Origin of the sequence: Rhodococcus sp. B7740 (assembly GCF_000954115.1) — a bacterium.
Lineage (GTDB): Bacteria > Actinomycetota > Actinomycetes > Mycobacteriales > Mycobacteriaceae > Rhodococcoides.
On sequence record NZ_CP010797.1, the window covers coordinates 403,700 to 461,370 of the forward strand.

The 57,671-nt window shown below is 65.6% G+C and carries 52 protein-coding genes, 2 tRNA genes and 1 pseudogene (2 of these 55 running past the window's edge); 32 read left to right on the forward strand and 23 right to left on the reverse strand.

What is annotated here, in order from left to right; genetic code table 11:
* The 3 genes from NY08_RS01810 to NY08_RS01820 all read left to right on the forward strand — a co-directional run.
* Positions 1–338 carry the 3' portion of an HNH endonuclease gene (locus tag NY08_RS01810; protein ID WP_176459074.1) on the forward strand. The gene continues 325 nt to the left of window position 1, outside the view, so only the last 338 of its 663 coding nucleotides appear in the window; the start codon falls outside the window, past its left edge; it ends in the stop codon at positions 336–338.
* 81 nt (positions 339–419) lie between these two features.
* The gene (gene ctaJ / locus NY08_RS01815) at positions 420–671 is read left to right on the forward strand and encodes an aa3-type cytochrome oxidase subunit CtaJ (protein ID WP_032394605.1); all 252 of its coding nucleotides are present in this window, start codon (positions 420–422) and stop codon (positions 669–671) included.
* The gene (locus NY08_RS01820; RefSeq protein WP_032394604.1) at positions 658–1,134 is read left to right on the forward strand and encodes a DUF5130 family protein; all 477 of its coding nucleotides are present in this window, start codon (positions 658–660) and stop codon (positions 1,132–1,134) included. Before ctaJ ends, NY08_RS01820 begins: the two co-directional genes overlap by 14 nt.
* A gap of 91 nt (positions 1,135–1,225) precedes the next feature.
* Here the strand turns inward: NY08_RS01820 and pepN are convergent, their stop codons facing one another.
* On the reverse strand, positions 1,226–3,799 hold the full coding sequence (pepN, locus tag NY08_RS01825; protein WP_045194584.1) for an aminopeptidase N: 2,574 nt from the start codon (positions 3,797–3,799) through the stop codon (positions 1,226–1,228).
* A 158-nt stretch (positions 3,800–3,957) separates the two neighbouring features.
* Here pepN and NY08_RS01830 point away from each other — a divergent pair, with 158 nt between their 5' ends.
* Positions 3,958–4,575 carry a mycothiol-dependent nitroreductase Rv2466c family protein gene (locus NY08_RS01830; RefSeq protein ID WP_045194585.1) on the forward strand — a complete coding sequence of 206 codons (618 nt, stop codon included), beginning with the start codon at positions 3,958–3,960 and terminating at the stop codon, positions 4,573–4,575.
* 61 nt (positions 4,576–4,636) lie between these two features.
* Here the strand turns inward: NY08_RS01830 and NY08_RS01835 are convergent, their stop codons facing one another.
* On the reverse strand, positions 4,637–5,299 hold the full coding sequence (locus NY08_RS01835; protein WP_082073664.1) for a DUF429 domain-containing protein: 663 nt from the start codon (positions 5,297–5,299) through the stop codon (positions 4,637–4,639).
* A 16-nt stretch (positions 5,300–5,315) separates the two neighbouring features.
* Between NY08_RS01835 and NY08_RS01840 the strand changes: the two genes are divergently transcribed.
* Entirely contained in the window at positions 5,316–5,795 is a 480-nt protein-coding gene (locus tag NY08_RS01840; RefSeq protein ID WP_032379225.1) for a ribose-5-phosphate isomerase, read from the forward strand.
* Complete coding sequence (locus NY08_RS01845; RefSeq protein ID WP_045194589.1) at positions 5,796–6,590, forward strand: Fpg/Nei family DNA glycosylase; 795 nt, start codon at positions 5,796–5,798, stop codon at positions 6,588–6,590.
* Here NY08_RS01845 and NY08_RS01850 read toward each other — a convergent pair.
* Together NY08_RS01850 and NY08_RS01855 are read right to left on the reverse strand one after the other, a co-directional pair.
* Positions 6,587–7,360, reverse strand: a complete 774-nt coding sequence (locus NY08_RS01850) for a hypothetical protein (protein ID WP_045194591.1) — start codon at positions 7,358–7,360, stop codon at positions 6,587–6,589. The two genes, NY08_RS01845 and NY08_RS01850, sit on opposite strands and share 4 nt — an antisense overlap.
* A 109-nt stretch (positions 7,361–7,469) precedes the next feature.
* Positions 7,470–7,543, reverse strand: a tRNA-Gly gene (locus NY08_RS01855).
* A 170-nt stretch (positions 7,544–7,713) separates the two neighbouring features.
* Between NY08_RS01855 and NY08_RS01860 the strand changes: the two genes are divergently transcribed.
* The 5 genes from NY08_RS01860 (at position 7,714) to clpX (ending at position 12,271) form a co-directional block, all read left to right on the forward strand.
* A tRNA-Pro gene (locus NY08_RS01860) sits at positions 7,714–7,787 on the forward strand.
* A gap of 103 nt (positions 7,788–7,890) precedes the next feature.
* Entirely contained in the window at positions 7,891–9,270 is a 1,380-nt protein-coding gene (gene tig / locus NY08_RS01865; protein WP_045199544.1) for a trigger factor, read from the forward strand.
* Positions 9,271–9,353: 83 nt separating this feature from the next.
* Positions 9,354–10,004 (forward strand): ATP-dependent Clp protease proteolytic subunit, encoded by a 651-nt coding sequence (locus NY08_RS01870; protein ID WP_082073666.1) that lies wholly within the window; start codon positions 9,354–9,356, stop codon positions 10,002–10,004.
* Between the two features lie 47 nt (positions 10,005–10,051).
* Entirely contained in the window at positions 10,052–10,693 is a 642-nt protein-coding gene (locus NY08_RS01875; protein ID WP_008715342.1) for an ATP-dependent Clp protease proteolytic subunit, read from the forward strand.
* Positions 10,694–10,990: 297 nt separating this feature from the next.
* Positions 10,991–12,271 (forward strand): ATP-dependent Clp protease ATP-binding subunit ClpX, encoded by a 1,281-nt coding sequence (clpX, locus tag NY08_RS01880; RefSeq protein WP_032394600.1) that lies wholly within the window; start codon positions 10,991–10,993, stop codon positions 12,269–12,271.
* Positions 12,272–12,350: 79 nt separating this feature from the next.
* Here the strand turns inward: clpX and NY08_RS01885 are convergent, their stop codons facing one another.
* The 3 genes from NY08_RS01885 to NY08_RS01895 form a co-directional block, all read right to left on the reverse strand.
* Entirely contained in the window at positions 12,351–13,163 is an 813-nt protein-coding gene (locus tag NY08_RS01885) for an N-acyl homoserine lactonase family protein (RefSeq protein ID WP_235387074.1), read from the reverse strand.
* 8 nt (positions 13,164–13,171) lie between these two features.
* Positions 13,172–14,530 (reverse strand): MFS transporter, encoded by a 1,359-nt coding sequence (locus NY08_RS01890; protein ID WP_032394599.1) that lies wholly within the window; start codon positions 14,528–14,530, stop codon positions 13,172–13,174.
* 178 nt (positions 14,531–14,708) lie between these two features.
* Complete coding sequence (locus tag NY08_RS01895; protein ID WP_032394598.1) at positions 14,709–15,386, reverse strand: TetR/AcrR family transcriptional regulator; 678 nt, start codon at positions 15,384–15,386, stop codon at positions 14,709–14,711.
* A gap of 110 nt (positions 15,387–15,496) precedes the next feature.
* Between NY08_RS01895 and NY08_RS01900 the strand changes: the two genes are divergently transcribed.
* Together NY08_RS01900 and NY08_RS01905 are read left to right on the forward strand one after the other, a co-directional pair.
* A complete protein-coding gene (locus NY08_RS01900; RefSeq protein WP_045194594.1) occupies positions 15,497–16,384 on the forward strand; it encodes a shikimate dehydrogenase in 888 nt (295 codons plus the stop codon).
* Positions 16,381–18,267, forward strand: a complete 1,887-nt coding sequence (locus NY08_RS01905) for a sugar phosphate isomerase/epimerase and 4-hydroxyphenylpyruvate domain-containing protein (protein WP_045194595.1) — start codon at positions 16,381–16,383, stop codon at positions 18,265–18,267. The genes NY08_RS01900 and NY08_RS01905 overlap by 4 nt, the downstream gene beginning before the upstream one ends.
* Before the next feature lie 13 nt (positions 18,268–18,280).
* Here the strand turns inward: NY08_RS01905 and NY08_RS01910 are convergent, their stop codons facing one another.
* Genes NY08_RS01910 through pcaH form a run of 6 tightly spaced genes read right to left on the reverse strand, consistent with a single transcriptional unit; the run spans position 18,281 to position 24,201 of the window.
* A complete protein-coding gene (locus NY08_RS01910) occupies positions 18,281–19,492 on the reverse strand; it encodes an acetyl-CoA C-acetyltransferase (RefSeq protein ID WP_032394595.1) in 1,212 nt (403 codons plus the stop codon).
* Positions 19,485–20,306 (reverse strand): IclR family transcriptional regulator, encoded by an 822-nt coding sequence (locus NY08_RS01915; protein WP_032394594.1) that lies wholly within the window; start codon positions 20,304–20,306, stop codon positions 19,485–19,487. Before NY08_RS01915 ends, NY08_RS01910 begins: the two co-directional genes overlap by 8 nt.
* Positions 20,303–21,484 (reverse strand): bifunctional 3-oxoadipate enol-lactonase/4-carboxymuconolactone decarboxylase PcaDC, encoded by a 1,182-nt coding sequence (gene pcaDC, locus NY08_RS01920; protein ID WP_045194597.1) that lies wholly within the window; start codon positions 21,482–21,484, stop codon positions 20,303–20,305. The genes NY08_RS01915 and pcaDC overlap by 4 nt, the downstream gene beginning before the upstream one ends.
* Positions 21,481–22,830 carry a 3-carboxy-cis,cis-muconate cycloisomerase gene (gene pcaB, locus NY08_RS01925; RefSeq protein ID WP_045194599.1) on the reverse strand — a complete coding sequence of 450 codons (1,350 nt, stop codon included), beginning with the start codon at positions 22,828–22,830 and terminating at the stop codon, positions 21,481–21,483. Before pcaB ends, pcaDC begins: the two co-directional genes overlap by 4 nt.
* 23 nt (positions 22,831–22,853) lie before the next feature.
* Positions 22,854–23,492, reverse strand: coding sequence for a protocatechuate 3,4-dioxygenase subunit alpha (pcaG, locus tag NY08_RS01930; RefSeq protein WP_032394591.1), 639 nt, complete (start codon positions 23,490–23,492; stop codon positions 22,854–22,856).
* On the reverse strand, positions 23,485–24,201 hold the full coding sequence (gene pcaH / locus NY08_RS01935; RefSeq protein ID WP_045194600.1) for a protocatechuate 3,4-dioxygenase subunit beta: 717 nt from the start codon (positions 24,199–24,201) through the stop codon (positions 23,485–23,487). Before pcaH ends, pcaG begins: the two co-directional genes overlap by 8 nt.
* A 108-nt stretch (positions 24,202–24,309) precedes the next feature.
* On the opposite strand from pcaH, the gene NY08_RS01940 reads away from it, so the two are divergent.
* A complete protein-coding gene (locus tag NY08_RS01940) occupies positions 24,310–25,059 on the forward strand; it encodes a CoA transferase subunit A (RefSeq protein WP_179272913.1) in 750 nt (249 codons plus the stop codon).
* Complete coding sequence (locus NY08_RS01945; protein ID WP_045194602.1) at positions 25,056–25,703, forward strand: CoA transferase subunit B; 648 nt, start codon at positions 25,056–25,058, stop codon at positions 25,701–25,703. Before NY08_RS01940 ends, NY08_RS01945 begins: the two co-directional genes overlap by 4 nt.
* Here the strand turns inward: NY08_RS01945 and fdhD are convergent.
* Positions 25,680–26,525, reverse strand: coding sequence for a formate dehydrogenase accessory sulfurtransferase FdhD (fdhD, locus tag NY08_RS01950; RefSeq protein ID WP_045194604.1), 846 nt, complete (start codon positions 26,523–26,525; stop codon positions 25,680–25,682). The two genes, NY08_RS01945 and fdhD, sit on opposite strands and share 24 nt — an antisense overlap.
* 34 nt (positions 26,526–26,559) lie before the next feature.
* Positions 26,560–28,731, reverse strand: a complete 2,172-nt coding sequence (gene malQ, locus NY08_RS01955; protein ID WP_045199548.1) for a 4-alpha-glucanotransferase — start codon at positions 28,729–28,731, stop codon at positions 26,560–26,562.
* A gap of 84 nt (positions 28,732–28,815) precedes the next feature.
* Here malQ and NY08_RS25035 point away from each other — a divergent pair, with 84 nt between their 5' ends.
* The 13 genes from NY08_RS25035 (at position 28,816) to proB (ending at position 45,795) form a co-directional block, all read left to right on the forward strand.
* Positions 28,816–29,895, forward strand: coding sequence for an FUSC family protein (locus NY08_RS25035; protein ID WP_052049347.1), 1,080 nt, complete (start codon positions 28,816–28,818; stop codon positions 29,893–29,895).
* A gap of 101 nt (positions 29,896–29,996) precedes the next feature.
* Entirely contained in the window at positions 29,997–30,428 is a 432-nt protein-coding gene (locus tag NY08_RS01965) for an ATP-binding protein (protein WP_045194606.1), read from the forward strand.
* A complete protein-coding gene (locus NY08_RS01970) occupies positions 30,428–31,213 on the forward strand; it encodes a SigB/SigF/SigG family RNA polymerase sigma factor (protein ID WP_045194608.1) in 786 nt (261 codons plus the stop codon). The genes NY08_RS01965 and NY08_RS01970 overlap by 1 nt, the downstream gene beginning before the upstream one ends.
* A gap of 28 nt (positions 31,214–31,241) precedes the next feature.
* Complete coding sequence (locus NY08_RS01975; protein ID WP_045194610.1) at positions 31,242–33,233, forward strand: S9 family peptidase; 1,992 nt, start codon at positions 31,242–31,244, stop codon at positions 33,231–33,233.
* A 9-nt stretch (positions 33,234–33,242) separates the two neighbouring features.
* Complete coding sequence (locus tag NY08_RS01980) at positions 33,243–35,918, forward strand: valine--tRNA ligase (RefSeq protein WP_045194611.1); 2,676 nt, start codon at positions 33,243–33,245, stop codon at positions 35,916–35,918.
* A complete protein-coding gene (gene folC, locus NY08_RS01985; protein ID WP_045194613.1) occupies positions 35,919–37,349 on the forward strand; it encodes a bifunctional tetrahydrofolate synthase/dihydrofolate synthase in 1,431 nt (476 codons plus the stop codon).
* Positions 37,346–37,735 (forward strand): DUF4233 domain-containing protein, encoded by a 390-nt coding sequence (locus NY08_RS01990; RefSeq protein WP_032394583.1) that lies wholly within the window; start codon positions 37,346–37,348, stop codon positions 37,733–37,735. The genes folC and NY08_RS01990 overlap by 4 nt, the downstream gene beginning before the upstream one ends.
* A 70-nt stretch (positions 37,736–37,805) precedes the next feature.
* On the forward strand, positions 37,806–38,219 hold the full coding sequence (gene ndk / locus NY08_RS01995; RefSeq protein ID WP_032394582.1) for a nucleoside-diphosphate kinase: 414 nt from the start codon (positions 37,806–37,808) through the stop codon (positions 38,217–38,219).
* 502 nt (positions 38,220–38,721) lie between these two features.
* On the forward strand, positions 38,722–42,156 hold the full coding sequence (locus tag NY08_RS02000) for a translation initiation factor IF-2 N-terminal domain-containing protein (protein ID WP_052683948.1): 3,435 nt from the start codon (positions 38,722–38,724) through the stop codon (positions 42,154–42,156).
* A gap of 235 nt (positions 42,157–42,391) precedes the next feature.
* Positions 42,392–42,703, forward strand: a complete 312-nt coding sequence (gene rplU / locus NY08_RS02005) for a 50S ribosomal protein L21 (protein ID WP_032394581.1) — start codon at positions 42,392–42,394, stop codon at positions 42,701–42,703.
* Between the two features lie 59 nt (positions 42,704–42,762).
* Entirely contained in the window at positions 42,763–43,026 is a 264-nt protein-coding gene (gene rpmA / locus NY08_RS02010; protein WP_032379202.1) for a 50S ribosomal protein L27, read from the forward strand.
* A 175-nt stretch (positions 43,027–43,201) separates the two neighbouring features.
* A complete protein-coding gene (obgE, locus tag NY08_RS02015; RefSeq protein ID WP_045194620.1) occupies positions 43,202–44,653 on the forward strand; it encodes a GTPase ObgE in 1,452 nt (483 codons plus the stop codon).
* 2 nt (positions 44,654–44,655) lie between these two features.
* Positions 44,656–45,795 carry a glutamate 5-kinase gene (gene proB, locus NY08_RS02020; protein WP_200893160.1) on the forward strand — a complete coding sequence of 380 codons (1,140 nt, stop codon included), beginning with the start codon at positions 44,656–44,658 and terminating at the stop codon, positions 45,793–45,795.
* On the opposite strand, the gene NY08_RS02025 is transcribed toward proB, so the two are convergent.
* From NY08_RS02025 to NY08_RS02040, 5 genes and pseudogenes are all read right to left on the reverse strand, one after another.
* Positions 45,768–46,634 (reverse strand): Sir2 family NAD-dependent protein deacetylase, encoded by an 867-nt coding sequence (locus NY08_RS02025; RefSeq protein WP_032394771.1) that lies wholly within the window; start codon positions 46,632–46,634, stop codon positions 45,768–45,770. The genes proB and NY08_RS02025 overlap by 28 nt on opposite strands.
* Before the next feature lie 104 nt (positions 46,635–46,738).
* Positions 46,739–47,137: an ectoine synthase gene (locus NY08_RS02030; protein ID WP_032394579.1), complete on the reverse strand. Its 399-nt coding sequence runs from the start codon at positions 47,135–47,137 to the stop codon at positions 46,739–46,741.
* 40 nt (positions 47,138–47,177) lie between these two features.
* Positions 47,178–48,455: a diaminobutyrate--2-oxoglutarate transaminase gene (gene ectB / locus NY08_RS02035; protein ID WP_045199556.1), complete on the reverse strand. Its 1,278-nt coding sequence runs from the start codon at positions 48,453–48,455 to the stop codon at positions 47,178–47,180.
* 48 nt (positions 48,456–48,503) lie between these two features.
* Positions 48,504–49,076 (reverse strand): annotated as a pseudogene (gene ectA, locus NY08_RS26365) (diaminobutyrate acetyltransferase); the annotation flags it as partial.
* A 104-nt stretch (positions 49,077–49,180) separates the two neighbouring features.
* Positions 49,181–51,298: a RecQ family ATP-dependent DNA helicase gene (locus NY08_RS02040; protein ID WP_045199558.1), complete on the reverse strand. Its 2,118-nt coding sequence runs from the start codon at positions 51,296–51,298 to the stop codon at positions 49,181–49,183.
* 107 nt (positions 51,299–51,405) lie between these two features.
* On the opposite strand from NY08_RS02040, the gene crcB (NY08_RS02045) reads away from it, so the two are divergent.
* Together crcB (NY08_RS02045) and crcB (NY08_RS02050) are read left to right on the forward strand one after the other, a co-directional pair.
* Entirely contained in the window at positions 51,406–51,825 is a 420-nt protein-coding gene (gene crcB, locus NY08_RS02045) for a fluoride efflux transporter CrcB (RefSeq protein WP_045199560.1), read from the forward strand.
* Positions 51,822–52,193, forward strand: coding sequence for a fluoride efflux transporter CrcB (gene crcB, locus NY08_RS02050; RefSeq protein WP_045194623.1), 372 nt, complete (start codon positions 51,822–51,824; stop codon positions 52,191–52,193). Before crcB (NY08_RS02045) ends, crcB (NY08_RS02050) begins: the two co-directional genes overlap by 4 nt.
* A gap of 37 nt (positions 52,194–52,230) precedes the next feature.
* Here the strand turns inward: crcB (NY08_RS02050) and NY08_RS02055 are convergent, their stop codons facing one another.
* The 3 genes from NY08_RS02055 to NY08_RS02065 are packed head-to-tail and all read right to left on the reverse strand — an operon-like array spanning position 52,231 to position 53,969.
* Positions 52,231–52,635 (reverse strand): VOC family protein, encoded by a 405-nt coding sequence (locus NY08_RS02055; RefSeq protein WP_045194624.1) that lies wholly within the window; start codon positions 52,633–52,635, stop codon positions 52,231–52,233.
* 9 nt (positions 52,636–52,644) lie between these two features.
* The gene (locus tag NY08_RS02060; protein WP_045194626.1) at positions 52,645–53,100 is read right to left on the reverse strand and encodes a helix-turn-helix transcriptional regulator; all 456 of its coding nucleotides are present in this window, start codon (positions 53,098–53,100) and stop codon (positions 52,645–52,647) included.
* The gene (locus NY08_RS02065; RefSeq protein WP_442970787.1) at positions 53,097–53,969 is read right to left on the reverse strand and encodes a ribokinase; all 873 of its coding nucleotides are present in this window, start codon (positions 53,967–53,969) and stop codon (positions 53,097–53,099) included. The genes NY08_RS02060 and NY08_RS02065 overlap by 4 nt, the downstream gene beginning before the upstream one ends.
* A gap of 94 nt (positions 53,970–54,063) precedes the next feature.
* Here NY08_RS02065 and NY08_RS02070 point away from each other — a divergent pair, with 94 nt between their 5' ends.
* Together NY08_RS02070 and NY08_RS02075 are read left to right on the forward strand one after the other, a co-directional pair.
* Entirely contained in the window at positions 54,064–55,329 is a 1,266-nt protein-coding gene (locus tag NY08_RS02070) for an aspartate aminotransferase family protein (RefSeq protein ID WP_045194628.1), read from the forward strand.
* Positions 55,326–57,671: the 5' portion of an FAD-binding and (Fe-S)-binding domain-containing protein gene (locus NY08_RS02075; protein ID WP_094647545.1), read on the forward strand. It continues 567 nt past the right edge of the window; only the first 2,346 of its 2,913 coding nucleotides appear in the window; the start codon lies at positions 55,326–55,328; the stop codon falls past the right edge of the window. The genes NY08_RS02070 and NY08_RS02075 overlap by 4 nt, the downstream gene beginning before the upstream one ends.

A 57,671-nucleotide genomic window follows, 5' to 3' on the forward strand; every position in this document is an offset into this window, starting at 1 on the left:
TGCGGACGTTCGTCCGTGTTCCGTACCGAGCGCGAGTGCCGATGACCCGCGCCGCGCTGATGCACCGCGATCGGTTCCGGTGCGCGTACTGCGGAAGCAAAGCCGAAACCGTCGACCATGTGGTCCCGCGTAGTCGCGGAGGTGGCCACTCGTGGGAGAACTGCGTCGCTTGCTGCGCCTCGTGCAACCATCGCAAGGCGGACAAATTGCTCAGTGAGATCGGCTGGACACTGCGCGCCCAGTTGGTGCCGCCCAAGGGTCCGCACTGGCGACTGTTGGCGACGACCAAGGAGCTCGACCCGACGTGGCTCGCGTACCTCGGTGAGGGTGCTGCCTGACGCGGTCGGGTCTGCACATTTCGGTCACAACACCGGCCCCGACGTGGTTCGACGCGCAATTGTCGACTAACGTCACACCCCGTGAGCATTTTTGAGACCACGCTGATATTCGGGGTGATTCCGGTTGCGGTGATCGGACTCCTCGGCGCGTTGTCCTACTTGACCGACAAGCAGCCCGGTATGGACGTTCCGCCCTACCGACTGACGGACGAGTGGACGCGCGAGCCATTGCTGTGGAGTGCTACGGACGAGGTGACTCCCTTCGGAGGCCACGGTTCGCACGACGCCGACACAGCCGACTCGATCGGAGGTTCCGCAAGTGGCAAGTGGTGAACTCGTCCGCAGTGACGTCAGAGAAGAAGACCTGCCTTTCGGGGCTGCGCTCACCTCGAGCGGCCGCGTCTCGGCGGCTCACGAGTTCGGGACCGCGAATCCCGAGCACCTGCCGTTCGCCACGCAGGACCTGGTTGCGCTCGACGACGCACTCACCCAAGCGATTCGGCAGACCAAGATCCGGTTCAACGTCTACATCGGTGATCTCGGCGTCGATCCGGCCGCGGGTGCGGATTCGGTGTTTCCCGGGACTCCCGATGCCGTTCGCTCGGTTCTGATCGCCGTCGACCCCAATCGGCACGCACTCGAGATCCGCACCGGAAAGCGAGTGTCCAATCGAGCGACCGACCGGGTCGCACAGTTGGGTGTCACCGCGGCCCTCGGCCCGTTCCGCGACGGAAACCTCATCGACGGTCTGGTCACCTCCGTCCGGGTGATGGCCGCGTCCATCCTGAGCCCCTAGCTCCCTTCCTCCCGACCGCGCTCGTACGACGAGGGCCGGTTGCTCCACCTCCGGGTGAAGTAACCGGCCCTCGTCGTCGGTGCCGTCGAGATCAGCTCGCGTCGAACTCCCGTGCAGCGAGAGCCCGAACGATTCCGGCCCGGCCCTCGATCACCAGGCGTCGGAGTGCGGGCGGTAGGTCGCCGTCGAGGAATCCGTCCGCCGCAGCGAGGGAGTCCTCCGAGATCGACCAGGACGGGTACAGGCCCACCACGACGGTCTGCGCGACCTCACTCGAACGACGCGCCCAGACACCTTCGATGGCGTCGAAATAGCGGGCGACGTACGGTTCGAGCAGCTCGCCCTGACCTGGTCCGGCGAAGCCGCCGATGATCGAGCGGGCCGTGATGTTGGGAACCGCATCGTCGTCCACCACCGTCGTCCAGGCCTGCTCCTTCACCTCCGCGCTGGGCCGAGCGGCTCGTGCAGCCGCTGCCGACCGGGCTCCGGCGGCAGTGTTGTCCCTGGCCGCCTCGGCGTCGATCACCGGCGAGTCCAGGCCGTCGGCGTCGATCGCACCGGCACCGGCCAGCGCCGTGACGATGCGCCAGCGCAGATCGGTATCCACGCCGAGGCCGTCCAGCGACTGCCCCTCCACATCACCGTCGAGCAGTGCCCTCAGCACGTCGATGTGACGGTCGCCGAGCTCGGTGCCGGTGAGAGCATTGACGAATGCCAGCTGGTGATCCGAGCCTGCTTCGGCGCTGCGCGCCAGGTCGAGCAGCGCATCGGCGAACTCGGGGGTACCGTGCTCGGCCGCCCATGCCGGGTCGGCGTAGCTGGAGATTGCGGTCTGGGCCTGCAGCAGAAGTCGTTGCACCACACCCACTTCCGTCTCAGCGCCGATTCCGCGCTGGACGAGGGCCACGAAGTCTCGCGCCTTCATCTCGGCGGATCGAGTCATCTCCCAGGCCGCCGACCACGCGAGGGTGCGGGGGAGTGGCTCGGCGATGTCGGCGATTCGAGAGAGAAGGACATCGAGCGAATCCGGGTCGAGTCGCACCGCGCAGTACGTCAGGTCGTCGTCGTTGACCAGGACGAGCTTGCCGCGCGAGACGCCGACCAACGCATCGACGGTCGTCGACTCGGCAGCGTCGAGGTCGAGTTCGACGCGGTCGGTGCGCACCAGCTTGCCGTCGACGTCGTCGTAGATTCCCACCGCGATGCGGTGCACGCGATGCTCGCCCGCACCCGGGGCAGCACCGGTCTGCAGCACCGAGAAGCGGGTGAACTTGCCGTCGGCGTCGACGTCGAAATCCGGGCTCAACGTGTTCAGGCCGGTGGTGCGCAGCCACTGGGCACCCCAGTCGGAGAGATCGCGTCCCGACGACTTCTCCAGAGCGGCAAGCAGATCCGAGAACGTGGCGTTGGCGAAGGCATGATCGACGAAGTACGCCCGCAATCCGGCGAGGAAGTCCTCCTTGCCGACGTACGCCACCAGTTGCTTGAGCACACTCGCGCCCTTGGCGTAGGTGATGCCGTCGAAGTTTACCTCCACGGCCGCGAGATCGGGAATGTCGGCGGCGATGGGATGCGTCGACGGCAACTGGTCCTGACGGTAGGCCCAGGCCTTCTCGACGTTGGCGAAAGTGGTCCACGCGTTGGTGTACTCGGTTGACTCGGACTGGCACAGCACCGAGGCGAACGTCGCGAACGACTCGTTGAGCCACAGGTCGTCCCACCACGTCATGGTCACCAGGTCGCCGAACCACATGTGTGCCATCTCGTGCAGCACGGTCTCGGCGCGCCGTTCGTACGAGTACCGCGTCACCTTGGACCGGAAGACGTAGTCCTCGAGGAACGTGACGGCACCCGCGTTCTCCATGGCACCGGCATTGAACTCGGGCACGAAGAGCTGGTCGTACTTGCCGAAGGCGTAGGGAGTGCCGAAGTTCTCGTGGTAGAAACCGAAGCCCTGCTTGGTCTCGGTGAACAGGCGCTCCGCGTCCATGTGCTCGGCAAGTGAAGCGCGGCAATAGATTCCGAGGGGAATGGTGCCGTGGTCGTCGGTGTACGAGTCGGTCCACTCCGCGTACGGTCCGGCGATCAGTGCGACGAGGTAGGTGCTCATCAACGGTGTCGTGTCGAACACGTGCTCGCCCGCCGCAGGCTCGGCGGCGTGCGCGGCATTGGAGATGATCGTCCAGCTCTCCGGCGCGGTGACCTTCAGATCGAAGGTGGCCTTGAGATCGGGCTGATCGAAGCAGGCGAACATACGCTTTGCATCGGCGGTCTCGAACTGCGAGTACAGGTAGACCGTGCCGTCCGACGGATCGACGAAACGGTGCAGTCCCTCGCCCGTGTGCGAGTAGACGCAGTCCGCATCGATGACGAGTTCGTTGTGCTCGGCCAGATTCTCGAGCGCGAGGCCGGTCGACTCGTCGTAGTCGGCGGTATCGAGATCGGCGCCGTTGAGCGTCGCGGAGCGGATCGTGCTCGCGATGATGTCCACGAAAGTCGACGCCCCGGCGGTGGCCGCGAACGTGATGGTGGTGAGCGAGCGGAAGGTCTTCTCGCCCGGATTGCCCTCGCCGTCGGTGAGATCGAGAACGATCGCGTACTTCGTTTCCCCGATGATCGCCGAACGCTCGGAGGCTTGGTCACGCGTCAGGTTGGGAGCAACCACTTCAGTCGACACCTCTTCGTGTAGTTATGGATAGTGCCTTCCATCCCATCACGTCACGCGTACCCCTCGCTGGCCGACGGGCCGTGCGGAATGTCTGCGCGGTGGGCGGTTGTTACGCAATGAAGAGACGTTGACCTCGACTTCCAAGGAGTAGGACAGTGGCCGGTTCAGGACAGAAAGACACTGCGGATTTTTGGTTCGACCCACTGTGCCCGTGGTGTTGGATCACCTCGCGGTGGATTCTCGAGGTGCAGCAGGTGCGCGACATCGACGTGAACTTCCACGTCATGAGCCTGGCAGTGCTCAACGAGGGCCGCGATCTGCCCGAGGAGTACGCCGCGATGATGAAGAAGGCCTGGGGGCCGGTTCGGGTGGCGATCGCCGCAGCCAAGCTGAAGGGCGACGAGGTTCTCGCCCCGCTGTACGCGGCCATGGGAACGCGAATTCACAACGAGGGCAACAAGGATTTCGACGTCGTGATCTCGGAGTCGCTCGCGGAACTGGATCTGCCCGGTGACCTTGCGAAGGCCGCCGAGAGCACCGACTACGACGAGGACCTGCGGACCAGTCATCACGCGGGCATGGACAAGGTGGGGCCCGATGTCGGCACCCCGACCATCCACGTCAACGGCGTGGCCTTCTTCGGCCCTGTGCTCTCCCGAATCCCGCGCGGTGAAGAAGCAGGCAAGCTCTGGGACGCGTCGGTGATCTTTGCGTCGTACCCGCACTTCTACGAGCTCAAGCGCACCCGCAACGAGGACCCACAGTTCGACTGATCGCATGACCCTCGTGCGTGGAAATTCGTACCCTGCTACGAGTTTCCGCGTACGGGGTTCGTCAGGCGACGATCCGATCCGAGCTGTCCTCGGTACCGAACGTCCGATGCTCGCCGACGTGGAACCGCCTCGCCGACCACGCCGCTGCGGCCGCGTCGAGAACATCGTCGACGGCGGGTCCGGGCGGCAGATCTGCGAGATCGAGGTGTTCTCTCCATCGCATCAGGGCGGACAAACGCTGCCCGACGCCTCGGCCGGACTTCTTCGACGCGAACGTCGTCGTCGGTGACATCGCCCGGAACGAGCATTCGGGATGTACCTCGACGTACCGGTCCCGGTCGAAGTCGGCATCGAGCCAGGCCTTCACGGACGGCAGGATGTGCCACGTCTGCTTGCTGATCGCCTTGCCGGTGAGTTGCCGAGACACCGCACACGCTTCGGGATACGACTCGGCGGCGAGCACGTCGACGACCGGCGTGTGGAAGATCGAGCTCCTCGCCGTTCCGAGAAACCTCTTGGCCTCCAGTTCGCTGACGCGATAACCGCCTCGGGGCAACGACAGCGGCATGTCGACTCCCACTCGTGCGCAGTCCCGAGTCACCTCGAGCACGTCGGCCACCGACGCGCAACCGGTCCACGTCAGCGTGGTCCCGGCCGAGATCGCGACCACCCATGCGCCCTTCGCGCCGTCCACACCGGCGAATTTCTCGGCTTCGGAGTTCACCTGTCAGACTCTAGGCATGCGCGTATACCTGGGTGCCGACCACGCCGGCCTCGAGTTCAAGAATCAGATCATCGAACACCTGACGGCGACCGGGCACGAGCCCGTCGACTGCGGTGCCTTCGACTACGACCCCGTCGACGACTACCCGGCATTCTGCATCGACGCAGCACGCCGCGTCGTCGCCGATCCGGGTAGCCGCGGCCTGGTGCTCGGCGGTTCCGGAAACGGCGAGCAGATCGCCGCCAACAAGGTGCCCGGCGCTCGCTGTGCGTTGGCGTGGAGCGTCGAGACCGCGAAGTTGGCCCGCGAGCACAACGACGCTCAGCTCATCGGCATCGGCGGCCGCATGCACACGCTGCCCGAAGCCCTCGCGATCGTCGACGCCTTCCTCGGTACCCCGTTCTCGGGCGAGGAGCGCCACCAGCGCCGCATCGACATCCTGTCCGAGTACGAGCGCAGTGGCGAGGCACCCGAGGTGCCGGGAAAGCCCGCATAGGTGCCCGAGGGTCACACTCTGCACCGACTGGCTCGGTTGCACGGACGTCGGTTCGGCGGGGCACCGGTTCGGGCGAGCAGCCCAGAGGGGCGGTTCGCCTCCGGTGCCGCGCTGATCGACGGCCTCGTCCTCGAGAAGGCCGAGGCCTGGGGCAAGCATCTGCTGCACCGGTACGAGTCCGATCTGATCGTTCACATCCATCTCGGTCTGTACGGGAAGTTCACCGAACAGGCTGTGCCGCTGGACGATCCGGTCGGTGCCGTGCGATTGCGCATGGTGGGGGAGAAGTACGGTGTCGACCTGCGCGGCCCCACCGCCTGCGAGATCTACACCGAGGAGCAGGTCGACGCCCTGGTGGCGCGCCTGGGACCGGACCCGCTGCGTAAGGACGCCGATCCGGACGCAGCGTGGGCGCGAATCTCCAAGTCGCGCACGGCAATCGGCACGTTGCTGATGGATCAGAAGGTGCTCGCCGGAGTCGGCAACGTCTACCGCGCCGAGATCCTGTTCCGGCACGAGATCAACCCCATGCGGCCCGGCAAGGACCTCGATCGAGCCGAGTGGGATGCGATCTGGTTCGACCTCGTCGACCTCATGGCGATCGGTGTCCGACGCGGGCGCATCATCACCATCCGGCCCGAGGACGATCACGGCGACACTTACGGTGCACGGCGACCGCGGTCCTACGTCTACCGCAGGCAGGGGTATCCCTGCCGGGTGTGCGGAGCAGACATCCTGCACTCGGTGATGCAGGCTCGAAACCTGTTCTGGTGCCCGGTCTGTCAGGCGACCTAGAACCCGCCGAAGTCGCCCCCACCGCCGAAGTCGGCTCCGCCGTCGAACATGCCCCCGCCGCCGTCGTCCATCGCACCGTATTCGGTGTCGCCGCCGGAGTAGTCGTCACCGCCTCCGTCGGAACCGTCGGCCCCCATGTCCTCGCCTGCCGCGGTCTCCTCCGGCACCCCGGCCATGCCGGAGAACATGGCCGAGAACAGGAACATCGAACCCATTCCCCATGCACCTGCCACCAAGGCCGGCCGCCACCACGGCTCGGAGTACCAGCCCGCGGGTACCGGACGACCCGCGACTCGGCCACCGGGGTAGTAGTTCGGGGTGCGATCGGACGGATCCGGCGATGCCGCGATCTCACGGCCCTCGAAGTCGACCTTGCGATCCTCGGTGACTCGACCCGCCTGCTGCTGGCCGTCGATGCCCTGGACCTCCGGGCCCGGGTCCATGCCCATCGCCAGGCGGGCGGCGCGGATGTAGTAGAGACCCTCGAGCGCCGTCTGCTTGGCCAGTCGGGCCTGTTCGGGGGTAGTGGCCTGGTCGATCTGCGAACCGGCGGCGATGTTGCGTTCGGATGCGTCGGCCAGGGCCTGCTTGGAGGCGGTGTCGGTGCCGATCAGGTTGTAGACCTGGCCGCCGAGACGCTCGATCGACTGCCGGGCATCGGCCTTTGCGTCGGCCAGCGCGGTTTCGGCCGCCGCGGCCGAGTTCTTCTTGCTTCGCAGCACCAATAGGGCCACTGCGGCGATGACGATGACGATCAGGACGATTTCCACTGCGGACCTTCCGCCGACGATGCATGCCCGGTTCGTACGGACAATTCGGACACCGTCCAGGGTACGCGGACACGAAAAAGCCCCGCACCAGGAGTGCGGGGCCTTTCGGTGGAGCCGATGACGAGAATCGAACTCGCGTAGCCTGTTTGGAAGACAGGGGCTCTACCATTGAGCTACATCGGCGTGCAAACAACAGTCGTGGGATCGCCAGTTCCGTCGCCTGCGTTTCAAGACTGTACCCAACGCCGACGCCGGATTCCAAACCGGCCCGCCGCGAGCGGTTCGTCCGAACGTCATCGGTGGGGCGCCCACGGGGGGCTACTATCGGTTGCTGTTCAATGGTGTCCGTACGACGGGGTGTGGCGCAGCTTGGTAGCGCATCCGCTTTGGGAGCGGAGGGTCGCAGGTTCAATTCCTGTCACCCCGACAAAAGAGAGCCGCAGGCACGGCTCGCCGTGTTCGTGGCGAGCGAGAGCAGACAGCACACCGGAACCACCAGCAAGCAAGAACCACCAGAAGGAGCATGTCCCGTGAAGAGCACCGTCGAGCAGCTGAGCCCGACGCGAGTCCGTATCAACGTTGAGGTGCCCTTCGAGGAGCTCAAGCCTGATTTCGACCGCGCGTACAAGGCTTTGGCTCAGCAGATCCGCCTCCCCGGCTTCCGTCCCGGCAAGGCTCCGGCCAAGTTGCTCGAGGCTCGTGTCGGCCGTGGTGCGGTTCTCGAGCAGGTCGTCAACGACGCTCTTCCCTCTCGCTACTCCGAGGCCGTGACCAACGAGAAGGTCAAGGTCATCGGCCAGCCCGAGATCGAGATCACCAAGATCGAGGACGGTACCGAGCTCACGTTCACCGCCGAGGTCGACGTCCGCCCCGAGATCGATCTGCCCGACTACTCGACCATCAGCGTCGTCGTCGATCCGCTCGAGATCAAGGACGAGGCCGTCGACGAGCAGCTGCAGTCGCTGCGCCAGCGTTTCGGCACCCTGACCGGTGTCGATCGTCCCGTCCAGTCGGGCGACTTCGTCTCGATCGACCTCTCGGCCACCGTCGACGGCGAGAACGTCGAAGAGGCAACCGCGAGTGGACTGTCCCACGAGGTCGGCTCCGGCCAGCTCATCGAGGGACTCGACGACGCGATCATCGGCGTCTCGGCCGACGAGTCGAAGGAATTCACCTCCACTCTCGTTGCCGGTGAGTACGCAGGCAAGGAAGCCGTCGTCACGGTCAAGGTCGTGTCCGTCAAGGAGCGCGAGCTGCCCGAGGCCGACGACGAGTTCGCCCAGCTGGCCAGCGAGTTCGACACGTTCGACGAGCTGCTCGCCGATCTGAGGACCCGCGTCGAGCGAGTCGCGAAGGTCGAGCAGGCCGGTCAGATTCGCGACAAGGTGCTCGAGACGCTGCTCGACACGATCGAGATCCCGGCTCCCGAGGCCGTCGTCAAGGCCGAGGTCGATTCCCAGGTGCACGAGGCCATCCACGGCCTCGACCACAACGAGGAAGCACTCGCCGAGCTGCTCGAGTCGCAGGGTTCGAGCCGCGAGGAATTCGACAAGGACGTCAAGGAAGGTGCCGAGAAGTCGGTGCGCACCCAGCTCCTTCTCGATGCGATCGCCGAGGCCGAGAACACCCAGGTCGGGCAGGAAGAGCTCACCGAGCGAATCATCTTCCAGGCGCAGCGCTACGGCATGCCGCCCGAGCAGTTCATTCAGCAGGTGCAGCAGGCCAACCAGCTCGGTGCCGTGTTCGCCGATGTCAAGCGCGGTAAGGCGCTGGCTTCGGTCGTCGAGCGCGTCACCGTGACCGACACCACCGGCGCGAGCGTCGACACCGCAGAGCTGTTCGGCAGCCCCGCCGATGCTCCCGGCGAGGTCGAAGCAGCAGATTCTTCCGAGGGCGAACAAGAGAAGTAACGCTCACAGCGAACGACGGCGGTTCCGGGACTCCGGAGCCGCCGTCTTTCGTTAGTGTCTGTGTCAGGAACCAACGATTTGTTATGGAAAAGGCAGGTACCGTGACTGTTCAGAATCCGGCGGCTTCGCACCAGCAGAGTCCCGTCATGACTTCGGCTGCAGCAGGGCTGAATCTCAGCGACTCCGTGTACGAGCGTCTGCTTCAAAACCGCATCATTTTCCTCGGTACCCAGGTCGACGACGACATCGCCAACAAGTTGTGCGCTCAGATCCTGCTGCTCTCGGCCGAGGACCCCACTCGCGACATCGCGCTGTACATCAACTCGCCCGGTGGCTCGGTCACCGCGGGTATGGCCATTTTCGACACGATGGAATTCGCCGAGTGCGACATCGCGACCTACGGAATGGGTCTGGCTGCCTCGATGGGTCAGTTCCTGCTCTCTGCCGGTGCCAAGGGCAAGCGCTACGCCCTGCCGCACGCGCGCATCATGATGCATCAGCCTTCGGCCGGTATCGGCGGCAGTGCCTCCGACATCGCCATCATGGCCGAGCAGTTCGCGCACACCAAGCGTGAGATGGCCGAGCTCATCGCCCAGCACACCGGCCAGACCGTCGAGCAGATCACCGAAGACTCCGATCGTGACCGCTGGTTCACGGCGCAGGCGGCCAAGGAATACGGGTTCGTGGACCACGTCGTCAGCCGTGCGCGGCAGGCCGGCGGAATCGGCGAGTAAATCGGCCGCTCCCGGCGACCCTCGATCACTTACATCTTGGAGAAACGATGACAAACCTGTTCGACCCCAATCAGCTGCCGTCCTCCCGATACATCCTGCCGTCCTTCGTCGAGCACTCCAGCTACGGCGTGAAGGAATCGAACCCCTACAACAAGCTGTTCGAGGAGCGCATCATCTTCCTCGGCGTCCAGGTCGACGACGCGTCCGCCAACGACGTCATGGCTCAGCTGCTGGTGCTCGAGGGCCTCGACCCCGACCGAGACATCACGATGTACATCAACTCGCCCGGTGGCTCGTTCACCTCGCTGATGGCGATCTACGACACGATGCAGTACGTCCGCGCCGATGTTGCGACCGTCTGCCTCGGCCAGGCCGCGTCGGCCGCGGCCGTCCTGCTCGCCGCAGGCACTCCCGGTAAGCGTGCGGCGTTGCCCAACGCGCGCGTGCTGATTCATCAGCCCTCGAGCGGTGGCATTCAGGGCCAGGTGTCCGACCTGGAGATCCAGGCCGCCGAGATCGAGCGCATGCGTCGACTCATGGAGACCACCCTCGGCCGCCACACCGGCAAGGATCCCGACGTCATCCGCAAGGACACCGATCGCGACAAGATCCTCACCGCGGAACAGGCCAAGGACTACGGAATCATCGACACCGTGTTCGAGTACCGCAAGCTCTCTGCCCAGAAGTAGCAGAGCGAGTACCACCGGTCGGACCTGACGGGTCCGGCAGAAGATTCCGACGCCGGGCGTGAGTGTGAAACTCCGCCCGGCGGTCGTGATCGACGACCCGAATGGTCCATTCGACGAAATCGGGTGGCGAATCACCGGAAACAACCCGCCCATGTTCGGCGAACACGGGTACCGTCGCATCCAAGAACTCGGTCGACCGAAGTCGGCATGACGACAGACCGAGAAGTAGCCCACGAAGGTTTCGGCCACACCCGGTCGGCGTGGGTCGTACGCGGACAAGGAAGTAGGAACCTCCGAATGGCACGCATCGGTGACGGTGGCGATCTGCTGAAGTGCTCCTTCTGCGGCAAGAGCCAGAAGCAGGTCAAGAAGCTCATCGCTGGACCAGGGGTGTACATCTGCGACGAGTGCATCGACCTCTGCAACGAGATCATCGAAGAGGAATTGGCCGAATCGAGCGAGGTCAAGCTCGACGACCTCCCCAAGCCCTCCGAGATCAAGGACTTTCTCGAGAACTACGTGATCGGTCAGGACGCTGCCAAGCGCACGTTGGCCGTAGCGGTCTACAACCATTACAAGCGCATCCAGGCCGGTGACAAGGCACGCGACGTGCGAGGCGAATCTGTCGAACTGGCGAAGTCGAACATCCTGATGCTCGGACCGACGGGGTGTGGAAAGACGTACCTCGCGCAGACCCTGGCCAAGATGCTCAACGTGCCCTTCGCCATCGCCGACGCCACCGCGCTCACCGAGGCCGGATACGTGGGCGAGGATGTCGAGAACATTCTGCTCAAACTGATCCAGGCCGCGGACTACGACGTCAAGCGCGCCGAGACCGGCATCATCTACATCGACGAGGTCGACAAGATCGCTCGCAAGAGCGAGAACCCGTCGATCACGCGTGACGTGTCCGGTGAAGGCGTGCAGCAGGCGCTGCTCAAGATTCTGGAAGGAACTCAGGCCAGCGTGCCGCCGCAGGGTGGTCGCAAGCATCCGCATCAGGAGTTCATCCAGATCGACACCACCAACGTGCTCTTCATCGTCGCCGGTGCATTCGCCGGACTCGAGAAGATCGTCTCCGATCGGGTCGGCAAGCGCGGGCTCGGATTCGGAGCCGAAGTTCGCTCGAAGGCCGAGATCGACACGCAGGATCACTTCGCCGAGGTCATGCCGGAGGATCTGATCAAGTTCGGTCTGATTCCCGAGTTCATCGGGCGACTGCCGATGATCGCGTCGGTGACGAACCTGGACAAGGAGTCGCTGGTGACGATTCTGTCCGAGCCGAAGAACGCGCTCGTCAAGCAGTACCGCCGGTTGTTCGATATGGACGGCGTCGAGCTCGAGTTCACCACCGAGGCCCTCGAAGCGATCGCGGACCAGGCCATTCTCCGTGGAACCGGTGCTCGTGGACTGCGCGCCATCATGGAAGAAGTTCTGCTTCCGGTGATGTACGACATCCCGAGCCGCGACGACGTGGAGAAGGTCGTCGTGACTGCCGAGACCGTGAACGACAACGTGCTGCCGACCATCGTGCCGCGCAAGCCCGAGCGTCCGGAACGCCGCGACAAGTCCGCCTGATACGCCCCGACCGAGCTGCCGAACAACGACGAATCCCCGACCTCATCGCAAGGTCGGGGATTCGTCGTTGTCGCTGTGTTCAGCCGATGATCACCGCGTGCGCGCCGGGAACGTCGGTCAACGCGGCGAATCGGTCTCGAACCAGGGGGTCGTGGCCGGGCACGACGGTACCGGAGCCGGCGGCGAGCTCTCGGATTCGGTCGAAGGCTCCGTACATGTCCGGCAATGCATGCAGGATCGCGAACGGGCTGTCGTCCTCGAAGTTCTCGTAGAAGTGACTGGCGTCGGAGGCCAACACCACCGGGCCGCGGTCGGTGTTCACCCTGACCACCTGCATGCCTGCAGTGTGTCCGCCGACGGCGTGCAGGGACAGCCCGGGGAACAGGTCGAGATCGCCGTCGACGAGGTCGAGTCGACTGCCCCGATCGGCGGTTTCGATGTGTTCGGTGTCGGCTCGTGAGTGCAACCAGTGCTCTCGGGTGATGCGGGCGGCCCACGGCCCGGTCCAGTACTCGAGTTCTCTGCGCTGCACCACGTATCGTGCGATCGGGAGCTCCGCGACGACCCCGGTGTGGTCGTAGTGCAGGTGGGTCAGGATGCAGGTGTCGATGTCATCCGGTGTCAGGCCGAGCTCGCCGAGCAGGTCGATCGGCGATCCGTGATAGTCGAGCCCGTCGACAGATTCTGCTGTGGCAGCGGATATTCCGGCGTCGATCAGCACCGTGTTGTTCTTCGAGAGGGCGAGCCACACGTAGTAGGCCACCGTCTGGCTTTCGGTACTGCGTTCGTCACGTTGGTGAAAGAGGTTGCCGCGCATTGCCGTTCGACTGGCATACTGCAGGGCGAGCACCGTCCAGGTGCCCGCCGCTGCAGGTCGAAGTGCGTCGATCACGATGTCGGTCAGACGGACGCGACGCGCGCGCTGTCGGTGGTGCGGGTCCGAACACCGAGCTCGTCGGTGGGGGTACGGAAGGTCTCCTTCGAGGTCGCGACGATCACGACGTTGATGGTGCAGAAGACCGCGGTGACGATCGCGACGGGTAGCCACGCACCGATCTCGGCTCCGGCGATCGCGCCCGCGATGGTCGGCGCGAATCCTGCGATGGCGAAACCGATCTGGGTTCCCAGTGCGGTTCCGGTCAGGCGGACCCGGGCCGGGAACATCTCACCGTAGAACGAGGGCCAGACGCCGCCGGTGGCGCTGTGCACGAAACCGAACATCACGATGCCGAAGACGAAGATGAGAACGTAGTTGCCGCTCGAGATGGACCACAGGTAGCCGAACATCAGGATCGCGCAGCCGATGGAGCCGAAGAGGAACACCGGCTTGCGACCGATGCGATCCGACAGTGCACCGAAGAAGGGCAGTGCGAACAGTGCGACGACGTTGGCGAGAACGCCGACCCACAGCATGGGGGTGCGTTCGAGGCCGACGGTGTTCACGGCGTAGGACAGCGCGTAGACGGTGAAGATGGTGCTGACCGAGGCGATGACTGCGGCCAACATGACGCGGACCACGGCCGACCCATGCTCGCTGAGCAGTTCGGCCACAGGCAGGCGCTGCGGCTCGGTCGAGGCCTTCTCTTCCTCGAAGACCGGGGTCTCGTCGAGCGAACGGCGGATGACGAAGGCGGCGACGACGACGAAAGCGCTGAGGAAGAACGGGATTCGCCAACCCCAGCTGAGCAGTGCCTCCTCGGGGAGCATGGCGACGGGCAGGAACACTGCGGTGGCGAGAATCTGTCCGCCCTGAGTGCCGCTGAGGGTGAAGCTGGTGAAGAACGCGCGCCTGTTGTCCGGGGCATGTTCGAGCGTCATCGAGTTCGCTCCGGCCTGCTCGCCGCCGGCGGAGAATCCCTGGCACAACCGAAGCAGCACCAGGATGATGGGAGCGGCGATGCCGATGGATTCGTACGACGGCAGGACGCCGACGCCCAGGGTGGCGATTCCCATCAGCAGGACCGTGGCGACCATGACCTTCTTGCGTCCGTATCGATCACCGATGTGGCCGAGGACCAGTGCGCCGAGCGGCCGTGCGAGGTATCCGACGCCGAAGGTGGCCAGGGCCAGCAGGGTGCCGGTCGCCGGGTTGGAGCCCGGGAAGAACACGCGGCCGAAGACGAGCGCGGCGGCCGTGCCGTAGATGAAGAAGTCGTAGTACTCGAGGGCGCTTCCGACCCATGCGGCTGTTGCCGCTTTGCGCGGGTTCGCCCCGGGGCGAAGCGGCGTCGGGTGGGTGCCGGGGGTGTGCGAATCCATCGTTCTCGTGTCTCTCTTCGTGAGGCGGGGGAGCGTAGGCGCTGGTCGACGACGCGTTCTCGGCAATCGGACCGCTAATGTACTAAATGGTTAACACCGGGTGCCTCTGAATACTGAACGTGATCCATGCCACGTGTCAACCCCTGACGTGACGAGACCTACCGAGAAACCGCGAATTTCAGCGAGAAGGCGAGGTCAGGAACGCGATGATCATGTCGCCGAGCATCGAGCGCAGCCGGTCTCGATGCCGGGGATCGGTGAGGTCACGGCCGAAGAGGGCCTCGAAGGTGTACCGATTCGACAGGCGGAACACACAGAAGCTGCTGATCGTCATGTGCACGTCGAGGGCATCGACGTCCGTCCGGAACACGCCGTCCGCCTGGCCTCGCGCCAGGATGCTCGACAGCAGCTCCGCGGCGGGATTGCCGAGGTTGCTCAAGGCCTCGGACGTGGAGATGTGTTCGCCGCGAAGGATGTTCTCGGTGGAGACCAGGCGAATGAAGTCGGGATTTTCCTCGTGATGGTCGAATGTCAGCGATGCGATGGCACGAATGGCCTCGACCGGTCCGAGGCCTTCGACGTCCACGTCTCGTTCACGCTCGCGAATGCGCATGTACGACCGTTCGAGCACGGCCTTGTACAGGCCTTCCTTGTCGGTGAAGTAGTAGTACAACATTCGCTTGGTCGTGTGTGTCCGCTCGGCGATCTCGTCGATGCGCGCTCCTGCGAAGCCCTTGTCCGCGAACTCCTCGGTGGCCACCTCGAGGATGTTGTGCCGGGTCAGGTCGCTGTTGCGTCGACGCTTGACGCCGGGTCCGCTGGTGTCGTCGGACGTGTCGGTTGCGCGCGGAGCCATGGAGCAACTCTATCGGCGCCGATTGTGGCGAAAGGGTTGGGCGCGAGGTAGTCGCGTAGTACCGTCGAGCTAATTCACCAATTCGTACATTAAGGCTCGAGGAGATCGACATGCCGGAATCCCTGCTCTGCGGACTGATCGGGACGGGTATCGGCAAGTCGCTCACGCCCACGATGCACGAACGAGAGGGCTCCGAGCACGGGCTGACCTACCAATATCGGATCATCGACCTGGACAGCCGTGGACTGACCGTTGAGGACCTCCCCCGTCTCGTCTCCACCGCAGCGGACCTCGGATTTCGGGGACTCAACATCACGCACCCGTGCAAACAACGCGTCATCTCCTCTCTCGATGCGCTCTCCGAGGACGCCGCCCGACTCGGAGCCGTCAACACCGTGGTGTTCGCCGACGGCCGGGCCGTCGGCCACAACACCGACTGGTCCGGATTCGATCGCAACTTCGGCCGCGGACTACCCGGTGCCGACATCGGCGACGTGGTGCAACTCGGTGCCGGGGGAGCAGGGGCGGCCGTCGCCTACGCGATGGCCCGCCGCGGCGCAGGCAGGCTCACCCTCGTGGACGCCGATCCGCTGCGGGCACAACAACTACGGGAATCCTTGTCCGTGATGTTCCCGGACGTCGAGATCCTCTCGGCGGGCCTCGACCGGCTCGCCGCCGTTCTCGACACCGCGACCGGCCTGGTGCATGCCACCCCGATCGGAATGGTCGAACATCCCGGATCTGCTGTGCCCGAGTCACTGCTGAACCCGAGGATGTGGGTCGCCGAGGTCGTGTATCGGCCCGCCGAAACCGAATTGCTCGCTGCTGCATCCCGAGCTGGGTGCCGAACGCTCAGCGGAACCGGAATGGCAGTGTTCCAGGCCGCGGACGCGTTCGAGATATTCACCGGACGCACCGCGGACGCCGATCGAATGATCGCGCACATGAGCGCGCTGATCGCGCTGGAGGATCGCGCGACCGCAGGGGTTCTGGCATGACGCGCATCGCCACGTCGGTGGCCACAGTATCGCTCAGCGGTTCGCTGGACGAGAAGATGCGCGCCATCGCCGAGGCCGGGTTCGACGGTTTCGAGGTGTTCGAGCCGGACCTGATCAGCTCGCCCGACCTCCCCGAGGACGTCGCGAAGAAAGCAGCCGACCTCGGTCTGACCGTCGACCTCTATCAACCCTTCCGCGATGCCGACTCGGCCGATCCGGAACAGTTCGCCCGCAATCTCGTTCGCGCCGAACACAAATTCGACGTGATGGAACAGCTGGGGTGCGATCTGCTGTTGGTCTGCTCCTCGCCGCTGGCCGGTGCCGTCCGTGACGACGCCCTGCTGGTCGAACAGATGGCAACCCTCGCCGAGCGTGCGCATCGGCGCGGAATGCGACTCGCGTACGAGGCGTTGGCGTGGGGTGCCCACGTCAACACCTACCGCCACGCCTGGGACATCGTCCGGCAGGTCGATCATCCCGCGCTGGGAACGTGCCTGGACAGCTTCCACATCCTCTCCCGCGGTGACGATTCCTCAGGCATTCGGGAGATCCCCGGCGAGAAGATCTTCTTCCTACAGTTGGCCGATGCCCCGCACCTGGTGATGGACGTACTGCAGTGGAGCAGACATCACCGATGCTTCCCCGGTCAGGGCAGCTTCGATCTGGCGCGCTTCGGTGCCGATGTCGTGGCCTCCGGGTATTCCGGCCCGTGGTCGCTCGAGATCTTCAACGACGTCTTCCGACACTCCGACACCGGCCGCACGGCATCCGACGCGCACCGGTCGCTGCTGTACCTCCAGGAGCAGGTGCGCGGCGTCGAAACACCCACGGACGGAAACGATCTGTTCGCGCCGCCACCGCCGGGTCCGATCGAGAACGTCGTCTCCCTGCGGATCGCGGCAGGGCCTGCGAAGGCAGCGCAGCTGGGCACCACACTGCGGCACCTGGGCTTCGATCTCACCGCAGCACACAGCGAACACGGACTCAGCCTGTTCACCCAGGGTCCGCTGGCCGTCGCCGTCGACACCACGGTGGACACGTTGTGGACCGCGCCGGGTGTCCCGGCTCACCTACCGGCGTTGGCCCAGATCGGGGTTCGCAGCGAGCGCCCGGATCTGTGGCTGACTCGGGCCCGCGCACTGGGAGTCACCGCATCCACCGTCTCCATGCCCGGTGTGGCCGACGCGACCGATGCGGTGGTGCGCCTGGCCGTGACCGGTGCGACGTCGCTGGACCTACGCACCCGCGACAGTGCGGGTGCCTGGCAATCGGCGTTCGATCTGGTGCCGAGGGTGGTGGAGGAGAACCGGGCCTGCGTCACGCACGTGGATCACATCGCGCTCGCCGTGCCTGCCGAGAGCTGGGACGGGGTGATGCTGCTGCTGCGCTCGGTGTTCGGCATGGTGCCACACGAGGGCCAGGACGTCGTCGACGCGATAGGCCTGGTTCGCAGCCGAGCCCTCACCCTCGCCACCGCCAACGGCACGATTCGACTCTCGCTCAACATGGTTCCCGGCCGCCCGTCCGACTCGGACCCGCTTCCCGCGGCCCGGCGCGGAGGCGTCGGACACGTGGCGTTCGGATGCGAGGACATCCATGCCGCTGCGAGAGCGATGACCGAACGCGGGCTCACCCCGTTGCGGATCTCGCCCAACTACTATCGCGATCTCGACGCGCGATTCGGGCTCGGCCCCGAGACCCTGGACGCGATGCAGCGTCTGGGGATCCTGTACGACGCGGACGCGACCGGCGGTGAGTTCTTCCACTTCTTCACCGAGACCGTCGGCGACGACCTGTTCTTCGAGGTGGTCCAGCGCGTGGGTGGCTACGAGGGCTACGGAGAGACCAATTCGGCCGTGCGACTGGCGGCGCAACTGCAGTAGCAGCCACCGGTGGTCAGCCGATTCGCTCGAACACCGCAGCGAGTCCCTGGCCGCCGCCGATGCACATCGTCTCGAGTCCGTATCGGACCTCTCGGCGGTCCATTTCGCGCAACAGCGTTGCCAGAATGCGGGCTCCGGTGGCTCCGACGGGATGGCCGAGCGAGATGCCGGACCCGTGTGGGTTCAGTCGCGGATCGTCGGGGTCGATGCCCCAGGACCTGGTCACGGCGAGAGCCTGCGCGGCGAATGCTTCGTTGAGTTCGATGATGCCCATGTCGTCGAGACTCAGTCCCAGCCGTCCCAGTGCCTTCTCGCTCGCGGGGACCGGTCCGATCCCCATCGTGCGTGGAGCCACGCCTGCGACGCCCCAGCCGGCCAATCGTGCCAGCGGCCGAAGGCCCAGTGCGGCAGCTTTTTCCGGGGTGGTGACGATGGCGATCGCGGCACCGTCGTTCTGTCCGCTGGCGTTTCCTGCGGTGACGGTCGACTCGGGGTCGATCGACGCGCGGATCGCCTTCAGCTTCGCCAGTGACTCCACGGTGGTGTCGGCTCGCGGATGCTCGTCGGTGGTGACGAGCAGCGGATCCGATCTACGTTGGGGGACCGACACTCCCACGATCTCCTCGGCGAACACACCGCTGTTCTGCGCGGCGACTGCACGTCGGTGGGACTGGACTGCGAGTGCGTCCTGATCGGCGCGGCTGATGGAGAACTCCGCGCGCAGGTTCTCTGCGGTTTCGATCATGCCGCCGGGAACCGGAAAGTTCTTGCCGCCCGCGGTCACTCGCGCCCGGGCGAGGCGGTCGGACAGAGCCACGGCCTCGGCCTTGACGCCCCAGCGCATGCCGGTGGCGTAGAACTCGGTCTGACTCATGCTCTCGACACCGCCCGCCAGCACCAGATCGTTGCCGCCGGACTGGACCTGCATGCACGCCTGCAACACCGCTTGCAGACCGGAGCCGCAGCGACGGTCGACCTGCATCCCGGGGACGTCGATACCCAGATCTGCATCGAGCGCGGCAATGCGTCCGATGGCCGGTGCATCGCCGTTCGGGGACGCCTGACCGAGGATCACGTCGTCGATGTCGGCACCGGAAATGCCCGTGCGGGTGACCAGTTCGGCGATCACCGCACCGGCAAGAGCCTGGGCGGAGATGTCCTTGAACTGGCCGCCGAAGCGACCGACCGGGGTCCGAAGTGGTTCGCAGATCACGGCATCAGGCATGGGTGGTTCCTCGCTTGTCGTTGGGTCCGGTGCTCACCCGGAGCAGGTCGATCTCGATGGCGCGGGTGGCGTCGAGCAGAGCCGGTAGCAGTTCGGTGCGCACCGCATCGGCGGAATGCCGCGCGGCCTGGGTCGAGACGTTCGCCGCTGCGACCACGGCTCCGTGTCCGTCGTGAATGGGAGCCGCGATGGAGCGCAAACCCTCTTCGAGTTCCTGGTCCACCAGGCAGAAGCCGTCGGATCGGACCCGGTCGAGTTCGCGGCCGAGCGCGTCGGCAGTGGTGATGGTCTTACCGGTGAGCGGAGTCAACCGCACCCGATCGAGGTATGCCGCGAGTTCGTCGGCGGGCAGTCCGGCCAACAGCACGCGCCCCATCGATGTTGCGAACGCGGGAAATCGGGTGCCGATGTTGATGCCGACGGTCATGATTCGGCTGACCGGAACACGGGCGACGTACACCACGTCGTCACCGTCGAGAATCGAGACCGAGGACGACTCGCGCACTCGTTCGGCGAGAGCCTCCAGGTGCGGTCCCGAGACTTCCGGGAGCGACAGGCTCGACAGGTAGCTGTAGCCCAGCTCGAGCACTCGCGGGGTGAGCCAGAACATCGAGCCGTCGGTACGGACGTAGCCGAGTTCGACGAGGGTGAGCAGGAACCGCCGAGCGGTGGCTCGGGTGAGGTCGGTGGTTCGGGCGACATCGGAGAGTGTTCGACGCGGATGCTCGGCGTCGAAGGCTCGGATCACCGCAAGGCCACGGCCCAGTGACTGGACGTAGTCCGAGGACGGCGGCGGCGATTCCGCGGAGTTCACGAGGTACCCGATTCGGTCTCGGCCGATGTCTCGGCGATGGCCGCGTTCGCGAGACCGAATGCACTGTTGCTGTTCGGAACTCCCGCGTACACCGCGGTGTGCAGGAACACCTCCGCCATCGTGTCCGGCGCAGTGCCCGCTCGCAGGGCGGCCCGAATGTGCATGTCGAGTTCGTGCTGGTTGCCCACCGCCGTCAGGATCGCCAGGGTCAGCAGTCTGCGGGTGTGGTGATCGAGTCCTGGCCGATTCCAGATGTCACCCCATGCAGTGCGGGTGATGAAGTCCTGGAACGGTGCGGTGAAGTCGGTTCGCGCGGCGACACTGCGGTCGACGTGTGCATCACCGAGGATGCTGCGCCGCACCGCCATTCCGGCATCGTGGGCAGCTGCGCGTCCGAGCGCATACGCATCCGGTCCGATGTGTGCGGCGATGGCCGCGGTGACGGGCCCGGCTTGTTCGACGTTGGCCAGGTGCGCGGCCGGGTCGAGAACTCGGAACGTCGATCCGATGACGCCGTCGGCGATGATCTTCAGGTCCTCGGGGGTGGTCGAGGGGTCCTGCCGGCCCGCGATCACCAGGGTCGGAGCGGTGATTCGGTTCAGATCCGATCGAGAGTCCCAATCCGACAACGCCTCACAGCATGCTGCGTAGCCCTCGTCGGACGTTTCAGCGATCATCCGGCGATGCCGGTCGACGAGATCGACGTCGCGAGCGGCCAGTTCGGGGGTGAACCAGCGCTGGAGGACGGCGTCGGCCAGGGACGCGGTTCCCGCCGACCTGACCGTTGCGGCCCGATCGAGCCATTGCGCCGGCTCACCGAACCTGGCCGAGGTGCACAGCAACGTCAGAGTGATCACGCGCTCCGGGCGGTGGATGGCGATCCACTGCGAGACTGCGCCGCCGAGCGAGAGACCGACGATGTGAACACGCCGTAGATTCAGGGAATCGATCAGTGCGAGAACATCTTCGGCCAGTTCTGCGACGGAGTACGGACCGGACGGCACCGGCGATGCCCCGTGCCCACGAAGATCGACGGCGACCACATGGGCAGAAGCGGACAGTGGTCCGATCTGCGGGTTCCACATCGATCGGTCGGAGCCGAGCGATCCGATCAGCACGACGGTCTCCGCGTCGGCGCGGGGTCCTTCGGTGCGTTCGTGAGCAAGTGCGACGGTCATCGTGAATCCTTCGATTCTGTGGTGAGTTCGGTGTCGAGGGCGTGCTCGGCGAGGATCGCGTCGACCAGCTCGGGCGCGTGGCCGAGATACGCGGCCGGATCGAGTAGTTCGCGCACCGTCGACGGTGGCAGGAATGCCGTGATGGCAGGGTCGCTGTCCAGCGGCGCTCCCACCGCGCATCGCGCAGTGACTATCTCGCGGGCCTGCTCGGTGTGCGCTGCCAATGCCGCGGTGACACGTTCGGCGAGCAGCGCTCCACCCGTCGTATCGAGATTGCTGGCCATCGCCTCCGGATGAACGTGCAACCCGCTCAGGCTCTGCGAGAGTCGATGGGCGGCACCACCGGTGAAGCGCAGAAGATCGGTGATCGTCTCCCATTCGGCATGCCACGCTCCTGCGGCGCGCTGATGTTCGTGGTCCATGTTCGACAGCACCGTCGACACCGCACCCGGGACTCGCCGGGCCGCAGCCCGCGCGGTGATGGCCGCAACGGGATTTCGCTTGTGCGGCATCGCCGATGATCCACCCGGCGCGTCCTCCGAGACCTCGCCCAACTCGGTGCCGGACATCGCCACGATGTCCTGGGCGATCTTGCCGATCGTTCCTGCAGCGATGCCCAGGGAACACGCGATGTCGGCGATCGCGGTGCGGTCGGTGTGCCAGGGAGTGTTCTGTCGAGCCAAGCCCAGTTCGACGGCCATCGCCGCTGCGATGGCGGGTCCGTGCGGATACACGGCCGCGAGAGTGCCTGCAGCACCGCCGTACTGGACGGCGCACGCACGTCGAACGGCCGCGATCCCGGTCTGCGCGCGGCGCAACGCCGAGAACCAGTTCGCGGCCACCAGACCGAAGGTGGTGGGCAATGCCTGCTGTCCGAGAGTGCGCGCCGCCATCGGGGTGGTCCGGTGGGTCAGAGCAAGACCCCGCGCTGCCGCACTCGCGGCGTCGAGCGAGCCCTCGATCGCACCGAGCGCATCGCGGGAGACGAGCATCAGCGCGGTGTCCATGATGTCCTGGCTGGTGGCCCCGGGATGCACTGCCGTAGCAGGAACATCGGCCTCGGCCACCTCGCTGCGAAGGATCTTCACCAACGGGATCACCGGATTGCCTCCGGCCGCCGAATCCACTCCGAGCCTCGCGATGTCCAGTCCCGCTCCGAGTTCGGTCGCAACAGAGGTGACGACCTCGGCGTGACCGGCCTGCACGAGACCGACCGTGACCGCGGCCCGGGAGAGCGCCGCCTCGACGGCGAACATCGCTGTCACCCAGGCTCGGTCGCCTACGAGCGGCGCAACGGTATCGCTACCGAACGTCGGATCGAACAGTGCCCCTCGCTCGGATTCCATCGTCCCCTCTCGGCAATCGTGTGTCACAGCGCGAAGAACGGAGTCTCGTCGCCGTCCGGATCGGTGTTCTGCAGCACGATGTCGAGGTGATACCCACCGTGCACCGGTGCTGCGACGAGTCTGGCACGCTTGTGCGCAGGCATGGCGGACAACACCGGATCGACCGCATTGGCCTCGACTTCGTCGGGAAAGTACACCCGTGTCACGGCTCGGTCGAGCATCCCGCGAGCGAAGACGCTGACGTCGATGTGCGGTGCTTCGACACGATCGTCCTCGGCCGGCAACGGTCCGGGCTTGATCGTGGTGATCGACATCGTCCCGGTCTCGTCCGCGAACGCGCGCCCGAAGCCGCGGAAACCGACTGTGCGTGACGCCACCGCGCCGCGCGGATCGTCGGGGTGATCGAACCGGCCGTCGGCATCGGCCTGCCAGGTCTCGATCATGGCGTCGGACATGGGGTTTCGGGCTCCGTCGATGACCGTGAACGAGACGGTGATCTCGCCGTCGGTGCCCTGCGGTACCACGCTCTCACCGTCGGGCCACAGCAGTCCGATATGGACGTAGGGACCCACTGTCTGAGACGGCGTCTGGCCGAACGGTGCGGTGGTGAAGTCGGCACCGGAGACCACCGGGTAGCGCGGGGCGAACTCGGGATCAGTCATCGTGGTCGTCTTCCTCGAAGGGGGTGGCGTTTCGGCCGCGGAGCACGATGTCGAATCGGAATCCGAGGGCCCAGTTGTCCTGTGTCGCTTCGTAATCGAACGCGCCGATCATTCGGGCTCGCGAGTCCTCGGGTGCGGCGTTGAAGATCGGATCCTGAAAGAACATGGGGTCGTCCGGGAAGTACATCTGGGTCACCAGTCGCTGAGTGAACGCCTGGCCGAACAGCGAGAAGTGAATGTGGGCCGGCCGCCACGCGTTGTGGTGGTTGCCCCACGGGTATGCGCCCGGCTTGATCGTGGTGAAACGGTATCGACCCTCGGCATCGGTGAGAACGCGTCCGGTGCCGTTGAAGTGCGGATCGAGCGGTGCAGGCCACCGATCGCCGGTGTGGCGGTAACGGCCGCCTGCATTGGCTTGCCACACCTCGACGAGGGTGTTCGGAATCGCCTTGCCGTCGCTGTCGAGTACGCGGCCGTGCACGATGATCCTCTGCCCTTGTGCCTCACCGCCGTTCGCCAGGGTCAGATCGGCGTCGGCGGCGGTGACACGTCCCTCGCCCAGCACCGGTCCGGTGATCTCGGTGAGTCGCTGGGGGAGCAGGGTCAGCGGCTGCGCCGGATGCCGACGAGCGGTGGTCCGGTACTCGGGGAAGTCGAGCGGGGCATGGACCCCCGATTGATCCCGATACTCGGGCGGGAGAAGAAGCATCGAAGGTTCCTCACGATTGTGGTGATCTACGCAACAGACACCATAGCGAGATGTTCGCATTGTGGCAACCTGTTCATATTCCGCACAACATGCGGTAGCGTGCGTCTCATGTTGGACAAAGTCGTGGCCAGCGCCACCGAAGCCGTAGCGGACATTCCCGACGGATCGTCGATCGCCGTCGGCGGTTTCGGATTGGTCGGAGTGCCGGAGATTCTCATCGACGCCGTGCTCGCGCAGGGTGCGACCGATCTGGAAACCATCAGCAACAACTGCGGGACGGATGGCTTCGGCTTGGGAGTGCTACTGGCGCAGCACCGTATTCGCCGGACCATCAGCTCGTACGTCGGCTCGAACAAGGAGTTCGCGCGGCAGTATCTCTCCGGAGAACTCGAGGTCGAGCTCACCCCGCAGGGCACCCTCGCCGAGCGACTGCGAGCGGGCGGTGCCGGAATTCCGGCGTTCTTCACCCCCGCAGGGGTCGGAACTCAGGTCGCAGACGGCGGATTGCCGTTGCGTTACGACGGCAGCGGCGGTATCGCACTGGCCAGTCCTCCCAAGGAGACCCGCGAATTCGACGGTGTCACCTACGTGATGGAACGCGGAATAGTCGCCGACTACGCGCTCGTGCACGCATGGAAGGGCGACCGACACGGCAACCTGGTGTTCCACGCCAGTGCACGAAACTTCAACCCGCCGGCCGCCGAGTCGGGGCGCATCACCGTCGCACAGGTCGAGCATCTGGTCGAGCCGGGGGAGATCGGACCGGACGAGATACACACCCCGGGTATTCACGTGCAGCGGGTGGTCCACGTCGGACCGGTCGAGGTCGGCATCGAGCAGAGGACGGTACGAGCATGAGCGAGAAGATGACCCGCGAACAGATGGCGGCTCGGGTGGCGCAGGAACTCGGCGACGGTCAGTACGTCAACCTCGGCATCGGCATGCCGACTCTCGTGCCCAACTACATCCCCACCGACGTATCGGTGATCCTGCATTCGGAGAACGGAGTGCTCGGTGTCGGCCCCTATCCCACCGAGGACGAACTCGACGCCGAGATCATCAACGCGGGCAAGGAGACCATCACGGTCCTGCCCGGTGCGTCCTACTTCGACTCCGCGCAGTCGTTCGGAATGATCCGTGGCGGCCAGGTCGACGTCGCAGTACTGGGGGCGATGCAGGTCAGCGCCACCGGTGATCTGGCGAACTGGATGATTCCCGGGCACATGGTCAAGGGGATGGGTGGCGCGATGGATCTGGTGCACGGAGCGCGACGCGTCATCGTGATGATGGAACACGTCTCTCGCAAGGGTGAGCCGAAGATCCTCGAACGCTGCTCTCTGCCGCTCACCGGCAAAGGCTGCGTGCACCGCATCATCTCGGACATGGCCGTACTCGACGTCACCGAACGCGGACTGCGCCTCGTCGAGACCGCGCCCGGTGTGTCCGTCGACGAGGTCAGAAATGCGACCGCTGCCGAACTAATGGTCGACGCCGACGTCTGAGACGTGAACGCGGTGGGCATGAGAGTAGATGTTCATGGACCGACCGCGGAGGAAGCCGACGACCGTCAAACCGGATTCGGTGGCGAGGTCGACCGCAAGCGAGGACGGGGCCGAGACCGCTGCGAGAATCGGTATTCCGGACATCACGGCCTTCTGGGCCAATTCGAACGAGGCGCGGCCGCTGACCATGAGCACTGTGGCCTGCAGGGGAATTCGATCGTTGGTCACCGCCCAACCGACCACCTTGTCGACGGCGTTGTGGCGTCCGACATCCTCACGTAGAACGAGCATCTCGCCGTCTGCGGTGAACAGGGCGGCGGCATGCAGACCGCCGGTGGCATCGAAGACCTTCTGCGCGGCCCGCAACGTGTCGGGTAGCCCGGACAGAGTATCGGACGTCACGACGACCGAATCGGCCACGGGGGAATGCTTGGTGCGCAATCGAATTGCGTCCAACGATCCCTTGCCGCACACCCCGCACGAGGACGTCGTGTAGAAGTTCCGTTCGACGCCGGTCTCCGGTGGAGCGACACCCTCGGCCAGGGTGACGTCGAGGACGTTGTAGGTGTTCGCGCCCTCGTCGTCGACCCCGTCGCAGTAGCGAGCCGCTGCGATATCGGCCCCCGAGGCGATCACACCTTCGGTCAGCAGGAAGCCGTGAGCGAGCTCGACGTCGTGGCCGGGAGTTCGCATGGTGACGGCCAGCGCCGTGCCGTCGACTCTCAACTCCATCGGCTCCTCCACCACGAGGGTGTCCGGGCGCTCGACGCGGTGCCCACTCCTGAGTCGGACGACGGGTCTGCGGGTAGTGATGCGGCCCATCAGTGTCGGTTGGATTCGCGGTGACGACGGTGACTCATTCTTCGATTGTGGACCCCGGCGTTCTCGGGCCGTCGACGCGGTCGGTCATTGCGTTCACCAACGACACCATGCGCGGGTGATCGACGAGGTCGTCGACGAGTACTCGCTTGCCTTCGGCGTCGGCCAACGGGATCTTCCAGTTCTCGTACTGGGTTTCGTCGGTGCCGGGCTGGTTCTGGATGCGATGTTCTCCGACGGCGTCGACGAGAGCGACACCGATCAGCAGGGACGGACTGCGCTGGACGAGGCGATGCAGAGCTTCCACCGTTCGGTGGTTGTCGGCGTCGGCGTCGAGCAATCCGCGCTCACGCGCCAGCTCGAGAACCGCCTCGCGTTTTTTCGCGTCGACCTCCTTCTCGGAGTCGATATCGCGTTCGAGAAGGCCGAGACGTGATCGCAGGTCGATGTGTTCGCCGTCGAGATATCCGGCCGTGGGCGGCAGGTCGTGCGTGGTCACCGACGTCAGACACAGACTGCGGTAGTTCTCGGGCGGGATCGGTCCGGATTCGTCGGCCTCGAACCACAGGATCGAGGTGCCGAAGATGCCGCGTTCGGTGAGGTACTCCTGCACCATCGGCTCGAAGACGCCGAGATCCTCACCGACGACCACCGCGCCTGCGCGTTCGGCCTCGAGGGCCAGGATGCCGATCAGGGCCTCGTGGTCGTACTCGACATACGTTCCGCCGCCTGCGTTCTCGGCCTCCTGCGGAATCCACCACAGGCGGAACAGGCCCAGGATGTGGTCGACGCGGATGCCGCCGGCATGACGCAGGATCGTGCGCAGCATGTCCCGGTACGGCACGTATGCCAGCTCGCGGAGTCGGTCGGGATCCCACGGGGGTTGATTCCAGTTCTGGCCCTGCTGGTTGAAGTTGTCCGGCGGTGCGCCCACCGTGACTCCCGACGCGAGCACGTCACCGAGCGCCCACGCGTCGGCTCCGCCCCGCGCCACGCCGACGGCGAGGTCGTGCATGATGCCGATGTCCATCCCCGCATCGAGCGCCGCACGCTGCGCGGCGGCCAACTGCTCGTCGCAGATCCACTGCAGCCACATGTGGAAGTCGATGCGCTCGGCGAGCTTGGTGCGCTGCTCGAGCACGAAGTCGGTCCGTGGGTGCGCTGCTCTGTCGGTCCACGCCGAATTCTCGGGTCCGAATTTCTCCGCCAATGCGCTCCACACCGCGAAATCGCGCAGTCCGGAACCCTCCCGTTCGACGAATGCACGGAATGCGGACTCGCGGGCCGGGCTTCGTTCCACTTTGTGAACACGTTCCAGGGCACGCAGTTTGGCCCTGAATGTCGAGTCTCGGTTCAGCTTCCCGGTTCGCGTGTTGGCCTTGTCGAAACGCTTCGCGGCTTTCTCGACCTTGGCGAACTGTTGCGGCGACAGCAGTGCGGTCTCGCGAATGTTCTCCACGCGGATGTAGAGCGAGTTGAAGAACCGGCGGGTGGTCGGCAGGTAGGGCGACGCCTCGACCGGTGTGGTGGGTCGGTCGGCGTGCAGCGGATTGACGAGAAGGTAGTCGAACCCGTGCTCGCGGCCCGCGATGTCGGCCATGTCCTCCAGGTCACCGAGATCACCGATTCCCCACGACCGCTTCGATCGCACCGAATACAACTGAGTGAGCAAACCCGTACGCTGCCGGTCTGCCAGTTCTGCATTGGGGGACAACGACTTCGGCGTGACCACCACGACCGTGTCCGAGGTTCGGACCGTGTTGTCCTCGCTGATCGTCGTCGCGGTCAGGCTGTGCCAACCGAGCGGTGCGCTGCCGGGAACGACGAACGTGGCGCGACCGATCAGGTGGCCGTCGACCTCACGGGGATCGACCCAGACGTCGGCTTGGGTCACCTCGATGGTCTCGCCGTCCTCGGAGACCATCGAGACCGCGACCGGATTGCCGTGTGGCACATGCACCCACACCACTGCATCGGTGCCCTGGGTCGCCACTACCACCGGCGGAAGCAGACGCCGCCACGGCGCGTTCTCGATGTCGGCCCGAGCTCGGTCGACGTCCTCGGTCGATTCGGTTGCGTAGCCGCGCGCGGCGAGCACTCGACGCAGGGTGTCGTCGCTCACTTCGCGAACGGTGTCGTCCCAGCCTCGGTACGAGGTCGATGTGCCGAGACGTCGAGCGAGAGAGCGAAGTGCCTGCGAGTAGTCCACGTCGATGATCGTGCCAGTTCGCTGCGTCCCCGTCACCCGGGCCGGGCGGTTTCGGGTCGACCGGGGTGGGGTAGGCGAACTGCGATGAGGTGGACACGACAGTCGGTCTCGCGAGACAGGACGATCGAAACCCTCGTGGTGTCCGCGAAAATGGCGGGTGCCGCGGCGGCGGCGTGGATTCTGGCCACCGAACTGCTGTCGATGTCGCAGCCTTTCCTCGCTCCCTACGCAGCGGTGTTCCTGATCGAGGTGACGATCAGCCGAAGCCTGCGCTCGGCGGCCGAGCAGATCGCCACGGTGACCGCAGGGGTTCTCGTCGCGGCACTCGTGGTTCGCATCGTCGGCCAGCCGAGTGTGGCTCTGGCGGTCAGCGTCTTCGTCGGTGCGCTCGTGGGCCGTTGGTCGAAGTTCGGTACGAGCGGAATCTGGATACCGGTGACCGCGCTGCTGATGGTCACCTACGGATCGGCATCCGATCCGGTCGCCTTGGTGGACAGGATCGTCGAGCTCGCGGTCGGTGCCGCAGTCGGTGTGGCGGTGAACGCTCTCGCAGCACCGCCGCTGTACTGGCGGCAATCACAACACGCGGTGGAGTCGGTGTCCTCGGCCGCGGGATCCCTGTTGCGGGACGTCGCCCGCGGTCTCGACCTCGAGCCCGACCGATTCACCGTGGACGAACGGCCTTCGCAGTGGCGAGCGCGGAGTGACGCCGTTCGAGTCGAGGTCCGGCGTGCACAGGCCGCGTTGATGTGGACCGAGGAGAGCACCCGCGGAAACCTTCGCCGGTCGGCGGTACCCACCCGAGTGAACCATCGGTGGTGGAAGGCCACGGTCGGTGCCATCGATGCCAGTTGGACCGAATGCGGCGAATTGGTCGATGCAGCCGCAGTCGGACTCGATCCGGTTCCGCCGTTCCACGCGCTCGGAGACGACGTCCGTGTCGCCGGTGCCGACTTCGTGCGTGCCCTGGCGGACGTGGTCGAGGGCCGGTGCGATGCGCGCCGTACCCAGGCGGACGTGGTCGACCGGGTCGCTGCGGCGGAAGAGACGTTGGCGGTGCTCGTGCACACGGTGGTGGCGTCCGGGCAGGGATCCGCCGGAGCGACGATGAGCGCAGGCAGGCTCGTGGGGCCGGCAACGGCAGCGCTCCGAGCGCTCACCTGACGCCTGTGTTGCTTCCGACTGCCAGGATTGAAACGCCGGGCGCTGGGTAGTCTGGCTCGGCGAACGGTAAAACGACTGCTCGGCGACGATGGGAAGTGCGGATGGCTGGGGTCAGCAAGATCGAAGAACTGGAGCGAGGTTCCGGTGCACCGGTCGAGCTGAGGGTGCGTGCAGAGGCAGACCAACTTCCTGTGGTTCGTGCCGTCGCCGAAACCCTCGCAGTGCTCAGCGACTTCACGCTCGACGACATCGCCGATGTGAAGTTGGTCGTCGACGAGGTGTGCTCGCAGCTGATCAAGGGCTCGGTCACCGATGCCGAGCTGTCGTGCATGTTCGCAGTGAGCGACTCCGGAATCCGAATTGTCGTCACCTCCACCCTGACACCCACTTCCGTACCGAAGAAGGACAGCTTCGGCTGGCACGTGCTGCAGACGTTGACCGACGCCATCGAACTGCGTGCCGACGACGCGGTCGACGACGAAGCAGGTCGCACGGTCGCGATCGACGTGGTCAAGCGGAGGAGCAAGGTCTAGTGCCTGTGCCGCACGAACGAAGCACACGGCGAGAGTCCGACGATTACAGCGACGTTGTCGCCCTGATCCAGCAGATGCAAGCGCTCGACGAGAATTCACCGCAGCGCCGAGTGCTGCGCGATCGCATCATCACCCGCTGCCTTCCTCTCGCAGAACACATCGCACGCCGCTTCGGCGGTCGCGGCGAAGCACACGAGGACCTCCTGCAGGTCTCACGCCTCGGTCTGGTGAACGCGGTCGACAGATTCGACATCGAACGTGGTTCGGATTTCGTGTCGTTCGCCGTACCCACGATCATGGGCGAGGCTCGCCGGTACTTCCGGGACGCAGGATGGTCGGTTCGGGTGCCGCGGCGCATGAAGGAACTGAACTCGATGATCTCCCAGGCGGTGGGATCGTTGTCGCAGAAGCTCGGTCGAGCTCCGACTGCCAGCGAGATCGCCGTCGAGCTCGGGATCGACGTCAAGGAAGCCTCGCAGGCGTTGCTTGCGCGCAGCGCGTATCAGACCGTCTCGGTCGACTCGGTGGTCAGCGAAGATCGATTGCCGCTGATGGACACCCTCGGTGCCGAAGATCCCGAACTCGAGAAGATGGAGAGCTATCTCGCGGTGCGCCCCGCGCTCGAGAAGTTGCCCGAGCGTGAGCGTCGCATCGTCGTGCTCAGATTCTTCGGGTCGATGACCCAGACACAGATCGCGGAGAAGGTGGGGATATCGCAGATGCATGTCTCGCGAATCCTGGCTCGCACGCTCGCTCAGCTGCGTGAGGACCTCGGCGAGGACTGACAGCGGCCGGTGGAGCTAGGCTCGCTGGATGAGCATGTACGACGACGTCGACGAGTACATCGGAGCCCGTCGGGTCACAGGCCTGGCGGCATCGCACGATTTCTCGCGGGCGGTGATCGTGGTTGCCGCACTGGACGATTCGCGGACCGAGTATCGAACGTCGTTGTGGGAGATCGATGTCGACGGTGGTTCGCCGGCCCGACGCCTCACGCACGGCGAGTGGGGCGAGAGCGCTCCGGTGTTCACCCCGGCCGGCGACTTGTTGTTCTCCCGCCGATCGAGCAAGGACGATCCGGCCCGGTTGTGGATTCTTCCTGCCTCGGGCGGTGAGGCGCGAGTGCTCGAGACTCGGTCGGCCGGTCTGAGCGAAATCCGAAGCGCCCGTTCCGGACACGCGCTGGTCGGGTTCTCGCCGGTGTTCGGATCGTCGCGCACCGATGAGGACGACGATGCCCTGCGCACCGAGCGCAAGGCGAACAAGGTGGATGCAATTCTGCACACCGGGGTTCCGGTGCGTTTCTGGGATCACGACCTCGGTCCTGCCACCCCGCATCTGTTCGCCGGATCGACCGACGGTACGACGGTGTTTCGTGATCTGACCTCGGATGCGGCCGGAGCTCTGCACGAGGCGGCGTTCGACATCAGTGCCGACGGTGCGTTCGTCGTGTCCACCTGGGCCGTACCCGGCGCTCTGGCGACCGTGCGGACGGTGCTGGTGCGCATCGACACCGCGACGGGGGAGCGCAGCACGATCGTCGACGACGTCGATGCCGATCTGGGCGCGCCGGCGATCTCGCCCGACGGTGCGTCCGTGGTGTTCGTGCGTGAATCGCTCTCCACTCCCGAGGATGCGCCTCGAATGACGCTGCAGCGCTACGACTTCGGGACTGCTTCCGTCGTCGATGTCGCGCCCGGCTGGGATCGATGGCCGATCGACCCGGTGTGGTTGCCGGACGGGTCGGGGGTGCTGGTGACCGCGGACGACGACGGCCGGTCGCCGATCTTCGTCGTCCGCGAGGGCGCTGAGCCGCGTCGGCTGACGAACACCGACGACGCCTACACCCACGTTCAGGTGTCCTCGGACGGAACCAGGGTGCTCGCACTCGCCGCGTCCTATCTGGCCGCCCCGCATCCGGTGTCGATCGATCTGTCCGACGGCACCGTTGTGGACCTCGACACCTCCATCGACCGCTGTCCGTTGCCCGGAACTCTCACCGAGATCGACACCGTCGTCGACGACGGAGCCCGGGTGCGCGGTTGGCTGGCACTGCCCGATGGGGCCTCGGACGCGGCACCCGCACCGCTGCTGCTGTGGGTGCACGGTGGTCCGCTGAGCTCGTGGAACACCTGGTCGTGGCGGTGGAATCCGTGGCTGATGGTCGCCCATGGGTACGCGGTGCTACTGCCCGATCCGGCTCTGTCCACCGGGTACGGCCAGGAGTTCGTGCAGCGCGGCTGGGGCGCGTGGGGAAAGGCCCCGTTCACCGATCTGATGGCGTTGACCGATGTCGCAGCCGCGCTACCGCACATCGACGACACCCGCACCGCGGCGATGGGCGGATCCTTCGGCGGCTACATGGCCAACTGGATCGCCGGGCACACCGACCGGTTCGACGCCATCGTCACCCACGCGAGCCTGTGGGCGCTCGATCAGTTCGGGCCGACCACCGATGCCCCGTACTACTGGGCTCGTGAGATGTCTCCGGAGATGGCGGTGGAGAACTCCCCACACCTGTTCGTCGCGGACATCGCCACGCCGATGCTGGTCATCCACGGCGACAAGGACTATCGAGTGCCGATCGGCGAGGGCCTGCGGCTGTGGTACGAACTGCTCAGCGAATCCGGCCTGCCCGCCGACGACGAGGGCAACACCGACCATCGTTTTCTCTACTTCCCGGCCGAGAACCACTGGATTCTGAGTCCCCAACACGCCAAGGTCTGGTACGAGGTGGTGCTGGCATTCCTGGCGCAGCACGTGCTGGGCGAGAGGGTGTCGATGCCTCGAATCCTCGGCCACTAGAATCGACCGGTGACCAGTTCAGCGCCAGAGCACTCAGAGAACCCCGCCGATTCGATCGACCTGCCCAAGAGCTGGGATCCCAGTGCGGTCGAGGCGGAGCTGTACCGGTCCTGGGTCGACGCCGGGTACTTCGAAGCCGACGCCACCAGCGGCAAGCCGCCCTACTCCATCGTGCTGCCCCCACCCAACGTCACGGGCAGCCTGCACATGGGTCACGCTCTCGACCACACGTTGATGGACGCGCTGAGCCGTCGCAAGCGGATGCTCGGGTACGAGGTGCTGTGGTTGCCGGGCATGGACCACGCGGGTATCGCCACCCAGACCGTCGTGGAGAAGCAGCTCGCCGCCGACGGAAAGACCAAGGAAGAGTTCGGCCGCGAGCTGTTCATCGACAAGGTCTGGGACTGGAAGCGTGAATCGGGCGGAACCATCGGTGGGCAGATGCGACGCATCGGCGACGGTGTGGACTGGAGCCGAGAGCGATTCACCATGGACGACGGCCTGTCCGAGGCCGTGCAGACCATGTTCAAGCGGATGTTCGACGACGGTCTGATCTATCGCGCCGAGCGACTGGTCAACTGGTCTCCTGTGCTGCAGACCGCCATCTCCGACATCGAGGTCAAGTTCGAGGACGTCGAGGGCGAACTCGTCTCGCTGCGATACGGCTCGCTCGACGATTCCGAGCCGCATGTCGTCGTCGCGACCACCCGAGTCGAAACGATGCTCGGCGACACCGCAGTTGCGGTTCACCCCGACGACGAGCGATACAAGGCTCTCGTCGGCACCACCCTCGAGCACCCGTTCACCGGGCGGCAGATCCCGATCATCGCCGACGACTACGTCGATCCCGAGTTCGGCACCGGTGCCGTGAAGATCACCCCGGCTCACGACCCCAACGACTTCGAGATGGGTGTGCGGCACTCGTTGCCGATGCCCTCGATCATGGACAAGGCAGGTCGGATCGCCGACACCGGAACGCAGTTCGACGGCATGGACCGTTTCGAGGCGCGCGTGAAGGTTCGTGAAGCACTGGCCGAGCAGGGCCGCGTCGTCGCCGAGAAGCGTCCCTACCTGCACAGTGTCGGCCACTCCGAGCGCAGTGGCGAGCCCATCGAGCCGCGCCTGTCGCTGCAGTGGTGGGTCAAGGTCGACACCCTGGCGAAGGCGGCCGGTGACGCAGTGCGCAACGGCGACACCGTCATTCACCCGAAGAGTCAGGAACCGCGCTGGTTCGCCTGGGTCGACAACATGCACGATTGGTGCATCTCGCGTCAGCTGTGGTGGGGTCATCGGATTCCGATCTGGTACGGACCCGACGGCGAGACCGTCTGCCTCGGACCGGGGGAGACGCCGCCCGAGGGCTGGGAGCAGGATCCCGACGTTCTCGACACCTGGTTCTCGTCCGGGCTGTGGCCGTTCTCGACGATGGGGTGGCCCGACGCCACGGCGGATCTCGAGAAGTTCTATCCCACCGGTGTTCTCGTCACCGGATACGACATCCTGTTCTTCTGGGTCGCCCGCATGATGATGTTCGGCACCTACGTCGGAGCGGACGACGCGATCACCGCGGGCAAGTCGGGGCCGCAGGTTCCGTTCCGAGATGTGTTTCTGCACGGCCTGATTCGGGACCAGTTCGGCAAGAAGATGTCGAAGTCGCGGGGCAACGGCATCGACCCCCTCGACTGGGTCGACCGTTTCGGTGCCGACGCGCTGCGCTTCACACTCGCTCGCGGCGCGAACCCCGGAGCCGACATGTCCGTGGGCGAAGACCACGCCCAGTCGTCGCGCAACTTCGCCAACAAGTTGTTCAACGCCACCAAGTTCGCTCTGATGAACGGCGCGGCACCGGCAGATCTGCCTCGGCGCGGCGAGCTGACCGACGCCGACCGATGGATCCTCGACCGGCTCGAGCAGGTTCGGGCAGAGGTGGATTCGGCGTTCGATCGGTACGAGTTCAGCAAGGCCTGCGAGGCGCTCTATCACTTCGCCTGGGACGAGGTCTGCGACTGGTACCTCGAGATCGCCAAGGTTCAGTTCGCCGACGACGCCATCGCCGCCACCACGCGCGGAGTTCTCGGTAACGTCCTCGACGCCCTGCTTCGGTTGCTGCATCCGGTGATTCCGTTCGTCACCGAAACGCTGTGGAAGGTGCTCACCGGCGGCGAGTCGCTGGTGATCGCGGCGTGGCCCACTGCCGCCACCGAGTCGTTGGATCCTGTTGCGGCACAACGCATCGAGGACATGCAGCGGCTCATCACCGAAATTCGCCGATTCCGCAGCGATCAGGGACTCAAGCCGTCCCAGAAGGTGGCGGCCCGCATCGTCGGAGTCCCCGACTCCGATCTGGACGGGCAGATTTCGGCGGTCACCGCACTGGCTCGACTGACCGAGCCCGCCGAGGACTTCGCCGCCACGGCCTCGGTGGAGGTGCGCCTGAGCAAGGCCACCGTGGTCGTCGAACTCGACACCTCGGGCACCGTCGACCTCGTCGCCGAACGGGCCCGCCTGGTGAAGGATCTGGCCGCTGCGGAGAAGGAACTGGCGCAGACCACCGGCAAGCTCGGCAACGAAGCGTTCCTCGCGAAAGCACCGGATGCGGTGGTGGACAAGATCAGAACACGCCAGACGATCGCGGGCGAAGAGATCGCACGCATCTCGGCGCGGCTCGAATCGATGGGAACCTAAGTGACCGAACCCGACGCCGCCCTGCCGCTACCTCCGCCGAGCCCGGTCGATCTGGCCGAGCTCGCCCTCGTGGAGGCCGAGCTCGACAAGCGTTGGCCCGAAACCAAGATAGAGCCGTCGACGGCTCGGATCTCGGCGCTGATGGATCTGCTCGGGTCGCCGCAGAAGGCGTACCCGTCGATTCACGTCGCCGGCACCAACGGCAAGACCTCGGTGACTCGCATGATCGATGCACTGCTCACTGCCTTCCACCGACGCACGGGCCGAACCACCAGTCCGCACCTGCAGATGGCGACCGAGCGGATCAGCATCGACGGGAGGCCCATCTCTCCGCGGCTCTACGTCGACACCTACAACGAGATCGCACCGTTCGTCGAGATGATCGACGCGCAGTCCGAGGCTGCGGGCGGACCCCGAATGAGCAAGTTCGAGGTGGTCACGGCCATGGCGTTCGCTGCGTTCGCCGAGGCCCCGGTCGAGGTCGCCGTCATCGAGGTCGGACTCGGTGGGCGTTGGGACGCCACCAACGTCGTCGACGGCGAGGTCGCCGTCATCACCCCGATCGGCCTCGATCACGTCGAGTTCCTCGGCGACGATCTCGCCGGGATCGCAGGCGAGAAGGCGGGGATCATCAAGAAGGCCCCGGAATCGCTCGTGCCGCGCGACACCGTCGCGATTCTGGCGAAGCAGCAACCAGAGGTCTCCGAGGTGCTGCTGCGGGCGGCGGTGCAGGCGGATGCTGCGGTGGCGCGGGCCGGATCGGAATTCACCGTGCTCGGGAGGCAGATCGCCGTGGGGGGCCAGCAACTGGAACTGCAGGGGCTCGGCGGGGTGTACACCGACGTTTTCCTGCCGTTGCACGGCGAGCATCAGGCGCACAATGCCTCGCTCGCACTCGCGGCGGTCGAGGCGTTCTTCGGTGCCGGTCCGGATCGCCAACTCGATCAGGACACCGTGCGCGGCGCGTTCGCGACGATCGTCAATCCGGGTCGGCTCGAGCGGGTTCGCAATGCCCCGACCGTGTTCCTCGACGCCGCGCACAACCCGCACGGGGCGGCAGCGCTCGCCGCCGCCCTCACCGACGAATTCGACTTCCGCAAACTCGTCGGCGTCGTCAGCGTCATGGCGGACAAGGACGTCGGAGCGATTCTCGACGCACTGGAACCGGTGTTCGACGACATCGTCGTCACCCACAACGGGTCGGCGCGGGCGATGGACGTGGACGCGTTGGCCGACATCGCGGTGGCCAAGTTCGGTGACGAACGCGTCGTGGTGGCGTCGACACTGCCCGATGCCCTGGAAACGGCGATCGGGCTGGCCGAGGAGGTCGCCGAGCCGGGGGAGGCCGTGTCCGGTGCCGGAGTCGTCGTGACCGGATCCGTGGTGACCGTCGGTGCAGCTCGCACTCTGTTCGGAAAGGACCCCGCGTGAGCGAAACAGAGTTCAGACCACCCACGAACGACCCGTGGAAGGGGTTCCGCGGTGTCGCGGCGGGCACCCTCGTGCTCGAAGCCATCGTGACACTGCTCGCGCTGCCGGTGGTGGCGACCCTCGGCGGCGGCGCGACCTGGTTCTCGACGACCTACATCGTGGCGTTGGCCGTCGTGATGGTCCTGGCGGCGGGCAAGCAGGGTGAGCCGTGGGCGATGAAGCTCAACCTGATTCTCCAGCTGTTCGTCGTGGCCGGGGCGGTGTTCCACCTCTCCATCGGTGCCGTCGGCCTGATCTTCATCGCGGTATGGCTGTATCTGCTGTACCTGCGCCGTGACATCACCGAGCGGATCCGACGAGGAATGTTGCCGGGGCAGCGCGACTGACCGGGGAAACCCGTCGGTTTCGGCGATGCGGCGCGCGCTGCATCGCCGGGTTCCATTACTGTCGTCTTTCGTGACCGACCGCACCCTTGTACTGATCAAGCCCGACGGAGTTGCCCGGCGTTACGTAGGAGAGATCCTCGGCCGCGTGGAGAAGAAGGGTCTGAGCATCGTCGCACTCGAGCTCAAGACCGTCTCCCGCGAATTGGCCTCGGCTCACTACGCGGAGCACGAGAGCAAGCCGTTCTTCCCCGAACTCCTCGAGTTCATCACGTCCGGACCGGTCGTGGCCGCAGTTCTCGAAGGCCCCCGCGCCATCGCGGCCTTCCGTCAGATCGCAGGCGGCACCGACCCCGTGGCCAAGGCGGTTCCCGGGACCATCCGCGGTGACCTCGCCCTGGATGGTCAGCAGAACCTGGTACACGGATCGGATTCCGTGGAATCGGCCGAGCGCGAGATCGCACTCTGGTTCCCCGGCCTCGCCTGACCGTTCCGCCGTCGACAGAAACAGCAACGTTCGTCAGCCACGCCGTACCCGTCGGAAACCCGATCGGTGCGGCGTGGCGAGTACGCATCACAGCGTGTGGGATACTCGACAACAGATCGACTCCACTGCACCAGTACGTACAGGTTTCACGCTCCACCCGAAGCCCAGGCTTCACGGAAGTTCGCTAGACCGGTGTGATGGATTCGATCGGATGACTGTCGTCTATCCGCTGCCCGTCATCGCAGATGCTCGAACGAGAGACAGGCTCGTTCGCGTTCTTGCTTGATGATCAGGCGCTCGGATCGCCGGTACACCACCATCCAGCCAGGCACTGCACACGCTGTCGTCGACCACCGAGAACTACGAAGTGGTCATCGGCTCGGGTGCGGAGCGAGACCGAACAGCTGACGTCCAACCCGACGTGAGTACACAAGGATTGCCCTCGCGTGGCCGCGTCACACCCGAAGTCGGATGGACGCGCCCGGGGGCCCGAGGAGACTACGTGGCCGATCAAAGCCCGCCCGAAGATGTACAGAACGAAAACGCAGGACGTACTGAGGCCCCCGGCCCGGTGTCGCCTGTGGAAACCGACGCGGTGTCGTCGGCGCAACCCGACACCATCGAGCTGCCGACCAGGCTGCGCGTGCACGCATTGGCGAAGATCCTGGGCGTCACCAGCAAGCAGCTGCTCGTCACCCTCGGTGAGCTCGGCATCGAAGCGCGCAGTGCTCAGTCGAGCCTGAGCCGTGACGTCGCCGAGTCCGTTCGTGATTCGGTCAACGGCCCCACAGCAGCAACTCCCGATTCCTCGACTGCCGAGCCGACTCCGGTACCCGATGTCGATGTGCCTGCTGCCGATGAGCCCGCAGGCGAGGTTCCGTGGACCGAGCCGCAGCTGTTCACCAGTGCGCCCGCACCGGAGCCGGAGGCGGCCCAGCCCGCGGCAACGACCGACCAGCCCACAGCTACGACGTTCGCCACCCCTCTGTTCCTGCAGCCCGCCGCTGTCGATGCTCCGGCGACGGAATCGACGGAGTCACCGGCCGAGCCTCCGGCTCGCCGTCGCCGCAGCCGTAAGGCCGCGCCCAAGGACGAGGCTGCGAACACCGAGAGCAGTGCTACTACCGACAGCAGCGAGTCCGCAGTGACGCCGGAGACCGGTGCATCCGAGGTCTCCGCCGTCGAGACCGACCGGTCCTCCTCCGATGCCGGCGAGTCGGCCGAAGCCGAGAGCTCGACCGACGGTGACGGCGACGACGATCAGTCTCAGCCTCGACGTCGCCGGCGCGGCCGTCGTGGTCGCGGACGCGGTCGCGGCGAGCAATCCTCGGACGAGTCGACCGACGAGAACTCGGACGACGATTCCGACGGGGACACCGACAGCACCGACACCACCGATTCGACCGACGCGGAGTCGAGCGACGATGCGGACTCGGACGAGTCCTCGGCAGGTGACGGGCAGCAGTCGAACTCGGGACGACGCTCGCGTCGGTCACGTACTCGCAGCCGTTCCTCCGACCGTCAGAACTCCGATTCGTCCGACTCCTCCGACGACGCGCGCACCGCGGACTCCTCGGCCGAGGACGGCGACGACGAGTCCGATTCCGGAGCCCAGGACAACTACGACGACTCCGACAACGGTGGTTCGGACGGAGACGGCTCCAGCCGCCGCCGTCGTCGCCGTCGCAGGCGCAAGACCGGAGCCGAGGCCGCTGCCGAAGGCGCGACGTCCGAGGACGATCCGCCCAACACCGTCGTGCACGAGCGTGAGCCACGCAACAAGAGTCGCGCACCCCGGGACGAGGTTCAGGGAATCACGGGTTCGACGCGCCTCGAGGCCAAGCGTCAGCGCCGCCGCGACGGGCGCGATGCCGGCCGTCGTCGTCCGCCGATCCTCACCGAGTCGGAGTTCCTGGCGCGCCGCGAATCCGTCGACCGGGTCATGGTCGTGCGCGAGAAGGCGACACCGGATCATCCGCTGACCACACAGGTTGCCGTACTCGAAGACGGCGTGCTCGTCGAGCATTTCGTCACCAGCAGTGCCACCGCGTCGATGGTCGGCAACGTGTACCTGGGCCGCGTCCAGAACGTGCTGCCCAGTATGGAAGCAGCGTTCATCGACATCGGCCGAGGCCGTAACGGTGTGCTGTACGCAGGCGAGGTCAACTGGGACGCTGCCGGTCTCGGGGGGAGCGCGCGCAAGATCGAGCAGGCCCTCAAGCCGGGCGATCAGGTTCTCGTGCAGGTCAGCAAGGACCCAGTGGGGCACAAGGGTGCTCGCCTGACGACGCAGCTCTCGCTCGCCGGTCGCTTCCTCGTCTACGTGCCAGGTGGAAGCTCCACCGGTATCAGCCGCAAGCTGCCCGATACCGAGCGCAAGCGGCTCAAGGAGATCCTCCGCGACATCGTGCCTCCCGAGGCAGGCGTCATCATCCGCACCGCAGCGGAAGGCGTCAGCGAAGAAGAGCTCGCACGTGACGTGACTCGCCTGCAGGCGCAGTGGGCCAGCATCGAAGAACGCTCGGCCAACGCCGAAACCGGCAAGGGCGTGCAACCGCAGACGTTGTACGAAGAGCCCGACATGCTGGTCAAGGTCATCCGAGACCTGTTCAACGAGGACTTCTCCAAGCTCGTCATCGAGGGCGACAAGGCATGGACGACGACGTCCAACTACGTCGAGACCGTCGCCCCGGACATGATGGAGCGGCTGCACCGCTACGAGGCGGACGGCAGTTCGGTCGACGTCTTCGCTGCTCACCGCATCGACGAGCAGCTGGCCAAGGCTCTCGATCGCAAGGTCTGGCTGCCCTCGGGCGGCACCCTGGTGATCGATCGCACCGAGGCGATGACCGTCGTCGACGTCAACACCGGCAAGTTCACCGGCTCCGGCGGCAACCTCGAAGAGACGGTCACCCGCAACAACATCGAGGCGGCCGAGGAAGTCGTTCGCCAGATGCGTCTGCGAGACATCGGCGGCATGATCGTCGTCGACTTCATCGACATGGTGCTCGAGTCCAACCGCGATCTCGTACTGCGGCGCCTGACCGAGTCCCTCGGACGCGACCGGACTCGCCATCAGGTGTCCGAGGTGACCTCGCTCGGACTGGTGCAGATGACCCGCAAGAAGCTCGGTACGGGGCTCGTCGAGGCGTTCTCCACCACGTGCGAGCACTGCCAGGGTCGCGGCATCGTCGTGCACCCGTTCCCCGTCGATGAAAAGCCTGACAACGACGGCGGACGGTCGAGTTCGTCGCGGTCCGACAGCAGCAACTCGGGAACGAGCAGCAGGCGTCGACGTGGCAAGGACAACAAGGCCGACGGCAACGATCGGTCGGACGGTGGCGACCGGGCGTCCTCGAACGATCGGACAGGCACGGCAGACGGTCACGAGCACCCCGTGGTCGATCCGTCGATCAAACGAGCGCACCCGGTGGCGCTGGCCATGGCCGCGCATCATGACGACGTGGTCGCCGACGTCAGCCCGGCCGATGTCGAGACACCGGCACCGGCCGAAGCTGCCAGCGGCGACGCAGTGGTGACCGTGGTCTCCGCCGACGACGTGGACGTAGCGGCCGCGTCGGTTGCCGACGCCGAGACCGAGGCCACCGAAGTCGACACGCCCGCCGAGACTGCGGCCGACGAGCCGTCGGCTCCGGTGGCTGCCAAGGCTCGACGCGGACGGCGGGTGGCCCGCAAGGCTGCCGCGCCGACCGGCACTGCACCCGACGCGGGCATGGTCATCGTCGTACCCGCCACGGACGACTCGGGGGACGCCACGTCTTCCGACCAGGCCGGGACGGCACCCGACGAGCCGTCGGCACCGCTCACTGCGGCGGCCGAGCAGCCAACGGAGCCGGTCGAGGTGCCTACCGCACGTCCTCGCAGACGGCGCGCAGCAGCGCGGCCTGCAGGTCCACCGGTGGACGTCGATGCCTAGCAGAGCAGGGCAGTTTGACCCTGGCCGTCTCCCTGCCGTAACCTTGATAAGTCGCTCCCGGTGACACCGTTCTGCCGTGCCGTAGTGGTGCTGTAGGAAACAACGGTTCTCGAGCGGGTCGGAATGATCATCATCCCGACCGGCCGATAGGGAGCAAGCAAACACGTTTTACCAGACCAGTCGTGTTGCCATGCGCAATGCGAGCAAGTTCGAAGAAGCAAGGGGTAGCCCTCCGATGGCAACGTACGCGATCGTCAAGACCGGCGGAAAGCAGTACAAGGTCGCTGTTGGTGACCTCGTCAAGGTCGAGAAGATCGAGGGAGCGCCCGGCACTGCTGTCTCGCTTGCTCCGGTCCTCGTCGTAGACGGATCCGACCTGACCACCGATGCAGACAAGCTGGCGAAGATCTCGGTCGCCGGTGAGATCGTCGAGCACACCAAGGGCCCGAAGATCCGCATCCACAAGTTCAAGAACAAGACCGGATACCACAAGCGTCAGGGACACAGGCAGAAGCTCACTGTCCTCAAGGTCACCGGCATCAAGTAACCAGGTCCCTTCGGACCCGCGTTCTCCCAAGCTGATTCACCCCGAGGAGGGTATGCAACATGGCACACAAGAAGGGCGCATCGAGCTCCCGTAACGGTCGCGACTCGAACGCTCAGCGCCTCGGCGTCAAGCGTTTCGGCGGCCAGACCGTAGGCGCAGGCGAGATCCTGGTTCGTCAGCGCGGCACTCACTTCCACCCCGGCGTCAACGTCGGCCGTGGCGGCGACGACACCCTGTTCGCACTCGCCCCGGGCGCAGTCGAATTCGGTGCCAAGCGCGGTCGCAAGACCGTGAACATCGTTCCGGTCGCTGTAGAGGCCTAGTCCTTCTGCAGCGCTCGCGCCCACGATGGCCGACGCGACCGGGCAACTGCTCGAGTCGACCATCCACGGCGTACGTTCACAGCTCCCGATAGGGGCGGACCAGGGTCATGAGACCGGTCCGCCCCTATCGCTTTTTTCTCCCGCTTTTTCTTTCACGAAAGGATCGAAGACAGCTATGTCACGATTCATCGACCGCGTGGTGCTGCACGTCAGCGCCGGCAAAGGTGGCAACGGCTGCTCTTCGGTTCACCGCGAGAAGTTCAAGCCTCTTGGTGGCCCCGACGGTGGCAACGGAGGACAGGGCGGCGGAGTCGTGTTCGTCGTCGACAGCAACGTCCACACTCTGCTCGACTTCCACTTCTCCAGCCATGCCAAGGCAGGCAACGGAACTCAGGGCATGGGCGGCAACCGCGAGGGTGCCAACGGCGAGGACCTGATCCTCAAGGTTCCCGACGGCACCGTCGTGCTCGACAAGAAGGGCAACGTCCTCGCCGACATGATCGGCGAGGGAACACGTTTCGACGCCGCTCCGGGCGGCCGCGGTGGACTCGGCAACGCAGCTCTCGCATCGAAGGCTCGACGTGCCCCCGGATTCGCACTGCTCGGCGAAGAGGGCGTCGAGCGCGAACTCGTCCTCGAACTCAAGTCCGTCGCCGATGTGGGCCTCGTCGGTTTTCCGTCGGCCGGTAAGTCGTCGCTGGTCTCGGTGCTGTCCGCAGCGAAGCCGAAGATCGCCGATTACCCCTTCACCACACTGGTGCCCAACCTCGGTGTCGTATCCAGCGGCGACACCACCTTCACCGTCGCCGACGTTCCCGGGTTGATCCCCGGAGCGAGTCAGGGCCGAGGTCTCGGACTGGACTTCCTGCGTCACCTCGAACGCTGTGCCGTTCTCGCACACGTCGTCGATTGCGCCACACTGGATCCCGGCCGCGATCCGATCTCCGATGTCGACGCCCTCGAAGCCGAGTTGGCCGCGTACAAGCCGGCTCTGTCCGGAGATGCCAGCCTCGGCGATCTGGCCGATCGGCCCCGCATCGTGGTGTTGAACAAGGCCGACATTCCGGAGGGTGCCGAGCTCGCCGAGATGGTCACCGCCGAGTTCGAGTCCCGTGGTTGGCCCGTGTACACCATCTCCGCGGTGACGCGTGCCGGTCTCAAGCCGCTGACGTTCGCGTTGGCGAAGCTCGTCGAGGAGTACCGCACCGCGCATCCGGCTCCCGAGCCGCGGCGTCAGGTGCTGCGCCCGGTCGCTCGCAACGACGACAGCTTCAAGGTCGTCAAGGATCCGGATATCCCGGACGGCTTCATCGTTCGCGGTACCCGACCGGAGCGGTGGGTGCGCCAGACGCAGTTCACCAACGACGAGGCCGTCGGCTACCTCGCCGACCGTCTCGCGCGGCTCGGCGTCGAGGACGCCCTCATCAAGGCAGGCGCTCAGCCCGGTGCTTCGGTGACCATCGGCGACGTGTCGTTCGACTGGGAGCCGCAGACCCCGGCCGGTGTCGAGATCACGATGACGGGCCGTGGCACCGATGCCCGCCTGGATCAGGTCGAGCGCATCGGCGCATCCGAACGCAAGCATGCCCGCCAGGTACGTCGCGGGCTCGACACCGAACAGGAGTAGCCGTGGTGGCGGTGCGTGAATCCGATTCGCTCGCAGAGGCTCTCACCGATACCCGTCGCACGATCGCCGATGCCAAGCGCATCGTGGTCAAGATCGGTTCCTCGGCTCTCACCAGCCTCGATACCGGTCTCGATCTGGGCCGACTCGATCTGCTCGCCGACGCCATCGAATCTCGGATGCGCAGCGGGACGGACGTGGTGGTCGTGTCCTCCGGCGCGATCGGCGCAGGGATGGCACCTCTGGGCCTGACCAAGCGTCCACGAGACCTGGCGACCAAACAGGCTGCTGCGAGCGTCGGTCAGCTCGCTCTGGTTCATGCGTGGAGCTCGTCGTTCCACCGGTACGGGCGCACGGTGGGGCAGGTTCTGCTCACTGCCGAGGACATCGCGCGGCGAACCAACCATCGCAATGCTCAGCGCACCCTGGATCGACTGCGCTCACTCGGTGCTGTGGCCATCGTCAACGAGAACGACACGGTCGCCACGGCGGAGATCAGGTTCGGCGACAACGATCGCCTGGCTGCCCTGGTCGCCCACCTCGTCGGAGCGGACGCATTGTTCCTGCTCTCGGACGTGGACGGGTTGTACGACGGTGATCCCCGCAAGGGCAAGGCCACACTGATCCCGGAGGTGACCAGCCCCGAGGATCTCGACGGCGTCGTCGCCGGTTCGGGCGGAGCGCTCGGCACCGGCGGAATGGCGTCCAAGCTGTCCGCTGCGCGTCTCGCGGCCGATGCCGGTGTTCCGGTGCTGCTGGCTGCGGCATCCGATGCCGCACACGCACTGACGACGTCCGAGGTGGGCACCGCCTTCGCTGCACGGCCGACGCGGCTGTCGGCTCGCAAGTTCTGGGTCCGTCACGCCGCCGATGCCGCGGGAGAATTGCACCTCGACGCGGGTGCCGTGCGTGCGGTGGTCGAGCGGCGACGGTCGTTGTTGTCCGCTGGTGTCACGTCGGTGACGGGATCTTTCCACGGCGGCGACGTGGTCTCGTTGGTCGACCACGGCGGCGTCCTGGTGGCTCGCGGGGTCGTCGCGTACGACTCGGCGGAGCTGGCCGGAATGCTCGGGCGGTCCACAGGGGAGTTGGCCGCGGAGCTACAACGACCTGTGGTTCATGCCGACGATCTGGTTCCTGCCTGATCGAGGTCGTCGGCCAGCGCGGTCGCCACCTCAGAGCAACCGGCATGGACTGTGAGAGAAGCGAATTCGTCGCCGCGGGTGGTACCGCGGTTGACTATGACGATCGGCTTCGACTTCTTGGACGCGTGCCTGACGAACCGCAGGCCGGACATCACGGTCAGCGAGGATCCGAGCACCAACAACGCATCGCTTCGGTCGACCAGATCGTATGCCTCGGCGACACGCGGCTTGGGAACACTCTCACCGAAGTAGACGATGTCGGGTTTCAGTATGCCCGAACATGATTCGCAGTCGACCATTCTGAAGTGCGCGGTCGAGGAGATGATCGCGTCGGCATCGGGGGCGATCTCGACGCCGTTTGCGGGTGCAACCGACTCGAGGAAACCCGGATTGGCACGATCGAGTCGCCGGGCCAGTTCGAAACGCGAGATCAATCGCTCGCAGTTCAGGCAGCGAACGCGGGCGTAGACGCCGTGCAGGTCGATGACGTTTCGGCTGCCCGCCTTGGTGTGCAGCATGTCGACGTTCTGGGTGATGATGCCGGTGACGACGCCGGCCCGTTCGAGTCGGGCGAGTGCTCGGTGCCCGTCGTTGGGTACCGCGGCATCCATGTGTCGCCACCCGACGTGGTTGCGTGCCCAGTAGTGCCGACGAAATTCGGCGTCACCGATGAACTGCTGGAATGTCATCGGGTTACGCGGGGGTGACTGCGGACCGCGGTAATCGGGAATGCCGGAGTCGGTGGACATGCCTGCGCCGCTCACGACGGTGACCGTCCTGCCCTCGAGCAGAGAAGTCAGCTGCTCGTACAGGACTGCGGACACAGGAGATGCATTCACTTCGTCCAGGATAGCGATCCATTGCCCGATGAGCACCGTATCGACGCCTACGGCCCGCACCCGACGCGGAAGCGTCGGTGCGGGCCGTCAGGGACGTACTGGTGCTACGCGGGTACCTCGACGAGGGGGTACACGCCGTTCTCGTCGTGCGTCTCGTTGCCGACGACCGGGGGATTGAACACGCACAGCATGCGCATCGTGGTACGCGGCTCGACGGTGTGGCGCTCGTGTCCGTTGAGCAGGTACATCGATCCCGCACCGAGCTCGTAGGTTTCTCCGGTCTCGCGGTCGGTGAGCGTTCCCTCGCCCTCGATCAGCCAGACAGCCTCGACGTGGTTGGCGTAGTGGAAGTTGTTCACCGTGCCGGCCTGAATCGTGGTCTCGTGGAACGAGAATCCGACCTTGTCGCCGCCGAGAATGATTCTCTTGCTGCGCCAGTTGCCGTCTTCGCTCTCGATGTCGCGATCGGTACCGGTGATCTCCTGGGTGGTGCGAACGATCATGCGATGTCCTCCTTCGATGTCGGTTGCTGCGGACGGACGGTCAGGAAAGCACCTTGGCGACGGCGCTCTCGATGACGTCCAGACCGCGGTCCAGCTCGTCCAACGTCGTGGTCAACGGTGGGAGCAGCTTGACGACTTCGTCCTTCGGTCCTGCCGTCTCCACGAGCAGATGCTCGTCGTAGCAGAGCTGTGAGACCTTGCCGGCCAACTCGGCGTCGTCGAACACCAGTGCCTGGACCATGCCGCGGCCGCGAGTGGAGATGCCGTCGAACTTTGCGCAGAGCTTGATGAAACGATCCTGGATGTGCTCGCCCTTGGCGAGGATCTCCTTCTCGAAGCTGTCATCGGACCAGTAGTGGTCGATGGCGGCCTTCGCCGTGACGAACGAGGGGTTGAAGCCGCGGAAGGTGCCGTTGTGCTCGCCCGGTGACCACACGTCCAGCTCGGGCTTGAACAGGGTCAGTGCCAGCGGCATACCGTAACCGCCGATGGACTTGGACAGCGTGACGATGTCCGGGGTGATGCCGGCTTCCTCGAACGAGAAGAACTGTCCGGTGCGACCGCAGCCCATCTGGACGTCGTCGACGATCAGCAGGATCTCGCGACGCGAGCACAGCTCGGCCAACGCGCGCAGCCATTCGGGGCGCGCCACATTGATGCCGCCCTCACCCTGGATGGTTTCCACGATCACTGCGGCCGGGCGGTTGAACCCGCTGCCCGAGTCGTCGAGTACGCGCTCGAACCACTGGAAGTCCTCGGTGACTCCTCCGAAGTAGTTGTCGTACGGCATCGGAGTGGTGTGCACCAACGGAATTCCGGCGCCGGCACGCTTCATCGAGTTGCCGGTGACCGACAGCGCGCCGAGTGTCATGCCGTGGAATGCGTTGGTGAAGTTGATGATCGCCTCACGCCCGGTGACCTTGCGTGCCAACTTCAGGGCCGCCTCGACGGTGTTGGTGCCCGTCGGTCCGGGGAACTGAACCTTGTAGTCCAGGCCGCGGGGGTCGAGGATGTTCTTCTTGAACGACTCGAGGAATTCGCGCTTGGCGACCGTGGACATGTCCAGTCCGTGGGTGATGCCGTCGCTGGTGATGTAGTCCACCAACGCGCCCTTGATCAAGTCGTTGTTGTGGCCGTAGTTCAGTGCGCCTGCGCCACCGAAGAAGTCGAGGTAGTCGTTGCCGTCCTCATCGGTGATCACCGAGTTCTTCGCGGTGGAGAACACGGCGGGCCACTGGCGGCTGTAGCTCCGCACTCCGGACTCGACGGTCTCGAACACATCGGGCTTCTCTGTTGTGACGGTGTTCTTTTCGGTCATGTTCTGCTTGTTCCTTTCGTAATTCCGCGATGCGTCGGGGCCTACGGTGTAGAGCTCCTCCGCTTCGTGGCTATCAGGGAAATCGTTGGGCGCGAACAAATCCGACTTGACGATGTCGGTGCCTCGCTTACGTGCGAGGCTCGTGAAGGTTGCGATGGACGCTTCGTTGTCCGGGCTGATCGTCGTTTCCAGATGCGTGATGCCCTGTGGCTCGAGGCGGTCGAGCAGCTCCATCAGCATGCGACCGGCAAGTCCCTTGCCACGCTGGTCCGCATCCACGGCGACCTGCCACACGAACAGTGTGCGGGGGGCGTCCTGGCGGATGTATCCGGTGACGAAACCGACTGCGCGGCCGTCGATGTCGGATACGACGGTGGTGGCCGCGAAATCACGGCACCACAACACGTACGAGTAGCTGGAATTGAGATCCAGAACTCGCGAATCTCTTGCGATCTCCCAGAGCCGGACTCCGTCGGAGATCTGTGGCTTACGAAACTTCACTGCGTCCGGCGCAGTGAGCGGGGTACCTCTCAGCAATGCGGGCTTCATAGGAAAACCAAACGTAACAAGGTCGCCGAGGCATATCGAGTGAGTCCGCAGATCGACCCCCGAAACGGACATGCTTCCCCTGGTTAACCACCGATTGTGATGATGGTCACACTTTCCTGACCCAGCTGGCTGTACCCAGCGCTGCAGAAATCAAACCAGGCAATTTCGACCGGTCGTCATTTCGGTGTTGCGAGAGCGAACGGCAACACCGCCGAGGCGCCCGCTGACGTCAGAGCCGACGCCGCACAGGTGAACGTCCACCCCGTGTCGGTGACCAGATCGATCAACAGGATCGGTCCCGTCACGGACGATACGTCCGGAACGTCCCACGAGTCCACCAGCCCGGCGACCCGAAAGGCCGAATTGGCGGCCGACACGGGTGGATGACCTGCCCTGACCTGCATCACCCCGAGATCCTCCAATTTGCCGACCGATGCCAATCGCGCGGCGATCGACCGCACCAGGAGCGGGTGGGTAGGGGAGTCGAGAGCCAGAACGGCAGTGGGCCGCTGCTTCCAATCCCAGTTGGCGAGCACGGTGATGCACGCCTTCTCCAGTGCATCGGTGGCCGGAGCGTCGGGCGCATCGAGCAGGGCACGCAGTCGGCTGCCCCAGCCCAGGTCGGTGAGCCGGCCCAGTACGCGCCCGGGTTCGTGGGGGTCGGAGATCTTGCCCGAGAGCGAGACACCGAGCTTCTTCATACCGCTGGGCCACTGCTTTCTGGGCTGCAGGTCGATGCCCGGCCGATCCAATCGTGCCCTCGCCGAGTCGACCGAGGCCGCATCCACCGAGGCGGACAGGTGCTCACCCGTGCAGTTGTCGCACCGCCCGCATCGGTCGGACTCGCTACCGGGTGCGCCCAGGTCCGGGTCGTCGAGCTGTCTCCGCAAGAACTCCATCCGGCAGCCGTCGGTGCCCTGGTAGTCGATCATGGCCTGCTGTTCGCGGTCCCTGGCCTGCTCGAGACGCTCGTAGCGGGACGCGTCGTACGTCCATTGCTCCCCGGTCGCCATCCAGCCGCCACGAACGCGTCTGACCGCGCCGTCGACGTCGAGCACTTTCAGTACCATCTCGAGCCTGCTGCGGTTCAGCTCGACCAGCGGCTCCAGTGCCTGCGTCGACTGAGCCTTCTCGGTGTTCAAGGCATCGATGACCTGCCGCACCAGATGTTCGCGGGGGAAGGCGACCGAGGCGAAGTAGCTCCAGATCTGCCGATCCTCGTGGCCGGGAAGCAGCACCACATCGGCTCGTTCCGTGGCGCGACCGGCACGCCCGACCTGCTGGTAGTACGAAATCGGAGACGACGGTGCCCCCATGTGCACCACGAAACCGAGGTCGGGCTTGTCGAAGCCCATGCCCAATGCGGACGTGGCGACCAGGGCCTTGACTCGGTTGGCCAGCAGGTCACTTTCGAGCGACTCGCGTTCGGTCGGGTCCGTCTGGCCGGTGTACGAGGCCACGACGTGTCCCTGATCGGTCAGCAGCGCCGCCAGGTCCTTGGCCGCCGACACCGTCAGGGTGTAGATGATTCCCGAACCGGGCAGCGTCTTCAGATGATCGCCGAGCCACGCCGCCCGTTCGGTGGCGTTGTCGATCTTCACCACGGCCATGCGCAGAGAGTCGCGTGCGAGCCCGCCGCGCAGGACGAGTGTGTCTCCGCCGCCGACACCCAACTGCGCCGCGACGTCGTCCACCACGCGGTCGTTCGCCGTCGCCGTGGTCGCGAGTACGGGGATACCGTCGCGCAACTCGGCGATCAGAGTTCTGATTCGTCGGTAGTCGGGTCGAAAGTCGTGGCCCCAATCGGAGACGCAGTGAGCTTCGTCGACCACGACGAGGCCCGCGTCCCCGGCCAGGGACGGCAGTACCTGATCGCGGAAATCGGGATTGTTCAATCGCTCCGGACTGACCAGCAGCACGTCGAGTTCACCGGAGTTGACCTGCTGATGAATGTCGTCCCATTCGGTCATGTTGCCGGAGTTGATGGTGGCGGCGCGCACGCCCGCCCGCTCGGCGGAGGCAACCTGGTTGCGCATCAGCGCCAACAGCGGAGAGACGATGACCGTCGGACCCAGGCCCTGCGCGCGCAGCAGCTTAGCCGCGATGAAGTAGACCGCCGACTTGCCCCAACCGGTCCGCTGCACCACCAGCGCCCGCCGCCGATGCACCACGAGGGCCTCGATGGCCGTCCACTGGTCTTCGCGCAGCACTGCATCGGGGCCGGCGAGTTCGCGCAACAGTTCCTCGGCGCTCTCGCGCAAGTTCCCGGTCGTGGGCTCCGTGGTCGTTGTCATAGGCTCCATCGTGCAGTAGGCATCCGACATCAAACACGGGCCGGTCGGAAACGGTCGGACCGAGCAGCCCGAAAGGATCATCGGTGGTCGATCCCGATTCCGATTCGATGCCGGCCGACCAGGGACCCGTGCACCGTCACCTGTGGGCACTGGCAGTGGTGTTCGTCGGCGGAGCGGCGGGTACGGCAGTCCGCTACGTGATCGAGGAGCAGCTCCCGCATTCGGCATCGCAGTGGCCGACGGCGACCTTCGGCATCAACATCGCCGGTGCATTCGTGCTCGGCCTTCTGCTCGAGTCACTGGTTCGCGGTGGGCCCGATGCGGGAAATCGGCGCAGGCTGAGGTTGCTGGCAGGTACCGGGTTCTGCGGTGCGTTCACCACGTACAGCACCTTCGCCCTCGAGACGGTCGAAGGGTTCCGGAGTGGTTTCACCGGGGTGGCCGTGGCCTACGCAGTGGTCAGCGTGATTGTCGGCATACTCGCCGCCTGGGCCGGAATCGCACTGGCAGGCAGAGTGGTTCGATGATCGCGCTGTGGATCGCAGTGGCCGGCGGGCTGGGGGCAGTCGTTCGCTTCGTCGTCGATGCGGAAGTGAAGTCACGTCTCGCGGCACGGACGAGCTTTCCGTGGGCGACACTCGGCATCAACGTGTCCGGGTCGTTCCTGCTGGGGGTGCTGGCCGGATGGGTGATGTTCCGAGCCGGCTCGACCGACGTCCAAGCCGTCATCGGCACCGGGTTCTGCGGCGGGTACACCACGTTCAGCACGGCGAGTGTCGAGACCGTCCGGTTGCTACAGCAAGGGCGTCGACGCGATGCCGCAGTCAACGCAATCGTCTCGCTGCTGGCGTCCGTCCTCGCTTGCGGCGGTGGTCTGGCCCTCGCGTCGATGTGAGGTCGGAAACCATGATGGTTCGTTCCGCGGGCTCCACTCACGCCTGACTGACGCGAACCATGTTCCCGGCGGGATCGCGGAATGCCGCGTCGCGCGCTCCCCACGGCTGACCGGTCGGTTCCTGCAGAATTTTGGCGGTGCCTGCCGCGCGTATCTTCTCGAACGCGCCGTCGAGGTCGTCTGCGCGAAACCACAAACCGGGCAGTTCACCCTTGGCGAGCAGCGCAGCGATCTGATCGCCGAGCTCCTGGGACCGTCCCGCATGCGGCTGTGACAGTACGATCGCGATTTCGGGTTGATCGGCGGTGGACAGGGTTATCCACCTGAAGCCTTCGTTCACCACCTCGTTCTTCACCTCGAGTCCGAGGGTGTCGCGATAGAAGGCCAGAGAGGCATCGGGGTCGTCGGTGTAGATGTGGCCGTGGCTCAGGGAAAGTGTCATGTCGCAAGGCTAGGACGCGTCGGACGACATCGCTTCTTCGATTCTGCTCGATTGCACGGAGATCGCGGTCCGTATCGGTCGGCCCATCGCCAGGGACACGCAACTCGGCATCCCCTGGCTGTCGCTGTGATCACGGGCGCGGTACGCGCTGGGTGTCTCACCGACGATCTCGGTGAAGCGGGAGCTGAAGGATCCGAGACTGGTACAGCCCACTGCGAAGCAGGCCTCGGTGACGCTGACATCTCCGCGGCGCAGCAGGGCCTTGGCGCGCTCGATTCGGCGGGTCATCAGATGTGCGTACGGCGTCTCACCGTAGGCCTCGCGGAAACGGCGACTGAAGTGCGCGGTGGACATCGATGCCGTGCGGGCCAGAGCGGGAACGTCGAGTGGCTCGGCGAATTCGCGATCCATTCGGTCGCGCGCGCGGCGCAGACGTCGGAGTTCGTCGAGGTCGGGGGCGTTCATCCAGTGGCCGCATCTCGCAGTGCGTCGATGTCCTCGCGAGTACCGGAGGACGTGCTCGCACCCGGCCTCGTCGCGGCGAAAGATCCTGCAACGCAGGCCCATTCGACTGCCTTGCGCGGGCCGTCGAACCAGGACGCAGCCAGTGCTCCGGCGAATGCGTCGCCGGCCCCAGTGGTGTCGACGGCGTCGACGCGCGGAGCAGGGACCTCGAACGATTCCGAGCCGCGGTATCGAGCGCCTCGGGCACCGAGTGTGGTGATCACGTGCGTCACCTCGTTCAGCCGGTTTCCGAGTCGGCTTTCCTCGGCTTCGTTGACCACGAGTACGTCGGTTGCCGCCACCAGGGCGGCGGGCAGATCCTGAACCGGTGACGGGTTCAGCATCGTCACCACACCGCGAGAGCGTGCGTACTCGAACGCGGTCACCACGGTGGCGAGGGGAATCTCCAACTGACACAGGAGAATGTCGGCGTCGGAGATGACGGTCAGGTCGTCGTCGGTGAGGTCGCGAACGCGTTCGTTGGCCCCGGGGACCACGACGATGTTGTTCTCGGCGTGATCGTCGACGGTGATGGCGGCGATGCCGCTCGAACCTGCTGTGGTGCGCAGCGCGCGGTCGTCGACTCCCGCGCTCGACAGGGTCCGGCGCAGTGTCTCCCCGAACTCGTCGTCTCCGACCGCTCCGATGAACGACACAGGAACGCCGGCTTTGGCGGCGGCGATGGCCTGATTGGAGCCCTTGCCGCCCGGCGAGGTGGTGAACGATGTGCCCAGCACGGTTTCGCCGGGTTCGGGCAGGGACGGTGCCCGGGTGATCAGATCCATGTTGATGCTGCCGAGCACGGCGATGCGAGGGTTCGAAGCGGACACCGACGAACTGTATCGCTCGGGCGGATGCACTCGTCCCTGAACTGCCAATTGCAGATTGTTGACAATCCTAATTCGGTGGGTGACGATGTCAGCCATGACAGCGTCGACTCGCACCCACCTCAGCCCGGCACTCAAGCAGGCGACCCCGATCGTCGTCGATCACGGAAAGGGCAGCTGGATCATCGGCACGGACGGGCGCAAGTACCTCGACTTCACCACCGGTATCGGCGTCACCAGCACCGGGCACTGCCATCCCCGCGTGGTCGAGGCCGCCCGCGAGCAGGTGGGCAAGATCATCCACGCTCAGTACACGACAGTCATGCATCAGCCGCTGCTGGCGCTGACCGACAAGCTCGGCGAGGTACTACCGCTCGGTCTCGACAGCGTCTTCTACGCCAACTCCGGCTCCGAGGCCGTCGAGGCATCGATTCGGTTGGCGCGCATGGCGACCGGACGGCCCAACATCATCGCGTTCCACGGAGGGTTCCACGGACGCACGGTGGCGGCCGCGTCGTTGACCACCGCGGGCACCAAGTTTCGGTCCGGATTCTCACCGATCATGGGCGGTGTGCACATCGCGCCGTTCCCGTACGCGTTCCGATACGGCTGGGACATGGACACCGCCGTCGCCTTCGCGTTGAAGGAACTCGACTACCTGCTGATGACGATGTCGAGCCCCGCCGACACCGCTGCGTTCATCATCGAGCCGGTACTCGGTGACGGCGGTTATCTGCCCACGCCTCCGGAGTTTCTCGAGGGCCTGCGCGAACGCGCGGACACCCACGGGATCGTCCTCATCGTCGACGAGGTGCAAGCGGGGGTCGGCCGTACCGGGAAATTCTGGGGTCATCAGCACTCGTCGATCACTCCCGACATCGTCATCACCGCGAAAGGTCTGGCCAGCGGATTTCCGATCTCGGCGATCGCGGCATCGACCGAGTTGATGAGCAAGGCCTGGCCTGGATCGCAGGGCGGCACGTACGGCGGCAATGCCGTCGCCGCTGCGGCGGGTGTCGCGACGCTCGACGTCGTGCGTGAGGAAGGTCTGGTCGCCAACGCTGCCGCGCAGGGCCGAGTTCTGCTCGACGGCCTGCTCGCACTGAAGTCCGAGCACTCTGCAATCGGTGATGCACGTGGACTCGGCTTGATGCAGGCACTCGAATTCGTCGACAGCGCAGGCAATCCCGATGCTGCGGCCGCTCTGCGCGTACAACAGGGCGCGATCGACGAGGGGTTGTTGCTGCTCACCTGTGGCGCGCTCGGCAACGTGGTCCGGATCATCCCGGCGCTGATCGTGAGCGACGACGAAATGCGGCAGGGCCTCGACGCGTTGTCGCGCACACTGAAGAACGTGCTGTGACGGCTGCTTCCGTTCGGTCCCCGGTTCCTGCACTCGTGCAGGAAGTACGCGAACTGGGCATCGAGATCGACGACTCGGATCGGCGGCTCGCCGAGTACTCCTACGACGCCTCGAACTACCGAATTCCACCTGCCGCCGTTGTGTTTCCGCGCAATGCCGATGACGTGTCCACCGTGGTTTCGCGGTGCGCCGCTGCCGGAATCGCGGTCATCGGCCGAGGCGGCGGAACGTCCATGGCGGGCAACGCGATCGGTCGCGGCATCGTGCTCGATTTCTCTCGCCACATGAATCGCGTGATCTCGGTGGACACCGACTCGCGAACGGCGGTGGTGGAACCGGGAATCGTCATCTCGGAGTTGCAGCGAGAGTTGGTGGCGCGCACAGCCGGGGAATTCACGTTCGCCCCCGACCCGTCCAGCAAGACACGCGCGACGGTCGGCGGGGCGGTCGGCAACGACGCATGCGGTAATCATTCGGTGCGCTACGGACGAACAGCGGACCACACGGTGGCGATGGACGTGGTCACCGCCGACGGGCACCTGCTTCGAGTGACTCGTAGCGGTGTGGCGGCAGTGCATTCGCAGGATTCCGCGGCAACCGATGCGGCCGAACGTATCTCGCGTGAGCTGCAGTCGCTGGCGGCGGACAACCTCGCCCTGTTCAGAGTCGAGCTGGGCCGCATACCGCGACAGGTCTCCGGATTTCACCTGTCGCATCTGCTGCCCGAGAACGGGTTCGACGTCGCTCGTGCACTCGTCGGAAGCGAGGGCACCTGCGCGGTGATCGTCTCGGTCACCGTCGCCGTCGTGCCCGTACCGCGGGCCGCGCTGTTGCTCTGCCTGGGCTACGACGACGTGGTGGCCGCCGCGGCCGACGTGACGGCCATTCTCGAGTTCTCGCCTGCCGCGGTGGAGGGTATCGACGACAACATCGCCCGGACGATGGAGTACCGCCGCGGACCGGACTCCGTCCGCGGTCTGCCCGCGGGAAACGCCTGGCTCTACGTCGACCTCGACGGTGCCGATACCGCCGAAGTGGAGAACAAGGCCGCCCGTCTGCTCGAGGCGCTCGGTCTTCTCGGCCGCGTCAAGGAGGGCCGCATCGTCACCGACCCTGCCGATCGAACAGCGCTGTGGCGAGTACGTGAGGACGGCGCGGGGCTCGCGACCCGCCTGGCCGGCGGAGCCGAGTCCTGGGGCGGCTGGGAGGACGCCGCCGTCGCACCCGAGAACCTGTCCGCCTATCTCGCCGACCTCAACGTGCTTCTGGCCGAACACGATCTGACGGGGGTGATGTACGGACACTTCGGTGCCGGCTGCATGCACGTGCGCATCACGTTCGATCAGCGCACCGACGCCGGACGACGAGTGATGAACGACTTCCTGCGCGCCGCCGCGCGGGTGGTGGTCGAGCACGGCGGCAGCCTGTCCGGTGAGCACGGCGACGGCAGGGCACGCTCGGAACTGCTGCCGGTGATGTACTCGCCCCGCATGCTCGACGCGTTCGCGCGATTCAAGCGCATCTGGGATCCCGGCGGCATCCTCAACCCGGGGTCGATCACCGATCCGGAACCGATGATGGACAACCTGATGCTGCAGGGCATCCCACAGCGGGAATGGAAGACGACCTTCGATCTGCACCAGATCGGGACGCGGGCAGACCTGGATCCCTTCGTACACGCAACTCAGTCGTGTGTCGGTGTCGGTAAATGCCGCACAGCGTCCGGAGGCGTCATGTGCCCCAGTTTCCGCGCCACGGGCGACGAGAAGGATTCGACGCGGGGTCGAGCACGAGTGTTGCAGGAGATGGTGCGCAGTTCGCCGACAGTTGCCGACGGATGGGCCTCGAAGGACGTGGCCGAATCGCTCGATCTGTGTCTGTCCTGCAAGGCCTGTTCGTCGGATTGTCCTGTCGGAGTGGACATGGCGACGTACAAGTCCGAGTTCCTCGATCATCACTACGCGGGGCGACTGCGGCCGCTCTCGCATTATTCGCTTGGCTGGTTGCCCCGCTGGCTGAAGGTGACGAAGAGAACGGCACCGTTGCTCAACCGTCTGCTCACCCCGCGCATCGCAGCACTGGCGGCTCGGCTCGGTGGGCTGACCACCGAGCGGCCGTTGCCACGATTCGCATCGGCGAAGGAACTGGCGCGAGAAGTCCGGCTCGGCGGCGGCCGCGACGCGGACGTCGTGTTGGTCGTCGACACCTTCACTCAGGGTTTTCGTCCCGAGGTCGCGGGCGCGGCTCAGCGCGTGCTCGAGGACTCGGGCCGCAGCACCGAATGCCGGACCGACGTGTGCTGTGGTCTGACCTGGATCTCGACGGGCCAGCTGAAGGCCGCC

Bases quoted from the DNA above. Each gene is read 5' to 3' on its own strand.
- NY08_RS01840 (WP_032379225.1), top strand. From the start codon at position 5,316: ATGCGCGTATACCTGGGTGCCGACCACGCCGGCCTCGAGTTCAAGAAT.
- NY08_RS01870 (WP_082073666.1), top strand. From the start codon at position 9,354: ATGGAAAAGGCAGGTACCGTGACTGTTCAGAATCCGGCGGCTTCGCAC.
- NY08_RS01875 (WP_008715342.1), top strand. From the start codon at position 10,052: ATGACAAACCTGTTCGACCCCAATCAGCTGCCGTCCTCCCGATACATC.
- clpX (WP_032394600.1), top strand. From the start codon at position 10,991: ATGGCACGCATCGGTGACGGTGGCGATCTGCTGAAGTGCTCCTTCTGC.
- NY08_RS01890 (WP_032394599.1), bottom strand. From the start codon at position 14,530: ATGGATTCGCACACCCCCGGCACCCACCCGACGCCGCTTCGCCCCGGG.
- NY08_RS01895 (WP_032394598.1), bottom strand. From the start codon at position 15,386: ATGGCTCCGCGCGCAACCGACACGTCCGACGACACCAGCGGACCCGGC.
- NY08_RS01900 (WP_045194594.1), top strand. From the start codon at position 15,497: ATGCCGGAATCCCTGCTCTGCGGACTGATCGGGACGGGTATCGGCAAG.
- NY08_RS01905 (WP_045194595.1), top strand. From the start codon at position 16,381: ATGACGCGCATCGCCACGTCGGTGGCCACAGTATCGCTCAGCGGTTCG.
- NY08_RS01910 (WP_032394595.1), bottom strand. From the start codon at position 19,492: ATGCCTGATGCCGTGATCTGCGAACCACTTCGGACCCCGGTCGGTCGC.
- pcaDC (WP_045194597.1), bottom strand. From the start codon at position 21,484: ATGACCGTCGCACTTGCTCACGAACGCACCGAAGGACCCCGCGCCGAC.
- pcaB (WP_045194599.1), bottom strand. From the start codon at position 22,830: ATGGAATCCGAGCGAGGGGCACTGTTCGATCCGACGTTCGGTAGCGAT.
- pcaG (WP_032394591.1), bottom strand. From the start codon at position 23,492: ATGACTGATCCCGAGTTCGCCCCGCGCTACCCGGTGGTCTCCGGTGCC.
- pcaH (WP_045194600.1), bottom strand. From the start codon at position 24,201: ATGCTTCTTCTCCCGCCCGAGTATCGGGATCAATCGGGGGTCCATGCC.
- NY08_RS01940 (WP_179272913.1), top strand. From the start codon at position 24,310: ATGTTGGACAAAGTCGTGGCCAGCGCCACCGAAGCCGTAGCGGACATT.
- NY08_RS01945 (WP_045194602.1), top strand. From the start codon at position 25,056: ATGAGCGAGAAGATGACCCGCGAACAGATGGCGGCTCGGGTGGCGCAG.
- fdhD (WP_045194604.1), bottom strand. From the start codon at position 26,525: ATGGGCCGCATCACTACCCGCAGACCCGTCGTCCGACTCAGGAGTGGG.
- NY08_RS25035 (WP_052049347.1), top strand. From the start codon at position 28,816: ATGAGGTGGACACGACAGTCGGTCTCGCGAGACAGGACGATCGAAACC.
- NY08_RS01965 (WP_045194606.1), top strand. From the start codon at position 29,997: ATGGCTGGGGTCAGCAAGATCGAAGAACTGGAGCGAGGTTCCGGTGCA.
- NY08_RS01975 (WP_045194610.1), top strand. From the start codon at position 31,242: ATGAGCATGTACGACGACGTCGACGAGTACATCGGAGCCCGTCGGGTC.
- rplU (WP_032394581.1), top strand. From the start codon at position 42,392: ATGGCAACGTACGCGATCGTCAAGACCGGCGGAAAGCAGTACAAGGTC.
- rpmA (WP_032379202.1), top strand. From the start codon at position 42,763: ATGGCACACAAGAAGGGCGCATCGAGCTCCCGTAACGGTCGCGACTCG.
- obgE (WP_045194620.1), top strand. From the start codon at position 43,202: ATGTCACGATTCATCGACCGCGTGGTGCTGCACGTCAGCGCCGGCAAA.
- NY08_RS02030 (WP_032394579.1), bottom strand. From the start codon at position 47,137: ATGATCGTTCGCACCACCCAGGAGATCACCGGTACCGATCGCGACATC.
- ectB (WP_045199556.1), bottom strand. From the start codon at position 48,455: ATGACCGAAAAGAACACCGTCACAACAGAGAAGCCCGATGTGTTCGAG.
- NY08_RS02040 (WP_045199558.1), bottom strand. From the start codon at position 51,298: ATGACAACGACCACGGAGCCCACGACCGGGAACTTGCGCGAGAGCGCC.
- crcB (WP_045199560.1), top strand. From the start codon at position 51,406: ATGCCGGCCGACCAGGGACCCGTGCACCGTCACCTGTGGGCACTGGCA.
- crcB (WP_045194623.1), top strand. From the start codon at position 51,822: ATGATCGCGCTGTGGATCGCAGTGGCCGGCGGGCTGGGGGCAGTCGTT.
- NY08_RS02055 (WP_045194624.1), bottom strand. From the start codon at position 52,635: ATGACACTTTCCCTGAGCCACGGCCACATCTACACCGACGACCCCGAT.
- NY08_RS02060 (WP_045194626.1), bottom strand. From the start codon at position 53,100: ATGAACGCCCCCGACCTCGACGAACTCCGACGTCTGCGCCGCGCGCGC.
- NY08_RS02070 (WP_045194628.1), top strand. From the start codon at position 54,064: ATGACAGCGTCGACTCGCACCCACCTCAGCCCGGCACTCAAGCAGGCG.